Below are 57,671 nucleotides of genomic sequence, written 5' to 3'. Positions count from 1 at the left end.
CGACTCGCCGTCCGCTGAGATCGACGCCGAACCGACGTCGGGCTGGGTGAGGATGCGGTCGAGCTCCACGGTGTCGCCGTCGGGATCGGCACCGAAACGCTGCAGCGGGATCTCCACGCTCTGCCCCGCGAGCACGCGCCCGTCCAGGCGGTGCGGCTGCGGCGCCCGATTCTCCTCGTCACCCACGACACGGATCGTCACGGCGGACGAGTCGGCGAGCGAGGGCGCTCCGGCGGCGTAGACCGAGTAGTCCACGCGGTAGTCACCGGCCTCCTCCGGCGCGAGGTAGCGGATGACGGAGCCGGACGCGAAGGCGAGCGCCTTGTCGGTGGACGATTGGACGGCGGACGGGTCGAGCATGAGCGAGCGGCCCGACGGGGCCACGTCGTTGTCGAGCACCGGGATGTCGATCTGCGCCCCCGCTCGCACCACGACCGAGTCGTCCACGGCGATCGGCGAGAGATCGGTGGCCGGTGGCAGCAGGAACACGCTGGCCTCGCCGGTCACCTGTGCGCCGTCGTCGAGCGTGCCGTCGCTGACGGTGTAGCGCACCGTGCCCAGCAGCCCCGCCTCGCCGTCGGCGGTGGTGCCGGTGATGCGCAGCGCGCTCTGCCCGACCACGTCGACCTGCAGCGTGGCGCCGTCGGCGGGCGCCACCTGCGGCTCGCTGAGCATGAGCACGCGGCGCGTGGGGTTGCTGATGGCGGGCATCACGTCGAGCGTGATGTCGGCGCCCTGGTGCACGAAGGCGGTGACGGGGGCCGCGGCGAGCTGCGCGGGCGCGTCCTCGGGCAGCAGCGTGATCCGCGCCGTCGCCTCGGCCGAGCTCGCGCCGTCGGTCACCGTGTAGCGGACGAGGTAGACCCCGTCCTCCTCCGCCGTGAAGTCGAAGCCCGTGCCGAACGCGGAGGGCGAGGCCGTCGCGTCGGCGTTGTCGAGCACGCGAACCGACTCGACCGCGAGCCGCCCGGCCGTGCCCGTGACGTGCGGCTCGACATCGACGGAGATCGTCCCCACCGAGTCGAGCACGGCGAACGATTCCGCGCGCAGCTGCGGATTGGGGTCGACCTTGACCGCGAGCGAGCGCGTCGTCTGCGCGCCACGCGTGTCGGCCACGGTGACGTGGAGCTCGACGGTGGTCGATCCCGCCGACGAATTGCTGTGCTGGTACACGACCTCGCCGCGGGGCGTCACGGAGGCGGCCCCCTCGCCGGAGGGATTCGCGACATCGAGCAGGATCACGGGGTCGCCCTCGGGGTCGACCCAGCCGTCCAGCACGGGTACCGTCACCGTGCCGCCCGGCGCGACCTCGGGGCTGGGCCACTCGGCCAGGCACCCGGCGACGCCGCACCAGACCGGAGCGCCGTTGCCCTCAGCCACCGTGAGCGTCACGGTCGCGGTCTCCGAGGCCCGACCGCCCTCCTGCGTGCCGTCGACGACCTGATACTGGAAGGTCGCCGAGCCGGTCGCGTCGGGCGCCACGTCCACGGCGATCCGGCCGCCGTCATCCGTCACCGACAGCCGTCCGAACTCCTCCGGCAGGCCGGAGACGGATCCCTCCATGACCGTGAGCACGTCCTGGTTCGGATCGTGGTCGTTCAACAGCACCGGCAGGCTCACGAGCGTGCCGGGCCGCACGCCGAAGGCGTCGTCCTCCGCCACCGGCGGGCGCGGGTCGGTGACGACCTCCGCCTGCTCCTGCGACTGGACCGTCTCCTCCTCGAGCTCGTCCTCCGGCTCCCACTCCTGGCTCGAGGGCACGAGCGCGCCGTCGGGCATGGTCCACACCCAGCCGGAGCGCGTCTCGTTGAGGATCATGCGCGAGCCCGACGACGTGAACACGGGTGCGCGCTCCTCGGGCAGCTCCCGGCCGGCGTAGTCCAGCGCGATCTGCGTGCCGTCGCGGTCGCCAGACGCCGGCATGCGCCACATCGTGCCGCCGGCGATGTCGAGCCATGCCGCGTAGACGTCGCCGTTGAAGACGCGCGGCGCGGCGGGGGCGCCGCCCGGTGCGTCGAACACGCGCCGCGGCTCGCCGCCCGTCGGGAGCTCGACGAGCCCGAGGTCGTCGGCGACGTACGCCGCGTCGCCCTCGGAGGCCGCCGTGCCCGCTGCCACGACCCCACCGAGGCCGGGCTGGAAGGGGTCGCCCTGACCGCGACGCCAGACGTCGCCGCTCGTCGCGTCGACGAGGAACCACGTGCCGGCCACGGCCGTGAGCTGCAGCCCCTCGCTGCTGAGGCCGCTGGGCGCGGAGTCCTCTCCGAGCAGGCGGCGCGCGCTGACGTCGTATCGCGTGACGAGGGAGTCGTCGGCGGAGTAGGCGTACAGCACGCCGCGGTCGTCGATCGTGATCGCGTCGGCCGTCCACGACGGCGTCGAGCGTCCGTCCTCCTCGGACTCCTCGGCCTCCTCGTCGGCCGGGTGCGGCTCGACGAGCACCGTCGCCTCGCCGAGCACGCCCGCGAAAACGGTGCCCGTGTCGGTGAGATACGCCGCGTAGTCCCCCGCCGTCGCCACGTCGACCGTGCCGCCCGGCGTGCGCTCGGCGGCGGCCTGCGCCTCGTCGTCGAAGTCGACCGGCATGGCCGTGTCGATCTCGAGCAGGCGCGAGTCGCTCTCCGCGAAGAGGAAGGCGCCGCGCTCGGTCTGGACGATGCCCGACGGGTTGGAGACCGCCCGCACGGTGTCGAGCTCGCGCACCTCGGTGTTGACGCGCGCATAGCGCACGGTCTGACCCGTCTGCAGCGCCCACACGCCCGGTTCCGTGTCGGGCGTGCGCTGCGCGTCGAGTCCGGGCCACACGACGGCGAGCGTCAGGACGAGCGCCGTCACGACACCCGCGGTGATCCATCCCCATAGCGCACGCCGCATGTCAGATCACCGTCCCGATCCACAGCGCCGCGGCGGCTCCCAGGGCCATGAGCGCGACGCCCCCGGCAACGAGCCACGGCCACAGGGATCGGCGGCGGCGCGGCGGCGCGGTGAAGGAGTCGTCCTCGTCGCGGTGCTGGGGCGCTCGCGGCTGGTACTTGCGCGTGGACGGGTACGCGACGGTCGGGCGCGGCGCCCAGCGCGCGCCCTCGTCCTGCAGGTCGAGCGGCGCGGCGGGATGGTACTCGTCCACGCGCACCTCGATGGGCGTCGGCAGAAGGCGCGCGCCCGCCTGCACCACGCGGATCTCCTCGGCGAACTGCAGCGCGCTCGGCTGCCTGCGCCCCGGCTCGCGGCTCATGGCGCGCTGCAGGACGGCCTCGAGCCCGACCGGCAGGTCGTCGCGGCCGATCGGCACGTACTTCGCGCGCGCGATTCGGCGCGTCAGCTGCTCGCGCGAGTTCTCGGAGCGTTCGGCGTGCTCGAAGGGGCTACGACCCGCGAGCAGCGAGTAGATGGTGGCGCCCAGGCCCCACACCTCGCTCGCGATCGTGCCGTTGCTCTGCTCCAGCACGACCTCGGGCGCCGACCACGGCACCGACAGGGCCATGCTCTCCCGCGCCGCCGCGTTGAGGGATGCCGAGATGCCGAAGTCGGCCAGCACGGGCGACCCGAACGCCGTGACGAGGATGTTGCTGGGCTTGATGTCGCGGTGGATCACGCCGGTGCGGTGTGCGGTCTCCAGCGCGCTGGCCGTCTTCACGGCCACCTCGAGCACCTCGGGCACGGGGATCCGCTCCTGCCTGTAGCGCTTCGCGTATGAGGCCGGGCAGTACTCCATCGAGATGTAGGGCCGCCCGTCGGGCGCGAGGCCCGCGTCGTAGATCGTGACGATGGAGGGGTGCGTGGCCAGGCGCGCCAGCACGTCGATCTCGGCGTTGAACATGCGCACCAGCTCGGAGGTGTGCAGCGAGTCGGGCAGCACCTTCACGGCGACCTCGCGGCGCGGCATGTCCTGGCCGTAGAGGTACACGTCGGCAAAGCCACCGGAGCCGAGCGGGCGCACGTAGTTGAGGCCCGGCAGCACGGGCGGCTGGGCCGGCAGACGCTCAGCCAATCGTCCTCCCCCGTGGCGGCGTGCGAGATCCGCTCCCCCGCCGACAGGCGCGGGCAGCGCCCGACCATCGTAGCAACGTGCCGGGCGTGTCCCCGCCACGCGCGATGTCGCATCGTCGCGCGACCGGTGCGGCGCTTCATCGGCGTTCGCGCGCCGGCGGCGGTCCCCGCGGCACGCCTCAGATCAGGTCGCGGGGATCGAGCGGAGCGTCGAGCGACTTCGTGAGATCGGCGAGCAGCGCTTCGATCTGCGGCTCGACGTACTCCGCGACCCCCGCCTGGATGCGCAACCGGTGCTGCAGCAGCAGGCCGCACACCTCCCGGCCGATGAGGTTCGCGTACTCGTCGGCCAGGCCGACCTCCTGTCGCAGCGCGGCCTTGGCCTCCTCGCTGAGCGGAGGCAGGCTGGGCGCCTCCTGCTCCGCCTCGTTCGCGAGGCCCTCGATCGTGAAGAGGAAGGGCGCCCCGGGGACGGGATCCGGGTCGAGCGGCAATCCCTCGTACTCGGGAGCAAGCCCCTCGGCGGGGCGGTAGCTGCGGGCTCGGTTGCGGGCCGCCTGCTGGTCGAGCTCGGCCTGCAGCATCGGCAGGTTGCGCGAGGTGTACTCGGCGACGGCGCGGTCGACGATGGTCTTGATGCGGGTCGACAGGCCGTGCTGCACGCCGTGCGGCACGTCGGATCCCAGGCCGGCGGCCGAGAGCACCGGGGACCCCAGGCAGCGGCGGCACGGGGCGACCCGGCCGCGATGCGTCGCCGGTTCCCAGCGCGGCAGCCACCGCAGCCAGGCATCCACCGCCTGGCTCACCTGGGTCTCGAGCGAACGCTCCACGGTCCCAGGGTAGGCGCGAACCCGGAATCGGTGGCGATTTCCGTGGTGACCGTGCGGCGGGGCGCCTACTCGTCCTCCTGCTCGCGCTCCCACGGCCACTTCGGTGGGCGAGAGGCCGTGCGACGGAAGGCCGTCGCGCTCCAGGCGGCGACCGCCGCGGCGGCCAGGAACGCGAACGAGGTCCATCCGGTGACGGCGCCCGCCACGGCGGCGGTCGCCGCCCCGAGATCGGTCCCGAAGACGAGCGCCAGCAGCCACAGCGCCGCCAGGTGCGACAGGGCGGCTGCCAGGGCCACGGGCACGACGCCCGTGTAGGCGGGCCTGCGCAGGCGCACGACCGGCCACAGCGTGGCGGCGAACACGAGCACCGAGACGAGCACCGCGAGCGCGCCGGGCGCCGGACCGAGACCGGGCACGGCGATGACGTCGGTGTCGGTGATCAGCGCCGCGACCCCCGTGACGCAGATGGCGAGGGCGCCGTACCCGACGGCGGCGAAGCCGAGCAGGAGCAGCGGGTTCACCAGGTCCCCCTCGCCACCGGCGTCAGCACGCGTCATCGCTCAAGTCTCCGCCCCTCTCCATCCCGTTGCCAGGGAGGGAGCGGTGACGGCGCGGACGGGTCAGGCGGACGGCCCCGCCTCGAGCGTCCGCTCGTACTCCTCCTGCGCCTCGGCGTTCAGCCGGTTCATCTTCGCCCCGCGCCGCGCGGCCCACGCGCCGAACCAGATCGTCACCTCGCGGGCGATTACGAACGCCGCGACCGACAGCGGCGTGAGCGCGCCCTCGCGGATCAGGTCGGCGGCCTCACCGGGCGTGACCATCCAGAACGGACCGGCGATCACGGGGGCCAGCACCTGCGCGACGTAGACGATCACCGCGACGAAGAAGCCCAGCAGAACCCAGGCGGCCCAGCGGGCGCGGTTCACGATCGCGCCGAGCAGCCAGAAGGCGAGGAAGAACGCCACGACGGGAATCCAGAAGGTCACCGACGTCGCGGTCTCGATGGCGAACGTCGTGAGCTCGTCGACCGACGCGAAGCCATCGGTGAGCGCGACATAGCCCGCCACGGCGGCGAAGAACAGGAGGGCGAACGCGACGGCCGCCACGAGACCGATCAGTCCGGCCGCGCCGCGGTTGCCCCGCTTGGTCGGGGGCTCGGGTGCCTCGACGAACACCGGCTGCGGCGCCGGGGCGGGCGCCGCCGTGGTCTCCGCAGCCGGCTCGCTCGCCGTCACGGCCGGCGACACCTCGGGCTCCGTGGCCCGGAAGGTCTGCGTCTCGTCCGCGCGCTCGAACCACGGGCTGCCCGAGGCGCCGGTCGACGGCTCCCGCGGCTCGGCCGGCGCCGCGCCGTCGGCGGCGCCGTGGCGCGCCTCCAGCGCGTCGAGCTCCGCGGCAAGCGCGGCATAGTCGGGCTCGGGCTTCGCGGCGGGGGCGGGCTCGGCCGCCGGCGCATCGTCGGCAGGCTCCGTCTGATCCTCGGGCGCGGATCGGCGCGCGGCCGCGCGGGTGGCGGGCTCGTCCGTGGCGGCGGCGTCCGCGGCGACGTCAGCGCGGGCCGGTTCGGCCGCCGTGTCGACCGGGGCGCTCTCCGCCGCCGTCGTGGCCGCGGGCGCGGGGGCGGCCTCTGTCGGCGTTTCGGCACGCTCCGCGTCCGCCTGCGGTGCAGCGCCCTCCGCGGTGACGGGCGCACGCGTGGCCTCGCCGTCGATGTCCGGGTCCTCGCCGATCGCGTCCGAGAGGGCCGAGGGCCGCTCATCCGCGGGCGCCTCGACCGGCCGCGCGTCTGCCGGCGTCTCGGCGGCGCGCTCCTCGATGGGCTCGCCGGTGGTCGGGGTGTTCTTCTCACCCTGGGCGTCACTCATCCGTTGCACTCCTCACGGCGGGGCGGATCCCCTCGTCGGTGAGCGTACCGCGGCGCCCTCGCTCAGCCGGGGAGCCTCGCCGTCGCCCGGCGCCCGCCCGGGCGTGTCGCGCGCTCAGTCGAGGAAGAGGGCGCGCAGGCGCCGCGTGGTGAACACGAGCCCCACCGCGATCATCACGGCGTAGTACGCGACGTGCCACAGCATGCCCGCGCTCAGCATGCCCGTCGTCAGGCCCCGCACGAGCTCGACGCCGTGCCACAGCGGGAAGGCCATGATGACCCCCTGCACCCAGTCGGGGTAGATGTCGATCGGGTACAGGGTGGCGCTGAACAGGAACATCGGCAGCAGCGCGAAGTTGATCCAGTCCATGTGCTGGAAGGTCTTCATGTAACTCGTGATCGCCATGCCGAGGCTCGCGAACCCGAAGGCCACGAGCAGCACGGCGGGCAGCGCGAGAAGAGCCGTCGGCGCGAGGTTGAGACCGAGCAGCTGCATGATCGCCATGAAGCCCGTGGCATAGAGCAGCCCGCGCAGCAGGGCGTACAGGATCTCGCCCAGCGCCACGTCGAGCGGTCCGAGCGACGTGGCGAGCATGCCCTCGTAGAGCCGGCCGTAGTTGAGCTTGAAGAAGACGTTCCACGTGGAGTCGTAGATCGCCCCGTTCATGGCCGACACGGTCAGGAGCGCGGGCGCGATGAACGCCGCGTACGGCACGGCTCCTCCCTGCGAGGTCTGCACCTCACCGATCAGGCCGCCCAGACCGATTCCCATCGAGGCCAGGAAGAACACGGGCTCGAAGAAGCCCGAGAGCACGATCACCCAGCTGGACGAGCGGGCCGCGATCAGGCCGCGCTGGACGATCGCCAGCGGGTTGCCCGCCCACAGGGCGCGTACGCCCGCTCCGGTCCGCTGCCGCGGCGGCGCCTGCACGGCCGTCACGACGCCAGCCTCCGGTGGAACATGCGCCACGCCAGCGCGATGCCGAGGGCGGCGAGCAGCACGAGGAACCCCGCGTGCAGCGCCGCCATTCCCGCGTCCATCGGCTTACCGTACGCCGCCGCGCGGCCGAGCTCCGACGCATGCCAGAGGGGCGAGACCCACCCGATCCACTGCAACCACACCGGCAGCGTCGCGAGCGGGTAGAAGGTGCCGGAGAAGAGGAACATCGGCATGAAGACGAAGCGCTGCACGAGCTGCAGCTGCCCGCGATCGTCCTCGAGCGAGGCCGCGAACGCCAGCATGGGACCGCCGTAGGCAATGCCCGCGAGCACGCCGATCGGCGCCATGAGCCACGAGGTCGCCATGCGCGTCGCGTCGGGGTGCAGCCAGGCGAAGAAGGCGAGCACGAAGACGAGATAGAACGCCACGGTCACGACCATGCGCGCCGACGCCGCCACGACGACACCGTTGGCGATCTGGCGGGGCGCCAGCGGTGACGCGCTGAAGCCGTAGAAGAACCGGCGCCACTTGAATCCCGCCAGCACGGGGTACGTGAACTCCTCGGCCGCGACGTTGAGCGCCGCGGTCATGAGCAGGGCCGGCGCGACGAACAGCAGATAGGGCACCGGCTCGCCGCCGTCGTCGATGGGCACCTGGATGAGGGCCGCGAGCCCGACGGCCAGGCCCAGCAGGTACAGGATCGGCTGCCCCACCGAGCCGACGAGGATCGTCCATCCGTACGCGCGCATCGCGCGGATCATGTGCTCCGCGACGTACCAGGTGCCGCGGGTGCGCGGCGCGCGCCCCCACGTCATCGCCTCGGCACGCAGCTCGTCGAGGTCGGCCGGGGCGGCCGCGGCGGGGTGTGCGGTCATTCGATCAGCGACCTTCCCGTGAGGCGCAGGAACACGTCCTCGAGGCTGGAGCGGCGCACGAGGCTCGTGATCGGCTCCAGACCCCGTGCCGTCACCTGCTCGAGCGCTGCCTCTCCGTCGGCGGCGTAGACGAGCACGCGGTCGGGCAGCACCTCGACGCGGTCGCCGATTCCCGCGATCTGTTCCGCGGCGGCGGCGTTGCGCGCGGAACCGAAGCGCACCTCGAGCACCTCACGGCTGGAGTGCTCGCGGATGAGCGACGCCGGCGTTCCTTCCGCCATGATGCGGCCCTTGTCCACCACGATGAGCCGGTCGCACAGCTGCTCCGCCTCGTCCATGTAGTGGGTCGTGAGCACCAGGGTGGTGCCGCGCTCCTTGAGACGGAACAGCCGGTCCCACAGCACGTGGCGCGCCTGGGGGTCGAGCCCGGTGGTCGGCTCGTCGAGAAGCAGGATGCGCGGGTCGTTGATGAGACCGCGCGCGATCGTGAGGCGGCGCTTCATGCCGCCGGAGAGCTGATCGACCTTCGACTTCGCCTTGTCCTCGAGCTGCGCGAACGCCAGCAGCTCGTCGGCCTTCTCACGGCACACCCGGCCGGGCAGCCCGAAGTAGCGGCCGTAGATGTAGAGGTTCTCCCGCGCGTTCAGCTCGCCGTCGAGATTGTCCTGCTGGGGCACGACCCCCAGCCGGGAGCGGATCTCGGGCCCGTGCCGGTCGGGGTCGAGGCCGAGGATCGTCAGCTCGCCGCCGGTGCGCGACGAGACCGCGCCGATCATGCGCATGGTGGTGGACTTGCCGGCCCCGTTCGGGCCGAGCAGGCCGAAGGACTCCCCCGGCGCGACCTCGAAGCTCAGCCCGTCGACGGCGACGAAGTCCGGCTTGCCCTTGATGCGATAGGTCTTGCGCAGCTCGGTGGCGGCGATGACGGCTGAGCTCACCCACCCGAGCGTAGCGGGCGGCGCCGACACCGCTGCGGGGCGGCGTGCCGGCCGCCGCAACGCGAAAGCGGCCCCCGGCCGAAGCCGGGAGCCGCTTTCAGGCGTTCACCTCGATCAGTTGTAGCTGCCGGGGGTGAAGTCGTCGGACGAGAACGCATCGAAGTCGACGAAGCCGTAGTCGCCCTCCGCGAAGGCACCGTCCGAGGCGAAGATGCGGTTGGGGTACCGCTCGCTCTTGGCCTCCTCCGTCGCCTCGACCACGACGTTGCGGTACTTCGCAAGGCCGGTGCCGGCGGGGATCAGCTTTCCGATGATCACGTTCTCCTTGAGGCCGACGAGCGGGTCGCGCTTGCCCTGGAGCGCCGCCTCCGTGAGGACGCGGGTGGTCTCCTGGAACGACGCGGCCGACAGCCACGACTCCGTCGCGAGCGACGCCTTCGTGATACCCATCAGCTCCGGACGACCCGACGCGGGGCGCTTGCCCTCGGCCACGGCCGCACGGTTGATCTCCTGGTAGCGCTTGATGTCCACCAGCTCACCGGGCAGCAGGTCGGTCTCGCCGTGGTCGACGACGGTGACCTTGCGCAGCATCTGGCGCACGATGACCTCGATGTGCTTGTCGTGGATCGGCACACCCTGCGAGCGGTACACGCCCTGCACGCCGCCGACGAGGTACTTCTGCACCTCGCGGGCGCCCTGCACGCGCATGATCTCCTTCGGGTCGAGCGTGCCGACCTGAAGGGGCTGACCCACCGTGACGTGCTGGCCGTCCTCGACGAGCAGCGTGGCGCGCTTCAGCACCGGGTAGACCTTGACCTCGTCGCCGTTGTCGGGCGTGAGGACCACCTTGCGGGACTTCTCGGTCTCCTCGATCGTGATGCGGCCATCCGCCTCCGCGATGGGCGTGGCGCCCTTCGGGGTGCGGGCCTCGAACAGCTCCTGCACGCGGGGCAGACCCTGCGTGATGTCGTCCGCCGAGGCCGATCCACCGGTGTGGAACGTACGCATCGTCAGCTGCGTGCCGGGCTCACCGATCGACTGGGCGGCGATGATGCCGACCGCCTCGCCGATGTCGACGAGCTTGCCGGTGGCCAGCGAGCGGCCGTAGCACTGCGCGCAGACGCCGACGGCCGAGTCGCAGGTGAGCACGGAGCGCACCTTGATGGACTCCACACCCGCCTCGACCAGGCGGTCGATGAGCACGTCGCCCACGTCGGAGCCGGCGGCGGCGAGGACGGTGCCGTCCTGCGCCACGACGTCGGTCGCGAGCGTGCGGGCGAACACCGAGTTCTCGACGTTCGCGTCCTTGACCAGCGTGCCGCTCGCGTCGAATGCCGCGATGGGGTACTCCAGGCCCTTCGAGGTGCCGCAGTCGTCCTCACGGATGATGACGTCCTGCGAGACATCGACGAGACGACGCGTGAGGTAACCCGAGTCGGCCGTACGGAGGGCCGTGTCGGCCAGACCCTTACGGGCACCGTGCGTGGCGATGAAGTACTCCGCCGCCGACAGCCCCTCGCGGTACGAGGAGATGATCGGGCGCGGGATGATCTCGCCCTTCGGGTTGTTCACCAGGCCTCGCATACCCGCGATGTTGCGGATCTGCAGCCAGTTACCACGCGCACCCGACGACACCATGCGGTTGATGGTGTTGTCCGACGGGAAGTTGTCCCGCATCGCCTTCTGGACCTCGTCCGTGGCCTCGGTCCAGACCTGGATGAGCTCCTGACGACGCTCGGCGTCGGTGATGAGACCCTTCGCGTACTGCGCGTTGACCTTCTCGGCCAGCTTCTCGTGCTTGGCCACGATCTCGCGCTTGTTCGGCGGCGTGAGCACGTCGCTGAGCGCCACCGTGACACCCGAGCGGGTGGCCCAGTAGAAGCCGGCGTCCTTGATCTTGTCGAGCGTCTCCGCCGTGACGACCTTCGGGTACTCCTCGGCCAGCTTGTTCACGATCTGCGAGAGCTTGCCCTTGTCGGCCTGCTCGCGCACGAAGGGGTAGCCCTTCGGCAGCTGGTCGTTGAAGATCGCCTGACCCAGCGAGGTGTCGACGAGGCCGTGCTGCTCGTAGCCCTCGGGCGCCTGGCCCTCGAGGAACGTCAGCCCCGGGATGCGGATGCGCACCTTGGCCTGCAGGTCGAGGGTGCCCTCGTCCTTGGCCAGCTGCGCCTCGGCGACCGAGCCGAACACGCGGCCCTCGCCCTTCGCACCCTCCTTGAGCGTGGTCAGGTGGTGCAGACCGATGATCATGTCCTGCGAGGGCAGGGTCACCGGGCGGCCGTCCGACGGCTTCAGGATGTTGTTCGAGGCGAGCATGAGGATGCGCGCCTCGGCCTGGGCCTCCACCGACAGCGGCAGGTGCACGGCCATCTGGTCGCCGTCGAAGTCGGCGTTGAACGCCGCGCAGACGAGCGGGTGCAGCTGGATGGCCTTGCCCTCCACGAGCTGCGGCTCGAACGCCTGGATGCCCAGGCGGTGCAGCGTGGGGGCGCGGTTCAGCAGCACCGGACGCTCGCGGATGATCTCCTCGAGCACGTCCCACACCTCGGGGCGCGTACGCTCCACGGCGCGCTTGGCGGCCTTGATGTTCTGCGAGTGACCGAGGTCGATCAGGCGCTTGATGACGAACGGCTTGAACAGCTCGAGCGCCATCTGCTTGGGCAGACCGCACTGGTGCAGCTTGAGCTGCGGACCGACGACGATCACCGAACGGCCCGAGTAGTCCACGCGCTTACCGAGCAGGTTCTGGCGGAAGCGACCCTGCTTGCCCTTGAGCATGTCGCTCAGGGACTTCAGGGCGCGGTTGCCGGTGCCCGTGACGGGACGACCGCGGCGGCCGTTGTCGAACAGCGCGTCGACGGCCTCCTGCAGCATGCGCTTCTCGTTGTTCACGATGATCTCGGGAGCCCCGAGGTCGATGAGGCGGCGCAGGCGGTTGTTGCGGTTGATGACGCGGCGGTACAGGTCGTTCAGGTCGCTGGTGGCGAAGCGGCCACCGTCGAGCTGGACCATCGGGCGCAGCTCCGGCGGGATCACCGGGACCACGTCGAGGACCATCGAGGCCGGGCTCATGCCCGTCGTCAGGAACGACTGCACGACCTTCAGCCGCTTGATCGCGCGGATCTTGCGCTGGCCCTTGCCCTCGGCGATCTGCGTGCGCAGCGACTCGGCCTCGGCGGCCAGGTCGAACTCGGCCAGGCGACGCTGGATCGCCTCGGCGCCCATGAGCGCGTGGAAGTACTGGCCGAAGCGGTCCTGCAGCTCCTGGAAGACGTCGTCCTCCGCCTTGAGCTGGCCGACCTCGAGGTTCCGGAACTCCTCCCACACGCGCTCCAGACGAGCGATGTTCTCGTCCGCGCGCTTGCGGATGGTCGCCATCTCCTTCTCGGCGGCGTCCTTGAGCTTCTTCTTCTGGTCGGCCTTCGCGCCCTCGGCCTCCAGGGCCGCGAGCTCGTCCTCCAGCTTCTGGAGGCGGTCCGCGATCTTCGCGTCGCGACGGTCCCCGAGGTTCTTGATCTCGAGGCGCAGGTTGTTCTCGTGGGTGGGGAGGTCGCGGTGACGGCCGTCCTCGTCCACAGAGATCACCATGTACGCGGCGAAGTAGATGACCTTCTCGAGGTCCTTCGGCGCCATGTCGAGCAGGTAGCCCAGGCGCGAAGGCACGCCCTTGAAGTACCAGATGTGCGTGACGGGCGCGGCGAGCTCGATGTGGCCCATGCGCTCGCGGCGGACGGAGCTCTTGGTGACCTCCACGCCGCAGCGCTCGCACACGATGCCCTTGAAGCGCACGCGCTTGTACTTGCCGCAGGCGCACTCCCAGTCGCGCGAGGGGCCGAAGATCTGCTCACCGAACAGACCGTCCTTCTCGGGCTTCAGGGTGCGGTAGTTGATCGTCTCGGGCTTCTTGACCTCGCCGAAGGACCAGCGACGGATGTCGTCCGCGGTGGCCAGGCCGATGCGAAGCTCATCGAAAGTGGTTGCGTCGAGCAATTGATGTCTCCTGTAGGAAATCTCTATATCGGCTGGCGGATCAGATCTCGTCGATCGAGGCGGACTCGAATCGGCTGGAGATGTTGATGCCGAGCTCCTCGGCGGCGCGGAACGCCTCGTCGTCGGTGTCGCGGAGGTTGATCGTCGTGCCGTCTGCCGAGAGGACCTCGACGTTCAGGCAGAGCGACTGCATCTCCTTCATGAGCACCTTGAACGACTCGGGGATGCCGGGCTCCGGGATGTTCTCGCCCTTGACGATCGCCTCGTACACCTTGACGCGGCCGAGGATGTCGTCCGACTTGACGGTCAGGAGCTCCTGCAGCGCGTACGCCGCACCGTAGGCCTCGAGGGCCCACACCTCCATCTCGCCGAAGCGCTGGCCACCGAACTGCGCCTTACCACCGAGCGGCTGCTGGGTGATCATCGAGTACGGACCGGTCGAACGCGCGTGGATCTTGTCGTCGACCAGGTGGTGCAGCTTCAGGATGTACATGTAGCCGACCGAGATCGGGGCCGGGTAGGGCTCGCCGGTGCGGCCGTCGAACAGCCGGGCCTTGCCCGAGCGGTCGATCAGGCGCTCGCCGTCGCGCGTGGGGAGCGTCGAGTCGAGCAGACCCGCGATCTCCTCCTCGGTCGCGCCGTCGAACACCGGGGTCGCCAGCTTGGTGCCGGGGGCGACCTCGCGGGCCTCCTCCGGAAGGTGCACGGCCCACTCGGGCTCGCCCTCGATCTTCCAGCCCTGCTTGGCGATCCACCCCAGGTGGGTCTCGAGCACCTGACCGAAGTTCATGCGGCCCGGGATACCCATGGGGTTGAGGATGACGTCGAGCGGCGTGCCGTCGGCGAGGAAGGGCATGTCCTCGACGGGGAGGATCTTCGCGATGACGCCCTTGTTGCCGTGACGGCCGGCGAGCTTGTCACCCTCGGTGATCTTGCGCTTCTGGGCGATGTAGACCACGACGCGGCGGTTGACGCCCGAGCCGAGCTCGTCGTCGCCCTCCTCGGCGTTGAACTCCTTGACCGCGATGACGGTTCCCTGCTCACCGTGGGGCACCTTCAGCGACGTGTCGCGGACCTCGCGGCTCTTCTCGTTGAAGATCGCCCGCAGCAGGCGCTCCTCGGCGCTCAGCTCCGTCTCGCCCTTCGGCGTGACCTTGCCGACGAGGATGTCGCCGGGGCGGACCTCGGCGCCGATGCGGATGATGCCGCGCTCGTCCAGGTCCTTCAGCAGCTCCGGGCTGACGTTGGGGAGGTCACGGGTGATCTCCTCCTTGCCCAGCTTGGTGTCGCGGGCGTCGACCTCGTACTCCTCGATGTGGATCGAGGTGAGGGTGTCGTCCTTCACCAGGTTCTGGCTGAGGATGATCGCGTCCTCGAAGTTGTGACCCTCCCACGACATGAACCCGACGAGCAGGTTCTTGCCCAGCGCCAGCTCGCCGTTCTCGGTCGACGGACCGTCGGCGATGACCTGGCCGGCCTCGACGCGGTCGCCGGCGGCGACGATGACGCGCTGGTTGTAGCTGTTGCCCTGGTTGGAGCGGTCGAACTTGCGCAGGAAGTAGTCCTGCGTGCCGCCCTCATCGAGCTGGACCGTGATGTAGTCGGCCGAGACCTCGGTCACGACACCCGGCTTCTCGGCGATGATCGAGTCGCCGGCGTCGACCGCCGCGTACGACTCCATGCCGGTGCCGACGAGCGGCGCGTCCGCCTCGAGCAGCGGCACGGCCTGGCGCTGCATGTTCGCGCCCATGAGGGCGCGGTTGGCGTCGTCGTGCTCGAGGAACGGGATGAGCGAGGTTCCCACCGACACCATCTGGCGCGGGGAGACGTCGATGTAGCCGATGTCCTCGACGTCGACGAGGTCGACCTCGCCGCCGCGCTGGCGGGCCAGCACGCGCTTCTCGGCGAACGTGCCGTCGGCGTTGAGCGCCGCACCCGCGTTCGCGATGTTGAAGTTCTCCTCGTCGGCGGCCGTGAGGTAGTCGACCTGGTCGGTGACCGTGCCGTCGATGACGCGGCGGTACGGCGTCTCGATGAACCCGAAGGAGTTGATGCGACCGAAGGTCGCGAGGCGACCGATCAGACCGATGTTCGGGCCTTCCGGCGTCTCGATCGGGCACATGCGGCCGTAGTGCGACGGGTGGACGTCGCGGACCTCGACGCCCGCGCGCTCACGGGACAGACCGCCGGGGCCGAGGGCCGACAGCGTGCGCTTGTGCGTGATCGACGACAGCGGGTTGTTCTGGTCGAGGAACTGCGACAGCTGCGAGGTGCCGAAGAACTCCTTGATCGCGGCGACGACCGGGCGCACGTTGATCAGGGTCTGCGGCGTGATCGCCTCGATGTCCTGCGTGGTCATGCGCTCGCGCACCACGCGCTCCATGCGCGACAGACCCGTGCGGACCTGGTTCTGGATCAGCTCACCGACCGCGCGGATGCGGCGGTTTCCGAAGTTGTCGATGTCGTCGACGTCGAGGCGCAGCTCGACCGTCTCGCCCTTGCGGACGCCCTCGAAGGTCTCGTCGCCGCGGTGCAGGCGGACGAGGTACTTGATCGTGGCGACGATGTCCTCGACGGTCAGCACCGTCTCGTTCAGCGGCAGGTCGACGCCCAGCTTCTGGTTGATCTTGTAGCGACCCACCTTGGCCAGGTCGTAGCGCTTGGCGTTGAAGTAGAAGTTGTCCAGCAGCGAGCGCGCGGCCTCAGCGGCCACCTGCTCGCCCGGGCGCAGCTTGCGGTAGATGTCGCGGAGCGCCTCCTCCTGCGTGAGGATCGTGTCCTTCGCGAGGGTCTCCTCGATCGACGCGATGCCGGCGAACTCGCGCTGGATGTCCTCGGTCGTCAGGCCGAGGGCCTTGAGGAACACCGTGACCGACTGCTTGCGCTTGCGGTCGATGCGCACGCCGACCTGGTCGCGCTTGTCGATCTCGAACTCGAGCCAGGCGCCGCGGCTGGGGATCACGCGGGCCGAGACGATCTCCTTGTCGGAGGTCTTGTCCGGCGTCTTGTCGAAGTACACGCCCGGCGAACGCACGAGCTGCGACACGACGACGCGCTCGGTGCCGTTGATGATGAAGGTGCCCTTGTCGGTCTGGAGCGGGAAGTCGCCCATGAAGACCGTCTGGGTCTTGATCTCACCGGTCTGGTGGTTCATGAACTCGGCCTCGACGTAGAGCGGGGCCGCGTAGGTCTTGCCGCGCTCCTTGCACTCCTCGATGGAGTACTTCTCGGGCTCGAGGTAGGGGTTCGTGAACGACAGCTGCATCGTCTCCGAGAGGTCCTCGATGGGCGAGATCTCCTCGAAGATCTCCTCGAGGCCGCTCTGCTCGGCGATGTCGGTGCGGCCGGCGGCCCTGGCCTCCTCGAGGCGCTGGCGCCAGGCGTCGTTTCCGACGAGCCAGTCGAAGGACTCGGTCTGCAGCGCGAGCAGATCGGGAACCGTGAGCGTGTCGCTGATCTTGGCGAACGAGAGGCGACTTGCGACGCGTCCGTTCTTGGGGGTGGTGGTGGATGCGGTCTTGCGCGCAGCAGCCAAGGGGATGACCTCCATGAGCCCGGTGAGGGCTACTAGATTCCTTGTCGACAGGTGAGGTGCGACCCGGATCCTCCGCCTCGATCCACCCGCCGTCATCTGCGGGGATCTTGAGGCGCCAGCCGACCACCATTTGAAGGCATGGGGGAATCCAGGGAGCGCAACTTCCAACTATAGGCGGCTCGACACGCGTTGTCCAGCGCTTCCTTGACGAAGGGTTCAACCTCCGGTATAAACCCGCTCCGCGACCGCCGCGCGTTCGGCCGGGGTCGCGGCGCCCGTGGTCAGGTCCGCCGCATCAGAGCGTGCGCGAGCAGCCCGGCGAGCAACGCCCAGAACGCGGCGCCGACGCCCCCGAGCGAGACGCCGCTGGCGGCCACCACGAAGGTGATCACCGCGGGGATGCGGCCGCGCTCCTCCGCCACCGCCTGGCGCAGCGATGCCGCGAGCGTGGGCAGCAGCGCCAGGCCGGCGACCGCGGCCAGCACGCCGGGCGCGACGCCGACGAGCGTGGTCAGCGCCGTCGAGAGCGCGGCGAGGGCGAGGTAGACGAGCGCCGCCACCCTTACGCCGCGCCAGCGCTGCGCCGGGTCGGGGTGCGCGTCGGGCGAGGCGGCGAGCGCGGCCGTGATGGCGGCGAGATTGATCGCGTGGCCCCCGAACGGGGCGCCGGCGATCGTGCCGACGCCCGTGACGACCATGCTCTCGCGCCAGGGCACGCGGTAGCCGTACGACGCGAGCACGGCCGATCCCGGAACGTTCTGCGATGCCATCGTCACGACGTACAGCGGCAGGGCGAGCCCGACCGCGGCCTGCCAGGTGACCGCGGGCAGGACGGGCTCGAGCACGGGCAGCAGGGGTCCGTCGACGCCGCCCCGCACAGCGGCCTCCACGCCGAGGACGACGAGACCCACCGCGAACGCCGCGGGCGACGCCCACGTGGGGGCGAACCGGATCAGCGCGAGCCAGACCACCACGATCGGGAGGATCGCGAGGGGGCGGTCGACGGCGGCGTGGACGGGCGCCAGACACAGGCCCACCAGCACCCCGGCGAGCATCGCCTGGGCGATGGGTGCGGGGATCGCCGCCACCAGGCGTGCCAGCGCCGGCCACAGTCCCGTGAGGGCGATGAGGACGCCGGCGAGCGCGAAGGCCCCCACCGCAGCGGGCCAACCACCCTCCGGTGCCGCGCCCGCCGCCAGCAGCGCGGCCCCGGGCGTGGACCAGGCCAGCACGACCGGCAGCCGGGTGCGCTGCGCGAGCCAGAGCATCCCGAGCGCCTGCGCGAGGCACAGCACGACCAGGCCCGATGCGGCTTGGGCCGGCGTGGCGCCCGCCGCCTGCAGGCCCGCCAGGACGACGGCGGACGAGCTGGCGAACCCGACCAGCGCCGTCGTGACGCCCGCCAACGCGACCCGCCCGCGTCCCGCGGAGGCAGCCTCATCCACCCGCGCCGCGGTCCTGTCCGTTCGATCCACGGGCCCAGGGTACGGGCGGCGCATTGCCGGCGGATGTCGTGGCCCCCGCGGGCGACGTACGCTCGACGGGTGGGCAGGCAGCGGCAGACGGATCGCGAGATACCGACGGCGCGCCTGTCGGACGGGCGGATCGCGCGCATCGTGCCCAGCGAGTTCGCGACCGGATACGAAGTGGACGTCGACGGCACGCCGCAGTCGCATGTCGACCCGTCCGATCCCACCCATCTGCACTTCGAGTACGTGGCGCGAATGGGAGCCGTCATCGACCTCCTGCCCGAGGGCCCGCTCACGGCGGTGCACCTGGGCGCGGGCGGCCTCACGATCCCGCGATACATCGACGCGACGCGCCCGGGCTCCCGGCAGCAGGTGATCGAACTCGAGCCCGCGCTCGTCGACCTCGTGCGCGAGGCGCTGCCGCTGCCGCGCGCGGCGGCCATCCGGATCCGCATCGGCGACGCCCGCGAGGGGCTCGCGCGGCTGCCCCAGGGCATGCGCGGGGCGGTGGATCTGCTCGTCTCGGACGTCTACTCGGGCGCGCAGACGCCCGCTCACCTGACGACGGTGGAGTTCTACCGCGAGGCGGCGGCGCTGCTCGCGCCCGGCGGCGTGCTGCTGGTGAACACGGCCGACGGTGCGGGCCTGGCGTTCGCCCGACGCCAGGCGGCGACGATCCGCGAGGTGCTGCCCGAGCTCGCCGTGCTGGCCGAGGTGCAGGTGCTCAAGGGGCGTCGCTTCGGCAACCTCGTCATGGCGGCCTCGGCCCGTCCGTTGCCGGTCGAGTGGCTGCCGCGGCTGATGGCGGCCGGCCCTCACCCGGCGAAGGTGGCGCACGGTGAGGAGCTGGACCGCTTCATCGCCGACGCGCGGCCGGCGGTGGACGGCGACGCGACCGATTCCCCGCGCCCCTCCTGGTCGCTCTTCGACCGCTGAGCCGACCCTCGGGCCCGGATTCGCGGCATGCCGCGTGCCCTGCCGCGGCGGCGGGGCGGCTCCCGCACACTGGAATGACCGAAGCGCGCGAAGGGAGTGAGGCGTTGAGCTACATCCAGGGATACGACCCCGACACCCTGCGCGAGATCGTCGACGTCGCGGCCTGCCGCGAGCGGTTGAGCGAGATCGGGCCGCAGCGCAGCCTGCCGGCGCTGCTCGAGCGGGTGTGGCTGCTCAAGGTGCTGGGTGAGCTCGATGAGTCCCTCGAGCTGTCGGAGCAGTCGGTGCGGGTGGCGCGCATGGCCGGCACACGCAAGGACCTGCTGCGCGCCCGGATCCTGCACGCCTCGGTGCTGACGGAGCGGCGCGCGCACGCCGCGGCCGAGTTCGAGCTGTCGACGTGCGCCGAGGAGGCGGAGGGCCAGGAGTGGCCCGGCATCACGGCCTTCGCGCTGCAGCACCGCGGGCGCACCCGGTTCGACGCCGGAGACTTCGCCGGCGCCCGCTCCGACTTCAAGCGCGTGCTCTTCCTGCGGCAGGAGCTCGGTGCCGACGAGACGCAGCTCGAGGTGGCCATGTCGATGGTCGAGGCCGCCGAACGTCGTCGGGCTCACTCCCTCGCGAGCTGATCGACGCCGGAGCGGCCGTATGTCGGCCGCGCGGCATACCCTGATCTCGTGTCGGATCTGGATCGCGTGCAGGTGTGGGCGGACGCCCTGATCCGCATGCATCTGGACGCGTCATGGACGTTCGCCTTCGACAACGCCAAGCGACGCGCCGGGCTGTGCGATTACACGCGCAAACGGATCTCGGTCTCGCGCTACCTCGCCGCGCGGTACGACGACGACACCAACCATCAGACGCTGCTGCACGAGGTGGCCCACGCCCTGGCGGGACCGGCGGCGGGGCACGGCCGGGAGTGGAAGAGGATCGCGCGCGGGCTGGGATACGTCGGCGGCACCACCCACAGCGGCGAGACCGCGACGGAACTGGCGCCCTGGGTGGGCGTGTGCCCGGCCGGCCACACGGCGTACCGACACCGCAAGCCCACGCGCCCGGCCTCGTGCGTGAAGTGCTCGCCCCGCTTCGACCGCCGCTACCTGTTCCGCTGGGAGCGTCGCGAGATCACCGCGGCCGCGCGTCGCGCCGCCCTCACGCCGCGCTGACCGTCGCCGATTCCCGGCGCCGGCGCGCTCAGAGCGAGCGCAGCTCCCCGTCGACGTAGCGCAGCGCAGCACCGACGTCGTCGACGCGGGCGGCGGCGAGCACGACGTCTCGCGCGCCGGCCGCCTCGAGGGCGAGGCCCGTGCCGCTGGCCGTCAGCAGGTGCTTCACGGCGCGGCGCAGGGCGCGGAACGACTCGGCGGCAACGGCGACATCCGGCGCGGAGTGGTCGATGCCGAGCGCAGACAGCGCATCGGCCACCGCGCCGGCCGCCAGCTGGTCCTCGACCGTGACCCGCCCGCCGTGACCGGCGGGGACGAGCGCGATGCTCGTGCGCGCCGACCGGCGGTTCTGCTCCTCGTACGCGGCGCGGGCGGTCGCGGCCGCGTTGCGCAGGCCGGCGAACAGCACGAGCGGCGCGGGCTGCACCGCTGCGGCGGCCGCCAGCACGGTGGCCCCGTCGTCCCCGGCGACCGCGAGCGCGCCCGGCGACTCCTCCCCTGCTGCCCCGAACGCGCCGTTCAGGGTGCCGAGCGCGTCCACCACGACGTACACGTCGGCCGGGGCCAGCCGCTCCACACCCTCGACGCCCCAGTCGAGCCGAACCTGATACCTGCCCTGGTCGAACGCGCTCACCCTCTCAGCGTAGAAGCACGGCGCCTCCGCGCCGAGACGAGCGACCCCGCGCGACACGCGGCGGTCCGGCGTGCTCCTCCCCGGCTCGGCGGAGCGGCCTCGAGCGTCGCACCCACCCGATCCGGCCCGCGCGGTACCCGCCGGCTGGCACACTGGCCGCATGCGGATCTTGCTCAAGCTCGTGCTCGACGGCGACGCCCACGCCGCGTGGCGCGCGCTGCACTCGCCGCACGCGCTCAGCGAGCTCTACGGCCCGTTGCTGTCCATCGAACCGCTCGCCGACCTGCCCACCCAGTGGGAGTCGGGCTCCGACGCTCCGATCCGCTACGCGGCCGGCCCGCTGCGCCTGGGAACCCACCTCATCACGATTACCGAACGCGCCACCGAGGACTCGCGCGGCACGGTGCGGGTACTGCGCGACTCGGGAATCCCGCTGACCGGCCCGCTCGCGGCCCTGGACGTGTGGGACCACCAGATGGCGGTCTCCCCCGCCCCGGACGACCCGTCGCGCACGCTGTGGCGAGAGCGCCTCGTCATCGGCGGCACCGTGGCCCCGCTGTACTGGCCCGCACTGTGGGCACTCTGGCAGTGGCGCGGCGCCCGCCTGAAGCGCCTCGCCCCCACCTGGGCCTACGACCCCGAACCGTCCGACGGCGACTGATCCGGGGCCGTACGCCGCCCGATCGGGGCGGCCGCGCTCACTCGGCGGCGAGCGCCTCGACCGGCGCGACGCGGGTGGCCAGGCGGGTCGGACCGACCGAGGCGACGAGCGTGAGCACGGCCGTCGCCGCGACGACGATCGCCATCGGCAGCCAGGGCACGGCCGGCGCCACGAGGAACCCGGCCGGGGCCCCCGGAGCGGACGCCACGGAGCCCAGCAGCGATTGCGCCCCCGCCCAGCCGTAGGCCACGCCGAGGGCGAGGCCGAGAACGAGCGACGCGATCGTGATGTGCGCCGCCTCCAGCAGCACCATGCGTCGCACCTGCGGATTCGACAGGCCCAGCGCCCGCAGCAACCCCAGCTCGGTGCGCCGCTGCACGACGCCGATCGTCAGCAGGTTGACGAGCCCGACCGCGGCGATCACGGCCGAGACGGCGACGAGGCCCATCATGACCCCCGCGAACATGTCCATCGCGGCGGCGAAGTCGTCGGCCATGGCGCCCCCGGAGTTCGCGATCATGACGGCCTTGGCGGTCTCGGACGCGACGGCGAACATCGTCACGAGGGTGACGCCGACGACCACTCCGATGGCCATGCGGCTCGATCGCTCGGGGTAGCGCAGCGCATTCTCCGCGGCCAGCCGAGCCGCCGCGGAGCCGCCGAAGGCGCGACCGACGAGGCGCAGCACGGGCGGCATGACGAGCGTCGCACCCAGCACGAGCCCGGTGAACGAGAGCAGCCCGCCGACGAACGAGACGAGGATGGCGAGGGGGGTGGCCAGGCCCAGCACGACGCCCACGGCGAGCAGCGCACCGCCCGCGATGAGCAGCACGAGCGCCGCCGTGTTGCGGCCCAGACCACCGCGCGCCCGCTCCGCGGTGCGCTCGACCGATCCGCCCAGCGCCTGCAGTGGCGTCACGGCGAGCACCCGTCGCGATCCGGCCCACGCCGCCGCCCATGTGGTGAGCGCCACGGCGAGGGCGGGCAGGGCCAGCCACGGCTGCAGCACCACATAGTCCGTCTCCGGCACGTCGAGCAGCGTCTCGGCCACGAGCACGCCCGCGACGGAAAGGAGCCCGCCCGCGGCCACGCCGAGCAGCGCGCCGATGATGCCCACGACCAGGCCCTGACCGGCGACCTCGGCGCGCTGCGAGCGAGCGGACGCGCCGATCAGGCGCATGAGCGCGATGCGACGCGTGCGGCCGGCCACGATCGTGGCGAAGGTGTTCGACGTCACGATGGCACCCACGTACATCGCGATGATCATGAAGATCACGCTGAGGATGCCGACCATGACGACGAGCGTGCCGCTATCGGGGAAGGTGTCGGTCATCAGCGCCGCGAGGTACCCGGTGGTGGCGAGCAGGATGGCACCGAACGCCGCCGACAGCGCCGAGACGAGCACGCTCGCCCCCATGCCCCGCTCGGCGAGGAAGGCGAGGGATCGCCGGCGCGCGGGCGCGAGGGCGGCCGGCTCGGCTGCGACCGCGCTCATGCCGCCACCCCCGCCCCGGCCGGCGCCTCGGCCGACAGCATGTGGGCCGAGATCTGCTCGGGTGTCTGTCGCGGCTTGTCGGCCACGATCCGCCCGTCTCCGAGGAAGATGACGCGGTCGGCGTGCGCGGCCGCGATGGGGTCGTGCGTCACCATCGCGATCGACTGGCCGTGCTCACGGCTCGCCGTGGCGAGCAGGGCGAGCACCTCGCGGCTCGTGCGCGAGTCGAGCGCACCGGTGGGCTCGTCGGCGAAGACGAGGTCGGGCGCCGTGGCCAGCGCGCGGGCGATCGCCACGCGCTGCTGCTGCCCGCCGCTGAGCTCGTGCGGGCGGTGGGCGAGTCGCGGTCCGAGACCGAGGGACTCGATCAGTCCCTCGATCCGCGCGCGCTCGGTCGTCGTGGGTCGGCGCCCGTCCAGATCGAACGGCAGCAGGATGTTGCCGCGCACGTCGAGCGTCGGCACGAGGTTGAACGACTGGAACACGAACCCCACCCGGCGCCGGCGCAGGATCGTCAGCTCGACATCGCGCATGCCCGTGATCTCGGTGTCGCCGATCCAGGCGCGCCCACCGGTGGGGGCGTCCAGTCCCGCCATGATGTGCATGAGGGTGGACTTGCCCGAACCGCTCGGGCCCATGATGGCCGTGAACTGGCCACGGCGGATGCCGACGCTCACGTCATCGAGCGCGCGCACGGCGCCGTCGCCCGATCCGAAGGTCTTCGACAGGTGCGTCACTCGGGCCGCAAGGCCCAGCTCGCTGGTGCTGATCTCCATGTCCTCGACGCTACGGACGCCACCCCGTCGCGGTCATCGCCCGTGAGGCTCATCCGCGTACATCGCGAGGATGATCCGCGGCCGTGGCGATCAGACGAGGCCGTGCTCGAAGGCGAAGACCACGAGCTGCACGCGGTCGCGCAGCGCGAGCTTCGTCAGGATGCGGCTGACGTGCGTCTTCACGGTCGACTCGCTGAGGTACTCTCGCGCGGCGATCTCGCCGTTGCTGAGCCCGCGCGCGGCGAGCGCGAAGATCTCCTTCTCGCGGTCGGTGAGCTCGTCGTACACGGCCGGGACGGGGCGGGCCGGCTCGGCGAAGTGCGCGAAGAGCGCGCGCGTCGCGGACGCCGCGATCACCTCGGAACCGGCGTGCACCGAGCGGATCGCGGCGAGCAGGAACTCGGGGTCGGCGTCCTTCAGCAGGAAGCCGCTCGCCCCCTGCCGGATCGCGCGGGCGGCCGCCTCGTCGAGGTCGAAGGTGGTGAGCATCACGATCCGCGGCGCGTTCGGGTCCTGCAGCAGCTCGGCGGTGGCGCTGAGGCCGTCCATGACCGGCATCCGCACGTCCATGAGCACGACGTCGGGGCGGGTGCGGCGCACGACCTCGACGCCCTCGCGCCCGTCGCCGGCCTCCCCGACGACCTCCAGGTCGGGCTGCGAGGTGAGCAGCATGCGCACGCCGGCGCGGAACAGGGCCTGGTCGTCGACGAGGACGACCCGGATAGGACGCTCCCGCCGCGCATCGGCGGGTGCCCCGTCGGCGATCCCCTGACTCATGCGCTTCCTCCGATCGGCAGCTCGCCCGCCACCACGAACGTACTGCCCTGCGCGCCGGCGTCCACGCGACCGCCCACCAGCTGAGCGCGCTCGCGGATGCCGATGAGCCCGTGGCCCGGCGTGCCGTCGGCGCGATCGGGAGCGACCGGCGCGATGCCGTTCGTGACGCGGAAGGCGACGCGGTCCGGCCACCACGACAGCCGCACGTCCACGCCGGCCCGGTCCCCGTGGCGGAGCGCATTCGTCAGCGCCTCCTGCAGGATGCGGTACACCGCCAGCTGCACCGATGCGGGCACGTCGGCGGGCGGAGCGGGGTCGATGTCGACCCCGATCTCGATGCCCGCGGCACGCACCTGGGCGAACAGCTGCTCGAGGTCGGCAAGCGTCGGCTGCGGGCCCTCGGCCTCGCGATGGCGCAGCTGGGTGAGCAGCATGCGCACGTCTGACAGCGCGGCCCGGGCGGTCTGACTGATCGTGCGCAGCGCCTCGGCGGCGACGGCCGGATCGGAGGCGGCCGCGTACCGTGCCCCGTCGGCCTGGGCGACCACGACGGCGAGGGAGTGCGCCACGACATCGTGCATGTCGCGGGCGATACGGCCGCGCTCCTGCTCCGACGCAGCCTCGAGCTCTGCCCGACGCTGCGCCTCGCGGTTCTCGCGCGCCCGGATGCTGGCGCGCACGAGCGCGCCGGCGGTCCACGACAGCAGCAGCGAGAACAGCGCTGCCGCGAGGATCGAGCCGCTCATCACCGCGGCCGCGAGCGGGCTCGTGAAGGCGTTGGGGCCGCCGAAGGCGCCGGGCATGAACAGCAGGTACCCCGTGATGGTGATCGCGCCCGCGATGGCCGAGGCGAAGCCCGTCCACATCACGAATCGCGAGCCGTAGGCAGCGGTCACGTACAGGACGCCGAAGATCGCGAGGTTGCTGGGCAGCGGCGAGAGCAGCGAGGCCATCTGCACGATGGCGCCGACCCAGGCGATCGCGAGCGCCAGGGCGGGCGAGAGCCGGCGGACGGCGAGCGCTCCCGACATGAACAGGCTCGTGACGACCGCGAGGATCCACGGCCGCTCCGGCGCGAGGGTGACGAACCCGAAAAGCAGGAAGAACCCCGCGGCCAACACCACGTCGACCACGATCTGGCCGGTGGTGAGGGGGCGGAGGAGCTGACGGATCACGACGGTCCACGCTAGGCCAGCGCGGGCCCGCACACATCATCCCCGCGATGTATCCCGGGTGGCGACGCTCCTGGCCGCCCACGGTGCGGGACGGGCCGCGCGCGGAATTACGCTGGAGCGGTGACCCCGCTGCATGACACCTCCATCCGCTCGTTCGCCTCCGACAATTACTCCGGGGTCCACCCCGAGGTGCTGGCCGCGATCGCGGCCGCGAACGACGGACACCAGGTGGCGTACGGCGACGACGCGTACACCGCGCGGCTGCAGGAGGTGCTCGCGGGGCACTTCGGCGAGCGCGTGGAGGCCTTCCCGGTGTTCAACGGCACGGGCGCGAACGTCGTGGGGCTGCAGGCGATGCTGCCGCGCTGGGGCGCGGTGGTCGCCCCCGTCTCCGCCCACATCAACACCGACGAGGGGGGGGCGCCCGAGCGCGTCGGCGGCATCAAGATCCTCGGTGTGCCCACCGCGGACGGCAAGCTCACCCCCGAGCTGCTCGACCGCGAGGCGTGGGGTTGGGGCGACGAGCACCGCGCACAGCCCCTGGTCGTCTCGCTCACGCAGTCCACGGAGTTCGGCACCCTCTACACACCCGAGGAGGTGCGTGCGGTCGCCGAGCACGCGCACGCGCTCGGCATGCGGGTGCACATGGACGGCTCGCGGATCAGCAACGCCGCGGCCGCGCTGGGCACGCCGCTGCGGGCATTCACGACCGACGCCGGCGTGGACGTGTTGAGCCTGGGCGGAACGAAGAACGGAGCGCTGGGCGCGGAGGCCGTCGTCGTGATCGAGCCGAGCGCCGCCGAGGGCGTGAAGTTCGTGCGCAAGTTCGACATGCAGCTCGCGTCGAAGATGCGCTTCCTCTCGGCCCAGCTGATCGCGCTGTTCGAGGGCGACCTCTACCTGCGCAACGCCCGCCACGCCAACGCGATGGCGGCCCGCCTGAGCTCCCTCGTCGAGGCGGGCATCGCGGACGGCTCGATCCGCGGCACGCGGCTGACCCAGCCCACCGTGGTCAACGGCGTCTTCGTGTCGCTGCCCGACGGGGTGGCCGACCGGCTGCGCGCCCACTTCCGCTTCTACGACTGGGACGCCACCAAGAACGAGGTGCGCTGGATGTGCAGCTTCGACACGCAGGAGTCCGACGTCGACGCGCTCGTGGCGGCGTTGCAGGCCGAGACCGCCGGGCTCTGACGCCCCGCGGCCGGCGTCACGGCAGGGCGCCGACGCTCGCGAGCGCCATCCGCACGAGCGCCCCGCGGCCACCCTCCATCTCGGCGGCGACGGCATCGGACGCCGCCTCCTCCGGCGACATCCACGTCACCTCGAGGGCGTCCTGGCGCGGCTCGCAGGTGCCCGTGACGGGCACGACGAACGCGAGCGAGACGGCGTGCTGGCGGTCGTCGTGGAACGGGCTCACGCCGGGCATCGGGAAGTACTCGGCCACGGTGAACGGCACCGGGGACGGCGGCAGCAGCGGGAACGCCATGGGGCCGAGGTCGTTCTCCAGGTGACGGAAGAGGGCGTCCCGCACCGACTCGCCGTACCGCACGCGCCCCGAGACGATGGTCCGCAGGATCTCACCCATCGGCGAGGCGCGCAGCAGGATGCCCACCTGCGTCACCTGCCCGGTGCCGTCCGTGCGCACGGGAACACCCTCGACGTACAGGATCGGCAGGCGGCGGCGGATCTCCGCCAGCTCCACGTCGCTCAGCCATCCCGGGTTCTTTGCGGAGTCCGGCATGCCTGGCAGCCGGATCGCACCCGTGTCGAGGTTGATCGGTCCCGAGGGCGTCGGGTCCTCGGGCAGGTCGTCGGGGTCGGGGGTGCGTACCGGCATGTGTCCTGTATACCCGCCCGATGTGCCGCGCGCGCTCCCCACGGCCGGGTGTGGACGGATCGGCACCGCATCGGCAGCGGGCACGGCGGCCGATCGAGACGTCACGCCGCGGCCCGCAGGGACCCGGCCCGCGGGAAGATGGAGGCATGATCCCCGCCCTCGATGACGCGGCCGTGCTGTGGTCGGGCGAGCGCGACGGCCGGCCGTTGCTCGTCCTGCTGCACGGATACGGCTCGGACGAACGCGACCTGTTCGCGCTGGCGCGGCAACTGCCCGACGGGTTCGCCTTCGCCTCCGTGCGCGCGCCGACCGAGCCGCCGTGGCCGACGCCGGGGTACGCCTGGTATGCGCTGGAGGGCGAGGGCGCGCGCGACCCCGAGGTCGTCACGCAGGCGGCCGCGCGGGTGATCGAGTGGATCGATCGCACGGGACACGACGGCCCTGTCGGACTGTTCGGGTTCTCACAGGGTGCCTCCGTCGCGCTGCAGGCGATGCGGCTGACCCCCCAGCGCTTCGCGTTCGCCGTCAACCTCGCCGGTTATGTCGCCCCCGGGGCACTGGCCGGCGACGCCGTGCTGGCGCGGACGCGACCGCCGGTGTTCTGGGGCCGGGGCACGGCCGACGCCGTCATCCCGGAGGCGCTCGTCGTCCACACCACCGACTGGCTGCCCGGCCACGCCGACCTCGTGGGCCGGACCTACCCCGGGCTCACCCACGCCGTCTCCGAGCAGGAGCTGGGCGACGTGCGGGTGTTCCTCGAGAAGCGGCTGCGCGCGCTGGCGGATCAGGGCTGAACCGGGCGCCGCGGGCGCGGCGCGTCCTGCCCCTCGGCCGCGGGCTCGTCGTCCCCCGTCGGCGGGAGGGCGGCCGCCCCCGCGGAGCTCCGGCGGCGACGCCAGGCGATCAACGTGAGCACGGCGAGGCCGAGGATCAGCAGAGCGATGCCCGCGGCGAGCGGGAGCGTCGCGTCCGCCCCCGACGCGGACAGCGCGGACTCCGCGCCCGGCTCCCTGAGCTCGAAGGGATCGGAGTGCACCGCGGCCCCCGACGCGCCGATCGCCTGCAGCGTGTGCGTTCCCGGCGGCGCGTCGGACGGGATCGGCAGGATTCCCGACACCGTGCCGTCCGCGGCGGCCGTGAGGACCTCGGCGAGCGCGATCGGGTCGGAATGCAGGACGAACCGCACCTGCTCGCCGGGCTGGAAGCCGCCGAACTCCGCCAGCATCCGCCCACCGGGCACCAGCTCCGATCCGGGTGCGGCCGTCACCCTGCCCCACAGCGCGGGCGCCGCATCCTCCCCCGGCTCGTCACCGGGTTCTCCGCCCGGGTGTTCCGCCCCCGGCTGTCCGTCGTCCGGCAGCTCGCCGCCCGGTTCCTCACCCGGGTCGCCGCCCGGCTGCTCGCCCGGCTCGGTGGGCACGGGCACGGTGCGGAAGGTGCGCACCGGCGAATACTCGACGCCGCCGTGCGGCCCCTCCGCGATCACGTACCAGCCGTGCTCGCCCTCCGCGAGGCCGGCCCAGGGGACCACCGCCTGCTCACCGGACGGGGCGCCGGTCACCGCGCCGATCTCCGACGCCGTGAGGATCTCGGCGCGGAACGAGTCGGTGGCGAGGGTCTTGGCCCGCGGTTCGATCCCCACCGCCGCGTACGGGATCTCGAACTCCTGCATTCCGGGAGGGTCGTTGAGGGACGCGTCGTCGGAATCGAAGTCGTCGAGCGACGGCGAATAGGTGCGGAAGACGATGCGACCGCCGTCGTTGTCGAAGTGCGCCAGACGCAGGTAGCCCTGCCCACCCTCCGGCAGCCCCTGGTAGTCGAACAGCATCGAGTACACGGTGCGGTCCGCAGCGCCGTCTCCGTCGTCGTCGATCTCGTCCGTGCGCGTGTAGGCATCGTGGTAGTGGCCCGAGCTCACCGCGAACACGTTGGGGTTGGTCTTCACCACCTCGTCGAACACCCGCTGCGGGAACGGCCCGAGTCCGCCCGTCGTCAGCATGTACTCGTGCAGGTTCAGCCAGACCTTGCGCTCGGGGTACTGACGGATGACCTCGTTCATCCAGGCGATGTCCTCGGTGTTCGCCGCCTCGTCGTTGGGCGTCGGCCAGCCCATGTAGAGGAACAGGAAGTCCACCCCGCCCACCGAGACCAGGTCGTAGTGGCCGCGGTTGTCCTTGTACGAGCCGCCGTACCAGGGGTTCCCGGAGAAACGGGCCTCGCCGAAGAACTGCGAGTACTGCGCGTAATCCGCATCGAACCCGCCGACGTCGTGGTTGCCCGCCAGCACGCCGTACGGCAGGCCGGCCTCGTCGAGCATGCGGTAGGCGGCGTCGGCGTTGGCCCACTGGTGCGGCTGGGTGTGCACGTTGACGATGTCGCCGTTGTGGATGAGGTACTGCAGGTTGAGGTTCTCGCGCTGCTCGAGCAGGAACTCGTGGATCGCGAGCTGGTGCGGGTAGTACCCCTCCGTCTCGTTGTAGTACTGCGTGTCCGATTCGATCGCGACGGTGAAGTCGTACTCGGATCGAGGGGTGGCCTCGGCGTGGAACGGCTCGACCGGGCTCTCCCGCGCCGACAGGTCGGTCGCCGCGAAGCCGTCGGAGTGCTGCACGAGGAAGGTCAGCTCGCCGTCCACCACGTGTCCGTCGACGGGCACGAGGGCATCGAGGGTGAACTCGATGGGCGCACCGTCGGTCGTGCGCACCTCGTCGACGGTCTCCCACGCGCCGTCGACGGTGCGCGCGTACAGGATCACCTTGGCCTCGGCGTTGGCGCTGCCGCGCCAATCGACCCGCACGAGCGATCCGGCCGCGGCACCCTGCGGCACGGCGACGGTGAACAGCTGGTACGGCAGCGCTGTCTCGCTCGTCGTCTCGACGCGGACTCCGTCCGTTCCCAGCAGCTTGGCGAGGTCCTCGGCTCCCAGCGCGACGCCGGCGCTCCGGTCGGCGGTTCCCGAATCGGTCACGGTGCCCGCGCTCACCGACACCTCGGCGTCGCCCGGAGCGTAGCTGTATCCCTCGCGGAAGCTCAGGTCGAGCACGTCCTGCTCGGGCGAGTTCGGCGTCGCGCGCAGGTCTGCGCGGTCGCCCGCGATGATCTGGCCGTCCGACGGCCCGTCCAGCACGATCCCCGGCTGCTCGTCGGCGGTCTCGAACGAGACGGCGTGCGTGGCGACGTTTCCCACCTCGTCGGTGGCCGTGAACTCCGCCGTGTGGGCCCCGGGCTCGAGGGCGAGCGAGCTGGTCGCCAGCGGCAACGAGACGGGCGCGCCGTCGAGGGTCGCGGTCAGCGATGCGACCCCCGACCCGGCGTCGGCGGCCGTCGCGTCCACCGCGAAGTGGCCGCGGTAGCGCTGCCCCTCCACGAGGGTGCTGGAGACCGTCGGCGCGGTGTTGTCGACGTGCACGGTGCGCTCGGCGGCCGCCTCGCCGTCGGTCGCGGTGATGACATGGGGCCCGTCGCCGACGGTCGTGGTGTTCCACGCCACGGAGACGGAGTTGAACGCGTCGTCGGGGATGGCGAAGGTGGCCAGGAACGAGACGAGGTTCGCATCCGAGAACCCGATGCGCGCGTCGGGCGCCGGGCACTCCACGAAGGCCGGCGCGGTCACCTCGCCCGCCTGCTCCTTCGTCGTCGCGCAGTACTCCGGTCGCAGCACGCGGCCGTCCGGAAGGGCGAGGCGCAGGTTCATGGCGGTGAAGTCGTCGTTGTTCTCGTTGACGTCCGCCTCGGGCCATGCCTTCGTGCCCGCGGTGATCGACAGCGTCAGCTCGTGGCCGCGCACGACCGCGTCCACCGGCACGGTCGCGTCCACCGTCACGACCCGCGAGTAGTAGCCCTCGTCGAAGATGCGCAGCACCTCGTCTCCCAGCTTCACGCCGTTGCGGAAGAACGCGTCGGTGTTCGTCGCCTCGAACGCGAACACGGGCCCCGTCTCGAGTGAGGCGACCGGATCGGCGGCGGGAGCGCCGTCGATCGCGAGCACGACACCCGGGCCGCCCGCGTCGCTCGTCGCCGAGACGCGCGTGTCGCCCCCGACGTGCTGACCATCGGCGAGGTTGATGCGCACCGGGTCGCCGTCGCCCTCGGTGAGGTCCACCCGCACCGGCCCGAGGGTGCTCTCCTGCCAGCCGTCGCTCGCAACGATCGTGTACTCGATCCATCGCTTGCCGAAGAGATCGGCCGTGGGCACCGAGTAGGAGAAGCGGTTGGCGGCGTCGAAGCGCAGGCTCCGCGTCTCCGTGGCGCCCAGGTTGTCGGTGAGCCTCAGCGTGACGGTGCGCACGAGCACGTCGTCGGTCACGTCGAAGCCCAGGTCGAGGTCCGGGGTGTCGGGCACGTCCGAGCCGCCGGTGAGGTCGGTGATGACGGGCGCGGTGCCCGCGGGCGGCGCCGCGACGTACGCCGTGGGCACCTGATCGGCCGTCACGGCACCGGGCGTCGGTGTGGCCAGGCGCATCATTGTCTGCGCCGTGCCCTCCCGGTTCTGCGGCGCCCACAGCGCGTCGCCGGAGGGGTTCCACCCGTACTGGATCGCGGTGTCGGCCGTCGTCTGGTCGTTCGTGAAGTAATAGGCGCGGCTGATGTCGTGACCGGTGTTCGTGAGCACCTGGATGCCGCGCGATCCGCCGTTGGCCATGCCGCCGTTGAACATCTCCACGATGTCCTCGCCCAGCACGAGGTCAGCGTCGAACGCGGCGTTGAAGTCGGCCACGGTGAGCCCGGCGGCCACCACCGCCGGGTTCTTCACCCAGAGCACGAGCGTGCCGCCCGCCTCGATGACGACATCGCTCGGCTGCGCCGGCCAGAGCGTGGAGCTCGTCGTCACCGGCTCGGTGAGCGCGTTGTCGGTGTACAGATACGCGAGGGTGTAGTCGCCGAAGTCGACGGGGGCGTCGGACGCGTTGTAGACCTCGACGAACTCATAGGCGTCGGCACCGTCGACGTTGGCGGTGTCCGGAGCGACCTCGGTGATCTGCAGGAGGGGCGCGCGCAGGTTCGGATCGGCGGGGAGCGGCTGCGGCGCCGGATCGGGCTCCACCGGCTCGGGCTCCGGCGCGGAGCGCACCAGCTGCGAGGGCAGGATCTGGCCGGGAGTCGGCGCGCCGGCGACGGGGTCGGTGAGCACGTTTCCGCTGGACGGCACCGTGAAGTGATCGGCGTTGCCCCGGTTCGTGCTGGAGCGGTTGTAGTCGGACCCCGAGACGAGCGTCGTTCCGTCGGCCTCGTAGAGGCGCAGCGTGCGCGGGCCGGAGTTCGCGAAGCCGCCCTGACCGGTGGCGTGGAAGAGCGGGTACGACGACGCGGCGTCGCCGTAGTGCGCCCGGAAGTCGGCCTCCGTGAGCTGCCACTGCGAGACCGCGGTCTCGCCCGTGCCCACGGCGTAGCGCAGCCAGAAGACGGCGCGGCCGTCGGCGGGGATCACCGCATCGGCCAGCGGCGTGTCGGTTCCCGGCTCGACGGCCTGGATGAACGCGCCGCCGTTGTACTGCAGCTGGTAGTCGGCGAGATCGATGGCCTCGGCGGTCGTGTTCGTCACCTCGAAGAACTCGAAGTAGTCCTGATCGCCCGGCGTGCCGGCGTTGTCCTGCATCACCTCGGTGATCACCAGCGGCGGAAGCGGCTCCTCGGCGGCGGCGGCCGGCGTGGCCACCCCGACGCCGGTGACGGCGATCGCGGCGGCGGCGAGGGAGGCGAGGGCGGCACGCGGGCGGCGATGTACGCGGGTGGTCACGGTAGGCGAGCGAACCGAGTCGCGGTGTCGCGCTGCCGCACGCGGCATGAACACCACGTGAATCGCGGGTGTCCGGTCCCGTCGCGCCCGTTCCCGGCGCGATGTCGGAGATCGACGGCAGGATGGGAGGGGTGGACGTGCTCGAGAGATTCGGCGAGGCGACGCGGGAGTGGTTCCGCGGCGCCTTCCCTGCGCCGACGGACGCGCAGCGTGGCGCGTGGGAGGCGATCTCTGGCGGCCGGCATGCGCTCGTCGTCGCCCCGACGGGCTCGGGAAAGACGCTCTCGGCGTTCCTCTGGGCGATCGACCGCGTCTTCCGCGAGCCGGCGCCGGAGCAGCGCTCGTCGCGGATCCTCTATGTGTCGCCCCTGAAGGCGCTCGGCGTGGACGTGGAGCGCAACCTGCGCTCGCCGCTCGTGGGCATCTCGCAGGCCGCCCGGCGGCTCGGCATCCCCGCCCCCGAGGTGTCGGTGGGGGTGCGCTCGGGTGACACGCCCTCGTCGGAGCGACAGAAGCTCGTGCGCAACCCTCCCGACATCCTCATCACGACGCCCGAGTCGCTCTACCTCATGCTCACCAGCCAGGCGCGCGAGACCCTGCGCGGCGTGCACACGGTGATCGTCGACGAGGTGCACGCGGTCGCCGCGACGAAGCGGGGGGCGCACCTGGCGGTCTCGCTCGAGCGGCTCGACGACCTGCTCGACGCCCCCGCCCAGCGGATCGGCCTGTCGGCCACCGTGCGCCCCATCGACGAGGTGGCGCGCTTCCTCGGCGGGTCGGCGCCGGTCGACATCGTCGCGCCGCGCGCGTCGAAGACCTTCGACCTGCAGGTGACCGTGCCGGTCGACGACATGCAGAACCCGCCACCGGCGGCGGGCGCCGCACCGGGGCCGGAGGATGGCGAGGACGAGTGGTTCCGCCCACCCGAGTCGACGGAGATCACCGGCTCCATCTGGCCGCACGTCGAGGAAGCGATCGTCGACCGCATCCTGCAGCACCGTTCCACGATCGTCTTCGCCAACTCGCGCCGGCTCGCCGAGCGCCTCACCGGCCGACTGAACGAGATCTACGCGGAACGGGTGGGGATCGATGTCCCCGCGCCCACCGTGCCGGCGGCCATGATGGCGCAGGCGGGGGCGACGGCCGGGGTCGAGCCGATCCTCGCCAAGGCCCATCACGGCTCGGTGTCGAAGGAGCAGCGGGCGCAGGTGGAGGAGGAGCTGAAGTCGGGGGCGCTGCGGTGCGTGGTGGCGACCAGCAGCCTCGAGCTGGGCATCGACATGGGAGCGGTCGACCTGGTCATCCAGGTGGAGGCGCCGCCCAGCGCGGCCAGCGGGCTGCAGCGCGTGGGCCGCGCTGGGCACCGGGTGGGCGAGATCAGCCGCGCCGCACTGTTCCCCAAGCACCGCGCCGACGTGCTGCACACGGCGATCGTGACCGAACGGATGTTGTCGGGCCGGATCGAGGCGATCTCCATCCCGCAGAATCCGCTCGACATCCTCGCCCAGCAGACCGTCGCCGCCACGGCGCTCGGCACCATCGAAGTGGAGGCGTGGTTCGAGACGGTGCGCCGGTCGGCACCGTTCCGCACGCTGCCCCGCGGTGCGTTCGAGGCCACCCTCGACCTGCTGGCGGGCCGCTACCCCTCCGACGAGTTCGCCGAGCTGCGCCCGCGGCTCGTGTGGGATCGTGACGCGGGCACCATCGAGGGCAGGCCCGGCGCGCAGCGGCTCGCCGTGACCAGCGGCGGCACGATCCCGGACCGCGGCCTGTTCGGCGTGTTCGTGGCGGGCGAGTCGACCGGCGCCCGTGTCGGGGAGCTCGACGAGGAGATGGTCTACGAGTCACGCGTCAACGACGTCTTCACGCTCGGAACCACGAGCTGGCGGATCGTCGAGATCACGCACGACCGCGTCAACGTCGTGCCGGCCTTCGGGCAGCCCGGCAAGGTGCCGTTCTGGCACGGCGACGGCCTGGGGCGCCCGGCCGAGCTCGGCGAGGCGCTCGGCGCGATGGCCCGCGAGCTGGCCGGTTCGCCCCGTGACAAGGCCGTGGAGCGCCTGCGGCAGGCGGGGCTCGACGAGCGGGCGATCGAGAATCTCCTCGCCTACCTGTCGGAGCAGAAGGAGGCGACGGGATCGCTCCCCACGGATCGCACGCTCACCGTCGAGCGCGGTCGCGACGAGGTGGGCGACTGGCGGATCATCCTGCACTCCCCCTACGGCATGCACGTGCACGCCCCCTGGGCCCTGGCCGTGAACGCGCGCATCCGCGAGCGCCTCGGCGTGGAGGGCTCGGCCGTCGCGAGCGACGACGGGATCATCGCGCGGATCCCCGATGCCGAATCGGAGCCCCCGGGCGCCGAGCTGTTCGTCTTCGACCCCGAGGAGCTGGAGCAGATCGTCACCGACGAGGTCGGGGGATCGGCGCTGTTCGCCTCGCGCTTCCGGGAGTGTGCGGCGCGCGCGCTGCTGATGCCGCGCACCAATCCGAACCGCCGCACGCCGCTGTGGCAACAGCGCCAACGCTCGGCCCAGCTGCTCGAGGTCGCGCGCCGCCACCCGACGTTCCCGATCATCCTCGAGACACTGCGCGAGGTGCTGCAGGACGTGTACGACCTGCCCGCTCTCACGCGGCTGGCGCGCGGCATCCAGGAACGACGGATCCGCCTCGTCGAGACCGAGACGCCCCAACCGTCGCCGTACGCGCGCGACCTGCTGTTCGGTTACGTCGGCGCGTTCATGTACGAGGGCGACTCGCCGTTGGCCGAGCGGCGAGCGGCCGCGCTGTCGGTCGATCCCGCGCTGCTCAGCGAGCTGCTCGGGCGGGTGGAGATGCGGGAGCTGCTCGACCCGGAGGTGATCGCGCAGTACGAGGCCGAGCAGCAGCGCCTCGCCCCCGACCGGCGCGCCCGCGGCGCGGAGGGCGTCGCCGACCTCCTGCGCGTGCTCGGCCCGCTCTCGGTCGACGAGGTGGCCGCGCGGCTCGACGCGCACGACACCGGCGCCGGCGACGAGCGAATCATCGGGGGCGGGGTCACGGCGACGGCGGCCGCGGCCGCGGCGAAGCACCTTGCCGCCCTCGTCGATGCGCGCCGGGCCATCCCCGTCTCGGTCGCCGGCACCCCGCGGTTCGCGGCGATCGAGGACGCCGGCCGCCTGCGCGACGCCCTCGGTGTGGCGCTGCCGGTCGGCGTGCCGGTCGCGTTCCTCGAGCCGGTCGCCGACCCGCTCGGCGACCTCGTCTCGCGCTATGCCCGCACGCACGGCCCGTTCACCACCGAGGCGGTCGCCACCCGCCTCGGCATCGGCGCCGCCGTCGCCCGCCACACCCTGCAGCGACTCGAGCAGCAGGGCCGCCTGTCCAGCGGGTTCTTCCTGCCGGAGGGCCGGGGCGCGCTCGACGAGACCGAATGGTGCGACGTCGAGGGCCTGCGGCGCATCCGCATGCGCTCCCTCGCCGCGCTGCGCGGCAGCGTCGAGCCGGTCGCGCCCGAGGCGTACGCCCGCTTCCTGCCCGATTGGCAACACCTCACCCGTCCGCTGGAGGGAATCGACGGGGTGCTCGCCACCGTCGAGCAGTTGGCCGGCGTGCCGATCCCCGCCAGCGCGTGGGAGTCCCTCGTGCTGCCGTCGCGGGTGCGCGATTACGCGCCGGCGATGCTCGACGAGCTGACCGCCACGGGCGAGGTGGTGTGGTCGGGGCACGGCGCGCTGCCCGGGCGCGACGGCTGGATCGCGCTGCATCCCTCCGACGCGGCAGCCGTGACGCTGCCCGAGCCCGAAGGCGAGGTCGACCCGGATTCCCTGGAGGGTCGCATCCTCGGCATCCTCGCGTTCGGCGGGGCGTACTTCGCGCCCCAACTGGCCGAGATGGCGCGGGCACGCATGCCCGAGGCCGACGCCGCCATGGTGTCGGAGACGGCCGTGGTCGACGCGCTGTGGAGCCTCGTATGGGCCGGCCGCGTGACGAACGACACGTTCGCGCCGCTCCGCACACTGCTCGGGGGCGGCACGCAGGCGCATCGCGCGCAGCGCAAGGCCCCGCGTAGCCGGCTGTACCGCGGCGCCGCCGCGCGCCCGCAGGCGCCGCGCCCCCTCGTCGGCGGGCGCTGGTCGCTGCTGCCCACCGCGGAGGGCGACCCGACCGTGCGCGCCGCCGCCACCGCCTCGATCCTGCTCGACCGGCACGGCGTCGTCACGCGCGGCGCGGTACAGAACGAGGGCGTGCCGGGCGGCTTCGCCCAGGCCTACCGCACGCTCGCGGGCCTGGAGCAGGCGGGCCACTGCCGCCGCGGCTATCTCATCGAGAAGCTCGGTGCGGCGCAGTTCGCCACCTCCCCCACCATCGACCGCTTGCGCACCTTCGCCGGGCTTCCCGACCCCGCCCCGCTGCGTGCGGTCACCCTCGCCGCGACGGACCCCGCCAACCCGTATGGCGCCGCGTTGCCGTGGCCGGCGCTGGACGGCGTGCGGCATCGGCCGGGGCGCAAGGCCGGCGGCCTCGTGGTGCTCGTCGACGGTGCCCTCGTGCTCTATCTCGAGCGCGGCGGCCGCACCGCACTGGTCTTCTCGGATGACGAGGAGACGATCGCGGCCGCGTGCGCCGACCTCGCCGCCACGGCTCGCGCGCGCCGCCTCGAGACGCTGACGGTCGAGCAGGCCAACGGCGAGTTCGTCTACACGGCCCCCCTCGGTCGCGCGCTGCGCGCCGCCGGCTTCGTCGAGTCGCCCCGCGGTCTCACCCTCCGGCGCGGCCGCTGATGTCCGCGGGGACGGAGCGTCGTGCCTGAGGGCGATACCGTGCATCGCGCGGCCCGGCGGATGCACGCGGCTCTCGCGGGCCGCCAGGTCACGCGATTCGACATCCGCGTCCCGGCGTCGGCCACCGCCGATCTGCGCGGAAGCACGGTGCGCGAGGTCGCGGCGCGCGGCAAGCACCTGCTGCATCGGATCGGCGACTTCACGCTTCACTCGCACCTGAGGATGGAGGGCGAGTGGTGGCTGCTGCGCGAGGGCCAGCACTGGCCACGCCCCGCCTTCCGCGCCCGCGCCGTCCTCGGCGTTCCCGGCACCGTGGCCGTCGGCTTCGACCTCGCGATGGTCGAGGTCGTGCCGACGCGCGACGAGCATCGACTCGTCGGCCATCTCGGTCCCGACCCCCTCGGCGCGGACTGGGACCCCGCCGAGGCCGCGCGGCGGATGGCGGCGGACGTGCGGGCCGTCCACGTCGCGTTGCAGGACCAGCGGAACGTCGCCGGATTCGGCAACGAGTACGCCAGCGAACTGCTGTTCCTGCGCGGCGTGCACCCCGAGACCCCGGCCGACCGCGTCGACGTGGCCGCACTGCTCGACCTCGGCGCGCGCACGATCCGCCGCAACGTGGAGCTGCCGGTGCGCAACTTCACGGGCGTCGCGCGGCGCGGCCAGGAGCGCTGGGTGTACGGGCGCGAGCAGCGCCCCTGCCGCCGCTGCGGCACGCCGATCCGGCGAGGGGCGCTCGGCGCGGCACCGACGAGCGAACGCGTCGTGTACTGGTGCCCGGTGTGTCAGCCGGCGGGGTGAACCGTCAGTGCCCGATGTAGCGGCCCGGGCGGTGGTTCAGCGCCAGCACGAGGTTGAGCACGACCGCGCCGACCGCCGAGAGCACCACCATGCGCCAGTCGACGACGAGGAACGACGCCACCACGATCAGGACGTCCACGATCATCTGCGTCCATCCGGCGCGGAATCCGGTGCGATCCTGCACGAGGATCGCGACGATGTTCACGCCGCCGACGCTGGCGCCGTGCCGGAAGAGGATGAGCAGGCCTACCCCCACGAGCAGGTTTCCTCCGAGCACGGCATACACCGGCTGCGGCGCCGAAACGGGCATCCACCCGACGTTGACGGCCGACAGCGCCGCCACTGCGCCCACGCAGATCGCCGTCAGCACCGTGAAGCGCACGCCCTTCTTCCACAGGGCGAGCACGACGAACGGCGCGTTCACGAGCGTGAAGATGAGCCAGAAGGGGATCTCGGAGGACTGGTCGATGAGCAGCGCGAGGCCGGCCGTGCCTCCCGTCACCGCGCCCACAGCCTTCAGCAGGTGCAGGCCCAGGGCCACGACGAAGGTGCCGGTCACGATGCCGAGCACGTCCTCCGCCACGCTGTGGCGGGTCTGCTCCCACTCGAAGACGACCTGCTTCTGCGGGGGCACGGATGATGCGGTCACCCGTCAACGATAGAAGGCGCGCCCCCGGCCCGCGCGAGGGGAGCGCGCGCCACGCACAGCGCATGTTTAGGAAGCTCCCCGCTCGGGAATAGCCCGGGGAGGCATGGTGTTGTGGGGTAAGGCGGCCACAACCGCTGGCCGCGGAGGGACATCGTGGGCAAGAACTACGTCGACATCGAGAACGACCGCGGAGAGACGCTGCGCTACCGCAAGCACATCAACGGCCGGGGACTCGTCGCGCATGGGGCCAAGGTGCACCCGGATGCGCGGGTCGAGTCGGGGGCGTACATCGAACCGGGCGCCCGGATCGCGGCGGGCGCGCACATCGCCAAAGGCGCGTGGGTCGAGCCCGGAGCTCAGGTCGGCCCCGGCGCCATCATCGACGCCAACGCGCAGATCGGACCGAACGCCGTCATCGGTTCGCACGCTCACATCGGCGTGCGCTCGCACATCGGGGCGGAGGCGCTCATCCCCGACGGCGCGATCATCCGCGACGACGAGTCCATCGCCGACGGCGCGCGGGTGAAGACCGACCGCCGCGGCTTCCTACTCGCCGCCTGAGCGGGCGGAGCACCTCGCGCAGCCAGCGCATACGGTGAGGAGGGGCGGGGCCGACGGGCCGCGCCCCTCCTTCGTCGTCGCGGCGCGCTCTCAGGAGTCGACGGGCGCGAGCCCCACGAACTTCATGCGGTCCTCGCCGTAGAAGCACGTCTGCAACGCGATCTCGCCGCCGAGGCCGACGAGATCGGCGGTGCTCGACCAGATCTTCGACGTGTAGCGGATGTCGACGACCTCGTAGGTCTCGTCGCGCCCCTCGATGCGGACCCGTTGGCCCTCGTCCCAGGTCAGCACCACATCGCCGCCGCAGCTGTTGTGCGCGGCGGCCGTCTCGGGCACGCCCTCGCGCTCGTAGGAGGTCATGACGGTGAAGGTGCCGTCGCAGCGGTCGAGCTCGCTGATGCCGCCGACCGCGCCGATGCGCACGGTGGGCAGTTCGTCGAACACCTGCTCGCGCACATCGTCGACCGCGTCCGTGACGCGGGTCTTGAGCTCGCCGTATGCGCGTTCCGTCTGCTGCGGCATCGTGACATACGCGCCGATCATCACGGCACCCGCGGCGATGAGCACGACGCCGAGCGTCGTGATGACCCTGCCGCGTCGCCGCGTCCTGCCTTCGCCGTGCGCCATGCCGCGTGCCTCCCTCGCGTGACAGAGGGTATCAAGCGCCGGTGACGCGCACGCGAGTCAGCGCGACGACCGGGCGGTGCGCCCGCGGGTGATTCCGACGAAGGTCTGGATGTCGTCGGCATCGCGATCGCGCAGCCAGGCGAGGGCGACGGTGCTCTGGGGCCCCCCGAGCAGCGGGCGGTGATCCACGTCGCGGCGGTGGTGCAGTCGCGCGAGCGAGAGGGGCACGACGACCACCCCCACCCCGGCCGCGGCGATCGCGATCGCCTCCTCCGTCGTCGCGGGCGCCTCGAAGCGCGGCGTCGCCGTGGGCAGCGCCAGGGAACCGAGCACGTCGTCGCCGGGAGTGAGGAGGATCTCGCCCTCCAGGTCGGCCGCCACCAGTTCCTCCGCCGCCATCAGGGAGGAGTCGCGGCTCGCGACGACGACCGGCGTCTCGTCATACAGACGGATGGCGTGCACCGTGTCGGCGTCGCCGGCCAGGGGCAGGCGCACGAGGGCGGCGTCGACGCGGCCCTCGTCGAGCGCGGTCCGCTGCTCGGAGACGGCGATCGGGACCAGCTCGAGGGGCATGTGCGGCATGCGTGCGCGCCACCGCTCCACCCACTTGCCCGGCATCGCCCCCGGGATGATCCCGAGGCGGAAGGCGCGGGCGACGCGCGGGGCGGGCTCGGACGGCGCGCCGGGATGCCGGGTGCGGGCGTCGCGCGCGGCAGCCGGCCTGGCGCCGCGGCGTCCCGCGCCGCCGTCGCGGCGTCCCGCGCCCGCCCTGCCCCTCGCCATACGGCAAGGCTACCGACTCGCCGCCCGCGGCCTACTGCCGTGCGTCGCGGTCGCCCGGTTCCTCGCGCGCCACGATCGGTCCGGCGCGCAGCATCGCGACGCGCATCGCGACGCTGACGACCGCGAGCAGTGTCGCCGCCGCGATCGCGGCGATGGCGATCGGCACGTTGTGCGGCTCGCCGGTCAGCCGCTCCACCGCGATCCACGCCGCCGCCCACGCGATGGCCAACGGCATCGCGACCGTCCAGCCGCTGCGCGCCGAGACCGCGATCCCGGCGGCACAGACGCCGACGAGCGCCAGGACGCCGCCGCCGTCACCGGCCCAGCCGCCCAGGTGAAGGGTCTCGATCCACGCCGCCGCGTTCGCCACGCCGGCCGCCAGCCCCCACCCGAGGTGCGCGCCGGCCAGTCCGTGCAGCAGCAGGGCACCGAGCACGCTGGGACCCCGGCGGGTCACCACGGCCCCGCGGAACGCGCGGTATGCGGCGGCGACGAGGAGCCCCATGACGACGACCGTCGTCCACAACGGAAGCAGCTGCGCGGCGACGATCCACAGGCCTTCAAGTGCCGCGACGGCGGCGAGCCACCACCCGGCGGCGCGATGGCGCGGGTCGCGCCGCTGCGAGGGCAGCAGTTGCCAGACGGCATACGCCACGAGCCCCGCGTACAGCGGGGTCCAGATCAGGAACGCGGGCGAGGCCGGAGCAAGCAGCGAGCCGCTCGGCCCGAGGGCGCCGGCCTGCGTCTCGGCGATCGCGCGGCCGTTCACGGCACCGGAGCCCAGGAACCCGCCGGCGATGGCGGCGGCGACGGCGATCGGCACGACCGCCTGCCGCAGCCCATCGCGGTGTCGCGTGTGCCGCGCGGAAGGAGCGGAAACCGGGTGCGGATCGCTCACGTCGGCCTGCCTCGCCTTCTCGAGATGGTGCATGCCTCCACTCTCGACACCGGCCGGACCCTTCGACAGGGGCTTGCCCTCCCCCGCGCGATGTGCGTTATGCCGGCGTCAGCGGCCGCGCAGCGTCGCGATCCGCTCCCGCAGGTATGCGTCCAACGGCATGAGCGCCCCGCCCGCCGTCCAGCGCACAAGGAGCGCACCATCGCGCCAGAGGAGGGGGCCCGCCGAGCCGCCTGCGGCGACGACCGCGAGGTCGAGCGGGGAGTGATCGACGTTCACGGTTGTTCCCTCCGCGAAGCCCCCGCGCACGCACATCGCCGCCGCCGCCGCGCGCTGTCGCGCCGACTCCGCGGTGAACCCGCGTCGCCGCTCCGGCTTCGCTCGCAGCACCTCGCCGACCTCGAACACGGCCTCGTCCCCGATCAGGAGCACGCCCACTCGCCACGCCTCACCATCGGGAACGATCCGGGGGCGCGCACCCAGCCCGCGACGCAACCGGCCCGGCACCTCCAAGCGCCCGAGCGCCTCCCGCGGCACCGGGTCGAGCCGGCGGCGCGCGTTCTCGAACAGCGCGACGGGATCCACGCCTCCAGGCTACGGCGCCAGGGCCCGCTCGATGAGGGCGATCGCTGCACGCCCCGCGTCCGCGCGGTGCTCCGACGAGAACGCGGTGTGGAACGCGACCATGCTGACGGCGGTGGCGACGTCGTCCACGGTGATGGACGCGTCCACGCGTCCCGCCGCGCGCTCCCGCTCGAGGATCGCGGCGATAATGCGCTCCAAGCGCTGCGCGAGCGCCGGGGCGGCGGCGTCGGCGGTCGGCGCGAGCACCTCGAGCAGCGACGCCGACATGCGCGCCTGCGCCACGATGAGCTCGAGCAGTCCGCGCAGGTCGTGCGCCTGCGCCTCCAGCGCGGCGAGGTTCTCGTCGAACACCGCGATGGCGAGGGCGGTCTTGTCGGGGAAGTGCCGGTAGAGCGACGCCTGACCGACGCCGGCGCGCTTGGCCACCTGGCTGAACGGCACACCGAATCCCTGCTCGGCGAACAGCTCGCGCGCCGCCGCGATGAGGGCGCGGCGGTTGGCGGGGGCCGCGGCCGGTCCTCGGTTGGTCTTGGAGGGGTCGGACACGCGAACTAAACTAGTGCGCAACATCCGGACACACCTGTCCGGTTGCGTCGCCGCCCGGCGGCGCAACCCCTTCGGTCGACGGCGACCACCGACCCGCCGGCCGCGTATCGAAAGGACGCATCGCCATGAGCGACGCCGCAGCTGCCGCCCAGGGACCCCAGATGGCCCAGTGGGAGGAGACGATCACGCCCGGCCGGTTCGCCGATCGGACGGTCATCGTCACGGGCGCCGGCTCCGGGATCGGCCGCGCGACCGCGTCGCGCATCGCGCGCGAGGGCGGCAGGGTCGTCGCCGTCGACATGAACCGGGCCGGCCTCGACGGGCTCGCCGCGGAGTTCCCCGAGTTGGACGTCGTCACCGTCGTCGCCGACATCACGGACGACACCGCCATTGCCGCGGTCGTCGCGGCGGCCGGCGAGCGGGTCGACGGCCTCGCGAACGTGGCCGGGATCATGGACCGCATGCAGCCGGTGCACGAGATCGACCCCGCGCTGTGGGAGAAGGTCTTCGCCGTCAACGTCACGGGTTCGTTCAAGCTCATGAAGGCGGTGCTGCCCGGCATGCTGGAGCGCGGCGCCGGTTCGATCGTCAACGTGGCGAGCGAGGCCGGCCTGCGCGGCTCCGCCGCGGGGACGGCCTACACGGCGTCCAAGCACGCCGTCGTCGGCATGACCAAGAGCTCGGCGTACCTCTACGCGCTCACGGGCGTGCGGATCAACGCGGTCGCCCCTGGCGCGGTCGCCACGAACATCGAGAGCGCCTTCGCCAGCGAGTTCGCGGCGCCCCGCATCCAGCGCGGCATGGCGGCGATCCCTTCGATCGCGCAGGCCTCGCAGTTGGCCGCGTCGATCACGTTCCTGCTGACCGACGACGCCACCAACCTCAACGGTGTCATCCTGCCGTCGGACGGCGGCTGGTCGGCGGCCTGACGCCCGAACGACGAAGGCGCCCGCGCGATCCGCGGGCGCCTTCGTCGTTCCGGTCCTTCCGCCGTCGCGACGGGGGTTACAGCTCGTCCTCGTCGCGGCCGTCGTCGGCTCCGCCCTCGGGGTACGACGCCACCTCGGGGCGGCGCACGAGGAAGATGATGGACGCCGCCAGTCCGCCCCACACGAGCACGGCGGCGATGACGAAGAACAGGATCGCGATGCCGCTCATCGGGCGCCTCCCTTCAGGTTCAGCTGCGCGTTCGTCGGCCAGGCGTCGAACCGGTCGGGATCGTGGCGCCACCGCAGCTGCGGCAGCACGAGCGCGCCCACGAGCATGATGAGCACGGAACCCCAGCCGGCGACCCCGAGGTACCAGGTCGGGTACTCCTCGTAGCCGTTGACGAGCAGGTCGATGATCTTCGTGACGAGCATGTAGGTGAGCACCGCCGGCGCCAACACCGCGGTGAAGAACGTCCACAGGCGGCCCACGCGGAACGTCGACAGGGCGCTCAGATGCCCGGCGAGTTCGGGGCCGCGCCGCCGCATCCACAGCACGATGATCGACATCGCGATGGCGGAGCCGACGATGCCGAGGTTGTTCGCCCAGTTGTCGATCGTGTCCAGCGCCGTCAGGCCCGACGTCGACCCGAACAGGACCAGCGACACCACGGCGAGTACGCCGCCGAACCCGAGCACGGCCTGCATCCGGGTGAGGGCGAACTTGTCGCGCAACGCCGCGATGATCACCTCGAGGATCGAGATGAGCGAGGTCAGGCCCGCGAGCGTGAGCGAGCCGAAGAAGAGCGCGCCGACCCATGCGCCGCCGGGCATCTCGCTCACGATCGCGGGGAAGGTCATGAAGGCCAGGCCCACGCCCGTCAGCCCCTCGAGGTCGCCGACGTCCACGCCCTGCTGGAAGGCGAAGAAGCCGAGGGTTGCGAAGACGCCGATGCCCGCGAGGATCTCGAACGACGAGTTGCCGAAGGCCACTACGAGGCCCGCACCCGTCATGTTGGAGCGGCGCTTCCGGTACGAGGCGAACGTGATCATGATCCCGAACGCGACCGAGAGCGAGAAGAAGATCTGGCTGTAGGCGGCGATCCACACGTTCGGATCGGCGAGCGCGGCGAAATCGGGCGTGAAGAACTCGTTCAGGCCCTGGGACGCGCCGGGCAGCGTGAGCGCATAGATCACGATGACGACGAACGCGATGACGAGCAGCGGGATGAAGACGACGTTGGCTCGCTGCACGCCCTTCACCACGCCCGCGGCCAGGATGCCGAGCGTGACGACCCACATGATGGCGAGCGGAATCGCCACCGCCGGCACGTAGTCGAGCGTGAAGGGCTCGCCGGCCGCATGCAGGTAGTCACCCGTGAAGAAGCCCGTGGTGTCGTCGCCCCAGCGCAGATCCCACGAGAACACGAAGTAGCTGGAAGACCACGCCAGCACCGCCGTGTAGTACGTCGCGATGAAGACGCAGATGAGCACCTGGAACCAGCCCAGCCCCTCGCCCAGCTTGCCACCCAGGCGACGCAGCGCGAGCGGGGCGGAGCCCCGGAAGCGGTGCCCGATCGCGTAGTCCAGGAAGAGGATCGGGATGCCTGCCGTGACGAGCGCCACGAGGTAGGGGATGAGGAACGCCCCCCCTCCGGACTCGTACGCGACGCCCGGGAAGCGCCAGATGTTGCCCAGGCCGACCGCCGAGCCGAGGGCCGACAGGATGAATCCCACCTGTCCGGACCACTGCTCCCGCTCGGGGACGGCGGTGACTTCGCGCTGTGCTCGCGCCATGGTGCTCCTCGCTCGCGACGTTCGGGTCTCGGCCTGCGGCCGGTCACCGACAATACGCGGCAACGCGCGGGCAGGGGAACCCGACGCGCCTGCGCCCCGTTCGCGGCGCCGCTGTCAGGCCACCTGGCCGTCGCCGCCGTCGATCGCGCGAAGCGGACGGATGGGCGGGTGCGTGCCGTGGATCTCGCGGTGGATGCGCTCCATCCGCTCGTCGAGTTCGGCCGCCGTGATCGCCGCGTCCCTCAGGCTGTCGGTGAGGCGCACCGGCACCTGCCGGTCGTACTTGTAGTAGATCTTGTGCTCGAGGCTCGCCCAGAAGTCCATCGCGATGGTGCGGAACTGCACCTCCACGGGCACATGGACCGTGCCCGTGGACAGGAACACCGGCACCTCCACGATCGCATGCAGGCTCTTGTAGCCGTTCGGCTTGGGATGGGCGATGTAGTCCTTGACCTGAAGCACCGTGACATCGTCCTGCCCCGCGAGCAGCTCGAACAGGCGGTACACGTCGCTCACGAAGCTGCACGTCACGCGCACGCCGGCGATGTCGGTGATCTGCTGGCGGATCGAGTCGAAGTCCGGCTCGATGCCCTTGCGCATCACCTTGGTGAGGATCGAGTCGGGCGACTTGAGGCGGCACGAGACGTTCTCGATGGGGTTGTAGGCGTGCGTGTGCTCGAAGTCCTCGCGCAGGATGACCATCTTGGTCTCGATCTCGCGCATGCCGAAGCGATACTCCGACAGGAACCGGGCCAGGTCGTCGCGGATCTCCCGCGCGTGCGCCAGCGCCTCGTCGTCGAAGGCGAGCGCGTCCGCCGAATCGGTGGTCATGCCTTCACGCTATGCATCTCCGATACGCGTGTGCTGGGAGAAGGCTATGGTTTCCACCGCGGCGGATCCGCGGGCCGGAGCACGTCGTCGTGGACGCGCGGCGCCGACGGGGTACGGTTCTCTCATGGGCATCTTGTACTACGGCGGTTCGGCCATGCCGATCCACATCGAGGACCGGGCACTCGCGCATCTGAAGGTCGTGATCGTCGCGAAGCTGCGGCGCAACGAGAGCTTCACGGTGTCGTGGAAGCACCACGAATCCGAGCCGACGGGTCGCAGCACCATCTGGATCAACCCCTCGCTCCCGATCCGCTTCGTCTTCGACGACCCCGAGGCGCCGGAGCTGAACCGCGCCTGGATCGAGGAGCTGGCGCACTCCGCGAACGCGCTGGGAGGCATCACGCTGACCGAGGAGCACGTCGAATCGGCACCCGGCCACAGCTGAGCGCACACGAAAAGAGCGCCGACCCCCTCGGGGATCGGCGCTCTTTTTCGTGTCAGTCCTCGCCGTTGTGCGGGAACGTCGGCTCCGGCGGCTCCGGCGTGATCGTCAGCCCGTTGGGGCCGCTCGCCGCGAGCATGAGGTCATCGAGCCACGCCCGGTTCAGACGCGGAGCGCGACCGCCGGAGAAGTGGAACTGCATGGGAATGGAGGGGTGCAGCCAGAAACTGCGGCGCCCCTCGCCCTCGCCGAGCTTCGTGTCGAACATGAAGGGCTCGCCGCGGCGCAGCTTGTTCATGACAACGATTCGCAAGTGCGCGAGCGTGCGGTCATCGATCTCGACGCTTGTGGCCGCCGCGCCGTAAAGGAATCGTCCCATACGCAGACTCTAACGCGCCGCGGCTGGGAGCAATATCCTGGCGCGCCAGAAGGCCCGGGCCGTGCCCGGGTCCTCTGGCGCGCGATCTCAGATGCCCGTGACGCCGCCCTGGTCGCCGGACGTCTCCTGGGCGCCGTGGATCTCGCCGCGCCAGGCGCCGGTCTCCGATCCGCGCTCCTCGATGAACTCCTTAAAGCGCCGCAGGTCGGTGCGGGCCTGGGCGTCATCGATGCCGAGCGCGGCGCCGGCCTTCTCGATGAAGCCCTCGGGCTCCCACTCCATCTCAAGGCGGACGTGCGTGCCCTCGCCGTTGGGCGCGAACTCGACGCTGCCGCGATGGAAGGTGCCGTCTGTGCTCTGCCACGAGACGTGGCGGTCGGGCACCTGGTCGACGATGTCCGCGTAGAAGGAGTTCTCGTGCCCGGCGATACTCACGGTCCACCGCGTGCGGACGTCGTCGATCTGCTCGACCGACTTCACCGCCCCGAGGAACTCCGGGAACGACTCGAACTGCGTCCACTGGTCGTACACCTTGCGGATGGGCGCGTCGACGTCCACCTCCGCGCGAAGTGTGGTCGTGGCCATCTCGTGCCTCCTTAGCTTTCGGTGCTTGCGTGATGTCGTGACACCCACGCTAGGCACGGCAAAGTCCGCACACGACGGGCTTGACGCCGGGCGCCCTGACACGCAACATGCCTGCGCCGCGCGCGTGCGCTCCTGTCAAGCGGTTGAGGGTCCGCGCGCGGCCGCATGAAGATCGGGGCATGGAACGAGACCTTGATCGGCGACCGATGCGGTTCGCCTTCGGCGCCTGGATGACGATCGTCACGGTGGGCCTTGCCCTGATGCTCCTGATCCCCGCGCTGGGGAGGTGACGTCGATGCGCCACTTCGTCCGCGACGCGGGCCTGAGCCTGTTCTTTCTCGCGATCTTCCTCGCGACGGTCATCGGGCAGGCGTTCGCGGGGCTCGCGCAGAACAACGAGGAGCTGGTGCGGCACGGCCGGCCGGCCGAGGGTTTCTGGCAGTACGTGACATCGAGCGACTTCGTCGTCGACGTCGCCGAGAACTGGCAGAGCGAGTTCCTGCAGTTCTTCGTCTTCATCCTCGCCACCGTGTGGCTCGTGCAGCGCGGCTCGCCCGAGTCGAAGAAGCCGGGGGACGAGGGGCGAGGGTCCGACGAGGATCAGCGGGTCGGCGGACACGCCCTGCCCGAGTCGCCGCGATGGGCGAAGGTGGACGGCGCACGGCGCTGGCTGCTGGAGAACTCGATGCTCATCGTGATGGGCGCCGTCTTCGTGCTCTCGTGGTTGGCGCAGTCGCTCGCCGGCACCACCGTGGCCAACGAGGAGGCGGCTCTGCACGGCGAGCCGCCCATGACCTGGGTGGAGTACATCGCCACGCCCGAGTTCTGGAACCGCACGCTGCAGAACTGGCAGTCCGAGTTCCTTGCCGTGGGTTGCATGGTGGCGTTCTCGATCTATCTGCGCCAACGAGGGTCGGCCGAGGCCAAGCCGGTGGGCATGCCGCACCACGTGGCCGCCGAGGAATCGCAGTAGGCCCCACGCGAGGGGGCCCGGGTCGCGTCGATGCGCCCGGGCCCTCTGGTGATCGGGGGTCTCAGCCCTGCACGAGCTGCCGCAGCCGCTCCGAGAGCTCCTCGCTCGTGTGGATCTCCTGCTCGCGGTTCTCCTCGAGCAGCTTCACGGCGTCGGTGGCGCCCAGCGCGGTCAGCGGAGTGATGAGCGCCTCGTATGCCGCCATCTCGTAGTGCTCATTGCCGAGCGCGGCCGACAGCGTGACCTGATCGCGCAGGCCCTTCGCGCTGCGCGCGATGAGCGATTCGGCGTGCTTGCCGATGCCCTTCGTGACCGGCGAGGCCGCCGTCGACTCCGGCAGTTCCAGGATCTGGAACACCTTGCGCAGGTTCTCGATCTGCTGCTGCGTCTCGTCCGCGTGGTGGCGGAAGAGCTTCTTGATGTCGGCCGACTCGGCGGCCTCGGCGAGCTCGCCCAGCGCGGCGAGCGAGTCGTCCTCCATCGTGCGCGCAACGCGCAGCTGCATGCGGAGCAGGTCGTCCGGGGTCTCAAGCTGAAGCTGGCTCACAGTTCCTCCTTCACGTCGCGGATCCTCTGTCGGATCGCGGATCCTCGGTCGGATCGTTTTCGAGCGTATGAACGCGGGTGGACCGGACGCACGGGGATTGCCCCAGACCGGCCGCGCGGGATATATGCCGCGCGCGGGATGCTTCGTCTCCCCGCCATCCGGCCGTGCTCGCGAGGGCGCCGCTACGGGCCAACACTGCCTTTGTCAAGAGCTTCCGGGAGACTCACCCGGACACGTAAGTTCTTGCCCACCGCCCACTTCTCAGGGCGAGGGGATGACGAGGAGCGGTGACATGAACACCTCACGGAACAGGCGGCTGGCGGCTTTCGCGGCGATGGGCACGATCGGTCTTCTCGCGAGCGGCTGTGCCGTGGGGACGGGGGGCTCGGGCGGCGACGACGACGCCCAGTACGACTCCGGGGCCACGCTCGAGGGTGAGCTGTCGGTCATGGGATTCTCGGGCGTGGACGAGGTGGCCACCAGCCGCATGGATCTGGCCGAGCAGGAGCTGGGGGACGGCGTCGAGCTGCGTCTCATCGAGGGTGAGCTCGATCTGCAGCAGTTCCTGTCGACCGTCGCGACCGGCACCCCGCCCGACCTGATCTACGCCAACCGCGACCAGATCGGCTCGCTGGCCGCGCGCGACGCCATCCTTCCCCTCGACCGCTGCATCGAGGGCGAGGGCATCGACAGCTCCATGTACGTCGAGTCGGCGCTCGCACAGGTGACGCTCGAGGGACAGATCTACGGCATTCCCGAGTTCAACGTCGTGCAGGTGACCATGGCCAACGGCGACCTGCTGGACGCCGCCGGCCTCTCGATCGACGACGTGAACGGGTCGGACTGGGACGCGATGGCCGCGGCGAACGAGGCGCTGATGAAGCGCGGCGGCACCGGCCTCGAGGTGATCGGCGTCGACAGCAAGCTGCCGGAGTTCTTCCCGCTGTGGGCGAAGGCAGCCGGCGTCGACCTGCTGTCGGAGGATGGGCGCGAGGCCAACCTCGACGACCCCGAGGCTGTGCGGGCGCTGGAGTGGGCGGTGTCGATCTATGACGCACAGGGCGGCTTCGCCGATGTGAAGGCCTACCGCGACTCCGCCGACTTCTTCGGCGAGGGCAACCAGTTCGCCTCCGGGGTGCTCGGCGCGATGCCGATGGAGCAGTGGTACCTGAACGTCCTCGCCGATGTCTCGCCGGATGCGCCGGTCGCGTTCGACACGGTGCGCGACCACGAGGGTGAGCCGATCGCCTACGCGTCCGGCTCGGCGTGGGCGATCCCCGCCGGGGCGGAGAACCCCGAGGCCGCCTGCCGCTGGGCCCGCGTCATGACCTCGCTCGACGCGTGGGAGGCGGCGGCGCAGGCGCGCCTCGAGCTGCGCGAGGCGGAGGGCAAGCCCTTCACCGGCATCCTCACCGGCAACGCGGAGGCGGACGAGATGGTGCGCGGCATGGTCACGTCCGGCGGCGAGCCGTGGGACTCGGGCGTCGAGGCGATGTACGAGGCCAACGAGCACACGTTCTCCCTGCCGGCCAACCCCGCCGATGCCGAGTTCGACCAGGCGATGAACGACGCGGTCAACGCGGTGCTCACCGGCCAGTCCGAGCCGGCGGAGGCCCTCGCGGAGGCCCAGCAGGTCGCGCAGGAAGCGCTCGACGAGGCCTGGGCGAGGGTTGAGGGCGGGGAATGACGCGGCGAGAGTCGCTCGCTGCCTTCGGCTTCCTCAGCCCCTGGCTGATCGGCTTCGCGGTCTTCACGGCCTGGCCGATCATCTACAGCGGCTATCTGTCGCTGACCGATTACGACGTCATCAACGACCCGAACTTCGTCGGCTTCCACAACTACCAGGAGCTGTTCGAGGATCCGAAGGTGTCGTTGGCGCTCGCCAACACGCTCGTTTTCACGGCGCTGCAGGTGCCGCTGTACGTGGCCGTGTCCCTCGCCCTCGCCCTGCTGCTGAACCGGGCGGGGCGGGCCTCCGGCTTCTTCCGCACGGTGTTCTTCCTGCCGAAGATGACGCCGCCGGTGGCGGTGGGCATTCTCTTCCTGCTGCTGTTCAACGGGCAGAACGGCGTCATCAACGGGGCGCTCGGGGCGGTGGGCATCGACGGCCCGTCGTGGACCACCGACCCCGGATGGGTGAAGCCCGGCCTCGTCATCATGAGCCTGTGGACCGTCGGATCGTCCGTGCTGATCCTGCTCGCCGCCTTGCGCGGGGTGCCGGAGGAACTGTACGAGTCGGCCACGCTCGACGGAGCGGGCGCGTGGCGCCGGTTCGTGAGCGTGACGCTTCCGATGATCAGCCCCGCCGTGTTCTTCATCGTCGTCGTCAACACCATCAGCGGCCTGCAGACCTTCGATGAGGCGTACACCGCCTTCTTCGGAGCGGGCAACTCCACGTACAGCAACGACGCGGCGCTGTTCTATGTGATCTACCTGTTCCAGCAGGCGTTCGAGTTCCTGCACATGGGCTATGCCTCGGCGATGGCCTGGGTGCTGTTCGTCGTGATCATGGCGATCACCGCCGTGCAGATGGTGCTCTCGCGTCGACTGGTGCACTACGAGGGGGCGGCACAGTGAGCGCGCTGACCGAGCGGGTACCTCTGGCCGCGACGACCGACACGGAGGCGGCGGGGACGATCGCGACCTCGCGCCGTGCCCCGTCGCGCCGACGCCGCACCCGCATCGGGCGCATCGTCTCACTCGTGCTGCTGACCATCGTGGGGCTCATCTTCCTCTACCCCTTCGTCTGGCTCGTCAGCGCGTCGTTCAAGCCTCGCGGCGAGGTGTTCGACAACCGGCTCATTCCGGAGACCTTCACCTTCGACAACTACGTCGCGGTGTGGCAGGAGGCCCCCCTGGCGGTGTGGCTGCTCAACACCGTGATCGTGACGGTCCTGGCGGCGACGGCTGTGACCCTGTCGAGCGCGATGGTGGCGTGGGGCTTCGCGCACTTCCGGTTCCGCGGGCGCGGGGTGCTCTTCTCGCTCGTGCTCGGTTCGATGATGCTGCCGGGCGCGGTCACCATGATCCCGACGTTCCTCATCTGGAACTCGCTCGGCCAGGTCGGCACCCTCACGCCGATGTGGGCGCACAACCTCTTCGGCAGCGCGTTCTACATCTTCCTGATGCGGCAGTTCATGATGACGCTGCCCCGCGAGCTGTTCGACGCGGCACGCGTCGACGGCGCCAACGCCTGGCAGGTGTTCTGGCGAATCGCGCTGCCGCTCAGCCGACCGGTGATCGCCGTGACGCTCGTGTTCGAGGTGCAGGCCGTGTGGACCGACCTCATGCGCGGCCTCATCTATCTGCGCGACTCCGCCACGTTCACGGTGCCGCGAGGACTGAAGTCGCTGGTGGACGCCTTCGGTTTCGGGGGCGAGTGGCACTGGGAGATCCTCGTCACCGCGAGCGTGGTGACGACGGTGCCGATGATCGTGCTGTTCTTCATCGGGCAGCGGCACATCATCCAGGGCGTCGCGACGACCGGGTTGAAGGGCTGACCTCGGGGTCCTCGCGGGTGACGAAGGCCGGTTCCCCGGATCGCCGCCCTGCGTTCCCCGAGGAGGAGTCGATCTCTCCGTGACAGCCGACGCTGTCAACCCCCTCACGGGGCACGCGCGTCGGCGCGATCCTGAACGAAGGAAGAGGAGGCGACCATGAGCGAGAACGACGTGACGAGCGGCAAGCCGAGCCAGGCCGAGGGCGAAGACCCGGAGCGCACGAGCACCGGTGACGCGCCGGAGACGGACGGCCACCCCTCTCAGGCCGAAGGCGAGGACGACGAGGACGCGTGATCCGTCGGAGGCGGCGCGGCGTGAGCACAAGGCCAACGCCGCGCCGCCTCTTTCGTGCGTCCATGCGGGCACCGGGCGCCCGAGGGTCCCTCTCGTGCCCTCAGCGGCCGTCCTAGACTGAGCGCGATGAACGCGAGCGCAGAGTCCACAGCCACGCCCACCGTCCTGTTCGTGTGCGTGCACAACGCGGGACGCTCTCAGATGGCCGCCGGGTGGTTGCGCCACCTCGCGGGCGACCGGGTGGAGGTATTGAGCGCGGGCTCCGCCCCGAAGGACCAGATCAATCCCGTGGCGGTGGAGGCGATGGGCGAGGTCGGCATCGACATCGCCGGTCACACCCCCCAGGTGCTCACGGTCGACGCCGTGAAGGAGTCCGACGTCGTCATCACCATGGGGTGCGGCGACGCCTGCCCGATCTTCCCCGGCAAGCGCTATGAGGACTGGGAGCTGCCCGACCCGGCCGGCCAGGGCATCGAGACGGTGCGCCCCATCCGCGACGAGATCCGCGCGCGGGTCGAGGCGCTCCTCGCGGAGATCGCCCCCGCCTGACTCGCCCTCGCCGGTCAGGACGGGGACTGCTCGGCGCTCTCCTGCACGGCGACGCTCGCACCGCCAGCCGTGGGGCGGCCGGCCGCGCGCAGCGAGGGGCGCAGGCCACCCATCCGCCCCAGCGGCGCGCCGATGTACAGGCCGAGCGTCGCGCCCGCGGCGAGCGCGATGCCGACCATGCCCGCCGTGATGAGCGACGACGTCGCGAACAGCACGTGCGTCGGGTCGCCGCCCGACTCGACGAGGCCGAGAAGACCGCGGAACACGGCGGCGCCGGGCACGAGCGGCACGATCGCCGCCGTGGTGATGGCGACCGAAGGCACGTGGAATCGCGGCGCGACGAGCGCGCCCACCAGACTGGCGACCAGTGCGCCGGCGAAGCTCGCAGATGCCTGGTCCAGGCCGGCCGCGCTCACGGCCGCGAAACCGCCCCACGCAAGTGCGCCGAGGAGCGCGCTGAACCCGACGATCCTCGCCCCGGAGCCATTGAACGCCGCGACGGCGACGGCCACGATCACCGAGCCGACGATCTGCGAGGCCAGCGGCCCCAGCGGCAGGGCCTCCGTCGGCGGCGCCATGCCGACGCCGAGCGCCCGCGCCAGCTCGAGCCCCACGACGATGCCGAGCACGACGCCGAGCGTCTGCAACGTGAGCTCCAGCAGGCGACCCCCCGCCGTGAGCGCGAACCCGTCGATCGCATCCTGCGCCGCTCCGACGACCGCGAGTCCGGCGAGCATGAGCACGATTCCGGACGAGACGACGATCGAGGCGCGCACATCGACGAAGGGCTCGATACCCGCCCGCGCCAGCATCGCCGTGAGCACGGTGAGCACCGTCAGCACGAAGGCGCCCGCGATCTGGCTGAAGAACAGGGGCACCTGCAGCTTGGCCAGCCCTGCCTGCGTGAGCGCGACGCCCAGGGCCGCGACGAACGTCACGGCGAGGATCGACCACGACGCACCGAACATCACGCCGACGCCGACGGCGAGCATGGCCTGCGCGAGCACGACCACGGCCGGGCGGTAGCGGAACGGCACGCGGCGGATCTGGTGGAAGCGGGCGCGCGCGGCGGAGAGCTCGAGCCCGCCCTCGATGTCGGCGACGAGCGCCTGCAGGCGCTGCAGCTTCGAGTGGTCGGGCACGGCCGCGCGCACCACGCGCATGATCGTGACAGGCCAGTCCTCGCCGTGCCGGTGATCCGACAGGGTGATCGAGTTGAAGGTGACGTCCACGTGCACGCTGCGCAGTCCGTACGCGCTCGTGATGCGCAGGGTGGCGAGCACGACCTCCTTGGCGGAGGCGCCGACCGACAGCATCGCCTCGCCCACCCGCATCGCGAGGTCCATGACCCGCAGCGCGAGCGCGTCGTCGACGATCGGGATCGCCTCGGTCGGTGCGCGCAGGGATTCGTCGCGATGGATCGCACGACGCACCGACTCGAGGACGCGACGACGAGCGCTTGCCATGCGTCCATCCTCCCCCAGCCGCTCGCGCCACGCGTCGGCCCGTCCGGTCGAAGCCGGCGCCATTCCTTTCGCGCAGGCGAAAGTCCGGCGATTCTTCTTCACGATCGGCCGGCGCAGGCTCGCAACACGCGGCGCATCCTGATGGCAGGACAAGAAGGGAGCACATCATGTCCATGACACTGAATCTCGTCGAGGACGACGACGCGCTGGACCACGTGGGACGCCCCTATTGGTTCGACCGTCACCCGTCGCAGGCCGAGGGCGAGGACGCCTGAGCCCCGACCCGCCACGCGAAGAGGCCCCGCCGGCTCCGGCGGGGCCTCTTCGCGTGCGGCGCGACCTACGCCGGCGACCCGGCGAGCACCTCCTCCTCGAGGCGGGCGTAGCTCGCCTCCATGCCGTCGACCATGCCGGTGCCGAGCACCGTCTCGCGCGTGGCGGCGTCCGGGTAGGTGATGAGGATCGACAGCAGCGTGCCGCCCTCGACCGGCGTGAGCGTCAGCTCGTTGCGCGACGGCTCCCCGGGCATGCCGATCATGGCCTCCGTGGTCACCTCGCGGTGCGGCGGCTCCGACTCCTGCAGCTCGCCCTCGAAGCCGAACCCGTCGGATCCGTCCTCGCGCGTCCACTCCTGCCGGTAACGGTCGCCCACGTCCTGTGCGATGTCGGCGACGGTCATGACCCAACCGTCCGGCCCCTTGAGCCAGCGCTTGACGAGCTCGGGATCGTGGTGCGCCTGCCACACCTGCTCGACGGTGCCGCGGATGACGCGCGTGACGCGCACCTGGTTGTCGCCGATGAGCTGCGCCGCTGCGGGAAGGTCGGCGGCGAAGGCGGCGAGGTCGGTCACGACGTCGTCGATCTGACTCATCGCGGCGCGCGTGCCCTCCTCCATGCCCATCTGGAGCAGCTCCTCGAGTGCCTCGAGCGAGGGGAAGGTCGTGACACTGACGAGGCGCGAACCCTGCTCCGATTCCTCGAACGAGAAGGTCATGAGCATGGTGGGCATGTCGGTGTTGAGGGATCCGTCCTCGCGCGCGAAGCCGTCGCGCACCGTGAACGAGCGCCCCTCGTCCACCGCCTCGAACTGCCAGATGCCGGCGGAACGCTCCCCGTCCGGGCCCGTCATGTAGTAGTGCGAGAATCCGCCGGGGTAGACGTCGTGGCGGGTGAACGTGGCGGGCCACTCCGGGGGACCCCAGAAGCGCTCGATCTGACGCGGGTCCACGTAGGCGTCCCAGAGCCGGCGCACCGGGACGGGGAAGTCGGCCGTGATGGTCATCGTGAGGGCGTCGAGGTCCTTCTCGACGGAGGTGAGGGGCATGATGTGCCTTTCGTGATGGATGAGGGGGGATCAGTCCTCGGCGAGCAGCGCATCCAGCTGTGTGATCCGGCTGCGCCAGATCTGCTCGTATCGCTCCAGCAGCGCCTGCGCGCGCCGGATGCGTTCGGGTTCGCCGCGAACGATGCGCTCGCGGCCGTGCGGGTGCTTGCTCACAAGTCCCGCTCCCTCCAGGACGGCGACGTGCTTCTGCACGGCAGCG

At 71.5% G+C, this 57,671-nt stretch carries 50 protein-coding genes (2 of these 50 running past the window's edge); 17 read left to right on the top strand and 33 right to left on the bottom strand.

The genetic code is table 11. From position 1 onward, the window contains the following. The 11 genes from N8N77_RS11715 to N8N77_RS11665 form a co-directional block, all read right to left on the bottom strand. Positions 1 to 2,874 carry the 5' end (the start) of an Ig-like domain-containing protein gene (locus tag N8N77_RS11715; protein WP_261167044.1) on the bottom strand. It extends 3,117 nt beyond the left edge of the window, so the window shows 2,874 of its 5,991 coding nt (coding positions 1-2,874); its start codon is at positions 2,872 to 2,874; its stop codon lies off the left edge, out of view. Between the two features lies 1 nt (position 2,875). After that, a complete protein-coding gene (locus N8N77_RS11710; protein WP_261167043.1) occupies positions 2,876 to 3,991 on the bottom strand; it encodes a serine/threonine-protein kinase in 1,116 nt (371 codons plus the stop codon). Positions 3,992 to 4,169: 178 nt separating this feature from the next. After that, positions 4,170 to 4,820: a spermidine/putrescine ABC transporter substrate-binding protein gene (locus tag N8N77_RS11705; RefSeq protein WP_261167042.1), complete on the bottom strand. Its 651-nt coding sequence runs from the start codon at positions 4,818 to 4,820 to the stop codon at positions 4,170 to 4,172. Between the two features lie 65 nt (positions 4,821 to 4,885). Beyond that, on the bottom strand, positions 4,886 to 5,377 hold the full coding sequence (locus N8N77_RS11700; RefSeq protein ID WP_261167041.1) for a hypothetical protein: 492 nt from the start codon (positions 5,375 to 5,377) through the stop codon (positions 4,886 to 4,888). 63 nt (positions 5,378 to 5,440) lie between these two features. Next, on the bottom strand, positions 5,441 to 6,685 hold the full coding sequence (locus tag N8N77_RS11695; RefSeq protein ID WP_261167040.1) for an ABC transporter: 1,245 nt from the start codon (positions 6,683 to 6,685) through the stop codon (positions 5,441 to 5,443). A gap of 114 nt (positions 6,686 to 6,799) precedes the next feature. Then, positions 6,800 to 7,624, bottom strand: a complete 825-nt coding sequence (locus tag N8N77_RS11690; RefSeq protein ID WP_261167039.1) for an ABC transporter permease — start codon at positions 7,622 to 7,624, stop codon at positions 6,800 to 6,802. After that, positions 7,621 to 8,499 (bottom strand): ABC transporter permease, encoded by an 879-nt coding sequence (locus tag N8N77_RS11685; protein WP_261167038.1) that lies wholly within the window; start codon positions 8,497 to 8,499, stop codon positions 7,621 to 7,623. Before N8N77_RS11685 ends, N8N77_RS11690 begins: the two co-directional genes overlap by 4 nt. Then, positions 8,496 to 9,437 carry an ABC transporter ATP-binding protein gene (locus N8N77_RS11680; RefSeq protein ID WP_261167037.1) on the bottom strand — a complete coding sequence of 314 codons (942 nt, stop codon included), beginning with the start codon at positions 9,435 to 9,437 and terminating at the stop codon, positions 8,496 to 8,498. The genes N8N77_RS11685 and N8N77_RS11680 overlap by 4 nt, the downstream gene beginning before the upstream one ends. Before the next feature lie 114 nt (positions 9,438 to 9,551). After that, positions 9,552 to 13,427, bottom strand: coding sequence for a DNA-directed RNA polymerase subunit beta' (rpoC, locus tag N8N77_RS11675; RefSeq protein ID WP_261167036.1), 3,876 nt, complete (start codon positions 13,425 to 13,427; stop codon positions 9,552 to 9,554). A 40-nt stretch (positions 13,428 to 13,467) separates the two neighbouring features. Further along, the gene (locus N8N77_RS11670) at positions 13,468 to 16,962 is read right to left on the bottom strand and encodes a DNA-directed RNA polymerase subunit beta (protein ID WP_261167158.1); all 3,495 of its coding nucleotides are present in this window, start codon (positions 16,960 to 16,962) and stop codon (positions 13,468 to 13,470) included. Positions 16,963 to 17,243: 281 nt separating this feature from the next. Continuing rightward, the gene (locus N8N77_RS11665) at positions 17,244 to 18,437 is read right to left on the bottom strand and encodes a benzoate/H(+) symporter BenE family transporter (RefSeq protein ID WP_314732529.1); all 1,194 of its coding nucleotides are present in this window, start codon (positions 18,435 to 18,437) and stop codon (positions 17,244 to 17,246) included. A gap of 69 nt (positions 18,438 to 18,506) precedes the next feature. Here N8N77_RS11665 and N8N77_RS11660 point away from each other — a divergent pair, with 69 nt between their 5' ends. The 3 genes from N8N77_RS11660 (at position 18,507) to N8N77_RS11650 (ending at position 20,533) form a co-directional block, all read left to right on the top strand. After that, positions 18,507 to 19,367: a spermidine synthase gene (locus N8N77_RS11660; RefSeq protein WP_261167035.1), complete on the top strand. Its 861-nt coding sequence runs from the start codon at positions 18,507 to 18,509 to the stop codon at positions 19,365 to 19,367. A 104-nt stretch (positions 19,368 to 19,471) separates the two neighbouring features. Beyond that, positions 19,472 to 19,996 (top strand): hypothetical protein, encoded by a 525-nt coding sequence (locus N8N77_RS11655; protein WP_261167034.1) that lies wholly within the window; start codon positions 19,472 to 19,474, stop codon positions 19,994 to 19,996. A gap of 48 nt (positions 19,997 to 20,044) precedes the next feature. Further along, complete coding sequence (locus N8N77_RS11650) at positions 20,045 to 20,533, top strand: SprT-like domain-containing protein (RefSeq protein WP_261167033.1); 489 nt, start codon at positions 20,045 to 20,047, stop codon at positions 20,531 to 20,533. Positions 20,534 to 20,561: 28 nt separating this feature from the next. Here the strand turns inward: N8N77_RS11650 and N8N77_RS11645 are convergent, their stop codons facing one another. Next, entirely contained in the window at positions 20,562 to 21,167 is a 606-nt protein-coding gene (locus N8N77_RS11645) for a 2-phosphosulfolactate phosphatase (protein ID WP_261167032.1), read from the bottom strand. Positions 21,168 to 21,327: 160 nt separating this feature from the next. Between N8N77_RS11645 and N8N77_RS11640 the strand changes: the two genes are divergently transcribed. Further along, positions 21,328 to 21,828 carry a hypothetical protein gene (locus N8N77_RS11640; RefSeq protein WP_261167031.1) on the top strand — a complete coding sequence of 167 codons (501 nt, stop codon included), beginning with the start codon at positions 21,328 to 21,330 and terminating at the stop codon, positions 21,826 to 21,828. Between the two features lie 37 nt (positions 21,829 to 21,865). Here N8N77_RS11640 and N8N77_RS11635 read toward each other — a convergent pair whose 3' ends face one another. The 4 genes from N8N77_RS11635 to N8N77_RS11620 form a co-directional block, all read right to left on the bottom strand. Beyond that, on the bottom strand, positions 21,866 to 23,323 hold the full coding sequence (locus tag N8N77_RS11635) for an FtsX-like permease family protein (RefSeq protein WP_261167030.1): 1,458 nt from the start codon (positions 23,321 to 23,323) through the stop codon (positions 21,866 to 21,868). Further along, entirely contained in the window at positions 23,320 to 24,099 is a 780-nt protein-coding gene (locus N8N77_RS11630; RefSeq protein ID WP_261167029.1) for an ABC transporter ATP-binding protein, read from the bottom strand. Before N8N77_RS11630 ends, N8N77_RS11635 begins: the two co-directional genes overlap by 4 nt. A 90-nt stretch (positions 24,100 to 24,189) precedes the next feature. Beyond that, positions 24,190 to 24,876, bottom strand: a complete 687-nt coding sequence (locus N8N77_RS11625; RefSeq protein ID WP_261167028.1) for a response regulator transcription factor — start codon at positions 24,874 to 24,876, stop codon at positions 24,190 to 24,192. Then, positions 24,873 to 26,051 (bottom strand): sensor histidine kinase, encoded by a 1,179-nt coding sequence (locus N8N77_RS11620; RefSeq protein WP_261167027.1) that lies wholly within the window; start codon positions 26,049 to 26,051, stop codon positions 24,873 to 24,875. Before N8N77_RS11620 ends, N8N77_RS11625 begins: the two co-directional genes overlap by 4 nt. A 120-nt stretch (positions 26,052 to 26,171) precedes the next feature. Here N8N77_RS11620 and N8N77_RS11615 point away from each other — a divergent pair, with 120 nt between their 5' ends. Further along, positions 26,172 to 27,242 carry a low specificity L-threonine aldolase gene (locus N8N77_RS11615; RefSeq protein WP_261167026.1) on the top strand — a complete coding sequence of 357 codons (1,071 nt, stop codon included), beginning with the start codon at positions 26,172 to 26,174 and terminating at the stop codon, positions 27,240 to 27,242. Between the two features lie 16 nt (positions 27,243 to 27,258). Here the strand turns inward: N8N77_RS11615 and N8N77_RS11610 are convergent, their stop codons facing one another. After that, positions 27,259 to 27,888 carry an NUDIX hydrolase family protein gene (locus tag N8N77_RS11610; RefSeq protein ID WP_261167025.1) on the bottom strand — a complete coding sequence of 210 codons (630 nt, stop codon included), beginning with the start codon at positions 27,886 to 27,888 and terminating at the stop codon, positions 27,259 to 27,261. 146 nt (positions 27,889 to 28,034) lie between these two features. Between N8N77_RS11610 and N8N77_RS11605 the strand changes: the two genes are divergently transcribed. Then, a complete protein-coding gene (locus N8N77_RS11605) occupies positions 28,035 to 28,682 on the top strand; it encodes an alpha/beta hydrolase (protein ID WP_261167024.1) in 648 nt (215 codons plus the stop codon). Here N8N77_RS11605 and N8N77_RS11600 read toward each other — a convergent pair. Next, entirely contained in the window at positions 28,673 to 33,625 is a 4,953-nt protein-coding gene (locus N8N77_RS11600; RefSeq protein WP_261167023.1) for a lamin tail domain-containing protein, read from the bottom strand. The genes N8N77_RS11605 and N8N77_RS11600 overlap by 10 nt on opposite strands. 101 nt (positions 33,626 to 33,726) lie before the next feature. On the opposite strand from N8N77_RS11600, the gene N8N77_RS11595 reads away from it, so the two are divergent. Together N8N77_RS11595 and N8N77_RS11590 are read left to right on the top strand one after the other, a co-directional pair. Next, complete coding sequence (locus tag N8N77_RS11595) at positions 33,727 to 38,388, top strand: ATP-dependent helicase (protein WP_396652837.1); 4,662 nt, start codon at positions 33,727 to 33,729, stop codon at positions 38,386 to 38,388. A gap of 21 nt (positions 38,389 to 38,409) precedes the next feature. Continuing rightward, positions 38,410 to 39,189 (top strand): DNA-formamidopyrimidine glycosylase family protein, encoded by a 780-nt coding sequence (locus N8N77_RS11590; RefSeq protein ID WP_261167022.1) that lies wholly within the window; start codon positions 38,410 to 38,412, stop codon positions 39,187 to 39,189. Positions 39,190 to 39,193: 4 nt separating this feature from the next. Here N8N77_RS11590 and N8N77_RS11585 read toward each other — a convergent pair whose 3' ends face one another. Beyond that, positions 39,194 to 39,838 (bottom strand): YitT family protein, encoded by a 645-nt coding sequence (locus N8N77_RS11585; RefSeq protein WP_261167021.1) that lies wholly within the window; start codon positions 39,836 to 39,838, stop codon positions 39,194 to 39,196. A gap of 153 nt (positions 39,839 to 39,991) precedes the next feature. Between N8N77_RS11585 and N8N77_RS11580 the strand changes: the two genes are divergently transcribed. After that, a complete protein-coding gene (locus N8N77_RS11580; protein ID WP_261167020.1) occupies positions 39,992 to 40,399 on the top strand; it encodes a transferase in 408 nt (135 codons plus the stop codon). A 90-nt stretch (positions 40,400 to 40,489) separates the two neighbouring features. On the opposite strand, the gene N8N77_RS11575 is transcribed toward N8N77_RS11580, so the two are convergent. The 5 genes from N8N77_RS11575 to N8N77_RS11555 form a co-directional block, all read right to left on the bottom strand. Next, on the bottom strand, positions 40,490 to 41,026 hold the full coding sequence (locus tag N8N77_RS11575; protein WP_261167019.1) for a hypothetical protein: 537 nt from the start codon (positions 41,024 to 41,026) through the stop codon (positions 40,490 to 40,492). A gap of 57 nt (positions 41,027 to 41,083) precedes the next feature. Beyond that, positions 41,084 to 41,809, bottom strand: a complete 726-nt coding sequence (locus tag N8N77_RS11570; RefSeq protein WP_261167018.1) for a substrate-binding domain-containing protein — start codon at positions 41,807 to 41,809, stop codon at positions 41,084 to 41,086. Between the two features lie 31 nt (positions 41,810 to 41,840). Beyond that, positions 41,841 to 42,740, bottom strand: a complete 900-nt coding sequence (locus N8N77_RS11565) for a tryptophan-rich sensory protein (RefSeq protein WP_261167017.1) — start codon at positions 42,738 to 42,740, stop codon at positions 41,841 to 41,843. 75 nt (positions 42,741 to 42,815) lie between these two features. Beyond that, entirely contained in the window at positions 42,816 to 43,292 is a 477-nt protein-coding gene (locus N8N77_RS11560) for a glutaminase (RefSeq protein ID WP_261167016.1), read from the bottom strand. 9 nt (positions 43,293 to 43,301) lie between these two features. Then, positions 43,302 to 43,838 (bottom strand): TetR/AcrR family transcriptional regulator, encoded by a 537-nt coding sequence (locus tag N8N77_RS11555; protein WP_261167015.1) that lies wholly within the window; start codon positions 43,836 to 43,838, stop codon positions 43,302 to 43,304. 125 nt (positions 43,839 to 43,963) lie between these two features. Between N8N77_RS11555 and N8N77_RS11550 the strand changes: the two genes are divergently transcribed. Beyond that, positions 43,964 to 44,767, top strand: a complete 804-nt coding sequence (locus N8N77_RS11550) for an SDR family NAD(P)-dependent oxidoreductase (RefSeq protein ID WP_261167014.1) — start codon at positions 43,964 to 43,966, stop codon at positions 44,765 to 44,767. A 76-nt stretch (positions 44,768 to 44,843) separates the two neighbouring features. Here N8N77_RS11550 and N8N77_RS11545 read toward each other — a convergent pair whose 3' ends face one another. The 3 genes from N8N77_RS11545 to N8N77_RS11535 all read right to left on the bottom strand — a co-directional run bounded on the left by N8N77_RS11545 (position 44,844) and on the right by N8N77_RS11535 (position 47,392). Next, positions 44,844 to 44,996, bottom strand: coding sequence for a methionine/alanine import family NSS transporter small subunit (locus N8N77_RS11545; RefSeq protein WP_261167013.1), 153 nt, complete (start codon positions 44,994 to 44,996; stop codon positions 44,844 to 44,846). Beyond that, a complete protein-coding gene (locus tag N8N77_RS11540; protein WP_261167012.1) occupies positions 44,993 to 46,561 on the bottom strand; it encodes a sodium-dependent transporter in 1,569 nt (522 codons plus the stop codon). The genes N8N77_RS11545 and N8N77_RS11540 overlap by 4 nt, the downstream gene beginning before the upstream one ends. A gap of 114 nt (positions 46,562 to 46,675) precedes the next feature. After that, a complete protein-coding gene (locus N8N77_RS11535) occupies positions 46,676 to 47,392 on the bottom strand; it encodes a GTP pyrophosphokinase family protein (RefSeq protein ID WP_261167011.1) in 717 nt (238 codons plus the stop codon). A gap of 124 nt (positions 47,393 to 47,516) precedes the next feature. On the opposite strand from N8N77_RS11535, the gene N8N77_RS11530 reads away from it, so the two are divergent. Next, positions 47,517 to 47,837, top strand: coding sequence for a hypothetical protein (locus N8N77_RS11530; RefSeq protein ID WP_261167010.1), 321 nt, complete (start codon positions 47,517 to 47,519; stop codon positions 47,835 to 47,837). Between the two features lie 52 nt (positions 47,838 to 47,889). On the opposite strand, the gene N8N77_RS11525 is transcribed toward N8N77_RS11530, so the two are convergent. After that, complete coding sequence (locus tag N8N77_RS11525) at positions 47,890 to 48,213, bottom strand: ATP-dependent DNA ligase (protein ID WP_261167009.1); 324 nt, start codon at positions 48,211 to 48,213, stop codon at positions 47,890 to 47,892. Positions 48,214 to 48,300: 87 nt separating this feature from the next. Next, positions 48,301 to 48,798, bottom strand: a complete 498-nt coding sequence (locus N8N77_RS11520) for an SRPBCC family protein (RefSeq protein WP_261167008.1) — start codon at positions 48,796 to 48,798, stop codon at positions 48,301 to 48,303. A gap of 295 nt (positions 48,799 to 49,093) precedes the next feature. On the opposite strand from N8N77_RS11520, the gene N8N77_RS11515 reads away from it, so the two are divergent. Beyond that, positions 49,094 to 49,771, top strand: a complete 678-nt coding sequence (locus N8N77_RS11515) for a DUF6766 family protein (RefSeq protein ID WP_261167007.1) — start codon at positions 49,094 to 49,096, stop codon at positions 49,769 to 49,771. 61 nt (positions 49,772 to 49,832) lie between these two features. Here the strand turns inward: N8N77_RS11515 and N8N77_RS11510 are convergent, their stop codons facing one another. Continuing rightward, positions 49,833 to 50,318 (bottom strand): ferritin-like domain-containing protein, encoded by a 486-nt coding sequence (locus N8N77_RS11510; protein ID WP_261167006.1) that lies wholly within the window; start codon positions 50,316 to 50,318, stop codon positions 49,833 to 49,835. 292 nt (positions 50,319 to 50,610) lie between these two features. On the opposite strand from N8N77_RS11510, the gene N8N77_RS11505 reads away from it, so the two are divergent. The 5 genes from N8N77_RS11505 to N8N77_RS11485 all read left to right on the top strand — a co-directional run bounded on the left by N8N77_RS11505 (position 50,611) and on the right by N8N77_RS11485 (position 54,661). Then, complete coding sequence (locus N8N77_RS11505; RefSeq protein WP_261167005.1) at positions 50,611 to 52,005, top strand: ABC transporter substrate-binding protein; 1,395 nt, start codon at positions 50,611 to 50,613, stop codon at positions 52,003 to 52,005. Then, positions 52,002 to 52,895 carry a carbohydrate ABC transporter permease gene (locus N8N77_RS11500; protein ID WP_261167004.1) on the top strand — a complete coding sequence of 298 codons (894 nt, stop codon included), beginning with the start codon at positions 52,002 to 52,004 and terminating at the stop codon, positions 52,893 to 52,895. The genes N8N77_RS11505 and N8N77_RS11500 overlap by 4 nt, the downstream gene beginning before the upstream one ends. Continuing rightward, a complete protein-coding gene (locus N8N77_RS11495) occupies positions 52,892 to 53,818 on the top strand; it encodes a carbohydrate ABC transporter permease (protein ID WP_314732528.1) in 927 nt (308 codons plus the stop codon). Before N8N77_RS11500 ends, N8N77_RS11495 begins: the two co-directional genes overlap by 4 nt. Before the next feature lie 156 nt (positions 53,819 to 53,974). Beyond that, the gene (locus N8N77_RS11490; protein ID WP_261167003.1) at positions 53,975 to 54,112 is read left to right on the top strand and encodes a hypothetical protein; all 138 of its coding nucleotides are present in this window, start codon (positions 53,975 to 53,977) and stop codon (positions 54,110 to 54,112) included. A gap of 126 nt (positions 54,113 to 54,238) precedes the next feature. Then, the gene (locus tag N8N77_RS11485; protein ID WP_261167002.1) at positions 54,239 to 54,661 is read left to right on the top strand and encodes an arsenate reductase ArsC; all 423 of its coding nucleotides are present in this window, start codon (positions 54,239 to 54,241) and stop codon (positions 54,659 to 54,661) included. A gap of 14 nt (positions 54,662 to 54,675) precedes the next feature. On the opposite strand, the gene N8N77_RS11480 is transcribed toward N8N77_RS11485, so the two are convergent. The 3 genes from N8N77_RS11480 to N8N77_RS11470 form a co-directional block, all read right to left on the bottom strand. Beyond that, positions 54,676 to 56,127: a threonine/serine exporter ThrE family protein gene (locus N8N77_RS11480; RefSeq protein ID WP_261167001.1), complete on the bottom strand. Its 1,452-nt coding sequence runs from the start codon at positions 56,125 to 56,127 to the stop codon at positions 54,676 to 54,678. A 340-nt stretch (positions 56,128 to 56,467) separates the two neighbouring features. Next, positions 56,468 to 57,451, bottom strand: a complete 984-nt coding sequence (locus tag N8N77_RS11475) for an SRPBCC family protein (RefSeq protein ID WP_261167000.1) — start codon at positions 57,449 to 57,451, stop codon at positions 56,468 to 56,470. A gap of 30 nt (positions 57,452 to 57,481) precedes the next feature. Next, positions 57,482 to 57,671, bottom strand: the 3' portion of a protein-coding gene (locus N8N77_RS11470) for a helix-turn-helix transcriptional regulator (RefSeq protein WP_261166999.1). It continues 146 nt past the right edge of the window; 190 of the gene's 336 nt are visible here — the last part of the coding sequence; its start codon lies off the right edge, out of view; its stop codon occupies positions 57,482 to 57,484.

This window comes from Microbacterium sp. Marseille-Q6965 (assembly GCF_946151065.1).
GTDB lineage: Bacteria > Actinomycetota > Actinomycetes > Actinomycetales > Microbacteriaceae > Microbacterium.
Note: the sequence above shows the minus strand (reverse complement) of the source record. Positions and strands in the feature narration are given on the sequence as shown.

Bases quoted from the DNA above. Each gene is read 5' to 3' on its own strand.
- N8N77_RS11685 (WP_261167038.1), bottom strand. From the start codon at position 8,499: ATGACCGCACACCCCGCCGCGGCCGCCCCGGCCGACCTCGACGAGCTG.
- N8N77_RS11575 (WP_261167019.1), bottom strand. From the start codon at position 41,026: ATGGCGCACGGCGAAGGCAGGACGCGGCGACGCGGCAGGGTCATCACG.
- N8N77_RS11545 (WP_261167013.1), bottom strand. From the start codon at position 44,996: ATGAGCGGCATCGCGATCCTGTTCTTCGTCATCGCCGCCGTGCTCGTG.
- N8N77_RS11530 (WP_261167010.1), top strand. From the start codon at position 47,517: ATGGGCATCTTGTACTACGGCGGTTCGGCCATGCCGATCCACATCGAG.
- N8N77_RS11695 (WP_261167040.1), bottom strand. From the start codon at position 6,685: ATGAGTGACGCCCAGGGTGAGAAGAACACCCCGACCACCGGCGAGCCC.
- N8N77_RS11610 (WP_261167025.1), bottom strand. From the start codon at position 27,888: ATGCCGGTACGCACCCCCGACCCCGACGACCTGCCCGAGGACCCGACG.
- N8N77_RS11525 (WP_261167009.1), bottom strand. From the start codon at position 48,213: ATGGGACGATTCCTTTACGGCGCGGCGGCCACAAGCGTCGAGATCGAT.
- N8N77_RS11480 (WP_261167001.1), bottom strand. From the start codon at position 56,127: ATGGCAAGCGCTCGTCGTCGCGTCCTCGAGTCGGTGCGTCGTGCGATC.
- N8N77_RS11535 (WP_261167011.1), bottom strand. From the start codon at position 47,392: ATGACCACCGATTCGGCGGACGCGCTCGCCTTCGACGACGAGGCGCTG.
- N8N77_RS11630 (WP_261167029.1), bottom strand. From the start codon at position 24,099: ATGGAGATCAGCACCAGCGAGCTGGGCCTTGCGGCCCGAGTGACGCAC.
- N8N77_RS11505 (WP_261167005.1), top strand. From the start codon at position 50,611: ATGAACACCTCACGGAACAGGCGGCTGGCGGCTTTCGCGGCGATGGGC.
- N8N77_RS11595 (WP_396652837.1), top strand. From the start codon at position 33,727: ATGTCGGAGATCGACGGCAGGATGGGAGGGGTGGACGTGCTCGAGAGA.
- N8N77_RS11570 (WP_261167018.1), bottom strand. From the start codon at position 41,809: ATGGCGAGGGGCAGGGCGGGCGCGGGACGCCGCGACGGCGGCGCGGGA.
- N8N77_RS11550 (WP_261167014.1), top strand. From the start codon at position 43,964: ATGAGCGACGCCGCAGCTGCCGCCCAGGGACCCCAGATGGCCCAGTGG.
- N8N77_RS11485 (WP_261167002.1), top strand. From the start codon at position 54,239: ATGAACGCGAGCGCAGAGTCCACAGCCACGCCCACCGTCCTGTTCGTG.
- N8N77_RS11490 (WP_261167003.1), top strand. From the start codon at position 53,975: ATGAGCGAGAACGACGTGACGAGCGGCAAGCCGAGCCAGGCCGAGGGC.
- N8N77_RS11605 (WP_261167024.1), top strand. From the start codon at position 28,035: ATGATCCCCGCCCTCGATGACGCGGCCGTGCTGTGGTCGGGCGAGCGC.
- N8N77_RS11700 (WP_261167041.1), bottom strand. From the start codon at position 5,377: ATGACGCGTGCTGACGCCGGTGGCGAGGGGGACCTGGTGAACCCGCTG.
- N8N77_RS11640 (WP_261167031.1), top strand. From the start codon at position 21,328: ATGCGGATCTTGCTCAAGCTCGTGCTCGACGGCGACGCCCACGCCGCG.
- N8N77_RS11515 (WP_261167007.1), top strand. From the start codon at position 49,094: ATGCGCCACTTCGTCCGCGACGCGGGCCTGAGCCTGTTCTTTCTCGCG.
- N8N77_RS11625 (WP_261167028.1), bottom strand. From the start codon at position 24,876: ATGAGTCAGGGGATCGCCGACGGGGCACCCGCCGATGCGCGGCGGGAG.
- N8N77_RS11520 (WP_261167008.1), bottom strand. From the start codon at position 48,798: ATGGCCACGACCACACTTCGCGCGGAGGTGGACGTCGACGCGCCCATC.
- N8N77_RS11635 (WP_261167030.1), bottom strand. From the start codon at position 23,323: ATGAGCGCGGTCGCAGCCGAGCCGGCCGCCCTCGCGCCCGCGCGCCGG.
- N8N77_RS11540 (WP_261167012.1), bottom strand. From the start codon at position 46,561: ATGGCGCGAGCACAGCGCGAAGTCACCGCCGTCCCCGAGCGGGAGCAG.
- N8N77_RS11500 (WP_261167004.1), top strand. From the start codon at position 52,002: ATGACGCGGCGAGAGTCGCTCGCTGCCTTCGGCTTCCTCAGCCCCTGG.
- N8N77_RS11565 (WP_261167017.1), bottom strand. From the start codon at position 42,740: ATGCACCATCTCGAGAAGGCGAGGCAGGCCGACGTGAGCGATCCGCAC.
- N8N77_RS11475 (WP_261167000.1), bottom strand. From the start codon at position 57,451: ATGCCCCTCACCTCCGTCGAGAAGGACCTCGACGCCCTCACGATGACC.